Here is a 56,042-nt window from a genome sequence, read left to right on the forward strand (position 1 = left end):
CCGACGTCCTGGGCTACTTCGACCGCCCCGGCACCAGCAACGGACCCACCGAGGCGATCAACGGCCGCCTCGAACACCTCCGCGGCTCGGCTCTGGGATTCCGGAACCTGACGAACTACATCGCCCGCTCGCTACTCGAAGCAAGCGGCTTCAGGCCGCGGCTACACCCTCATCTGCGATGAGCCGGATTTGTCTGATCCGAACCTGACCGCCGTCCGTCCGTCGCCGCCTTGACGAGCTCGGCGCTCCGCTCGAGGAAAGAGCCGTCGAGCGTGCCCGGGTAGCCCAGGGCTGCGAGGGTGTATTGCTGCGTCATGACCGTGCCTCCTGGTGGGAAGGTCCGGCAGTACTGGCACATACCAGGCATATGCTGGATATGGCAAAGCCCGAACTTGCATCGATGCAGGTGAAAGGGCCCCATCTGTGAAGTGCCCCCGACTGGATTCGAACCAGCGACCTTCTGCTCCGGAGGCAGACGCTCTATCCACTGAGCTACAGGGGCGTGGTCCGCGGGTATGAAGCCCTGGACCGATCGGCGAGCCTACCAGTGTTGGCGGCCTCGATCGATCGCGCGGCTGCGGCGACACCCGCTCTGGTGACCCCTGCGCCACTAGGATGGCGGGTGCACGCTCACGGCGGCAGATGGAGGCGACGATGAGCCAGAACCCGAACGAGGGCGACGCGCTGAACCAGTGGGAAGACCCGCACGGGCACGAGCCGAAGCCGATCACGGCCGAGCAGCCTGTGATCGACCCGGGCGAGGCTGTCGAGGAAGCAGCCGTCGAGGCACCCGGACAGACCTCCGAGCCCGCCGCCGAGCCTGTTGAGCACGCAGGAGCCGAGAGCGTCGCGGGCCAGCCGCCCGGGGAACCTGCTCCTGAGCAGGCCGGCGGCTTCGGTGCGCCGGCGCAGCCCAGTCCCTGGGGGCCGCCCACGCCCGCTGCCGAGCCGCCGACCGAGGTGATGCCGGCGGGGTCGCCCGAGCAGCCGGTCACGCCCGAGCAGCTGCCCGTACCCGGGGCGCCGGTCAGCGGCAACGAGCAGGTGAACGACGGTGGCCAGCAGCCTGCTCATGACCAGTCGTGGCCCGCGCAGCCTCAACAGCCACCCGTCGGACAGCAGGGACGTGACCAGTCCTCGCAGCAGCCCGAGCAGGGCAGCTGGGGTGAGCCGACGCAGCCGCCCGCTGCGCAGCAGCAGCCTGGCTACCCCCCACAGGGCGCATGGGGTCAACCGACGCAGCAGTCGCCCGGCGAGCAGCCGAGCTACGGCCAGCAGCCCCAAACGCCCCAGCAGCCGAGCTACGGCCAGCAGCCCGGGCCGGCCCAACAACCGGCCTTCGGCTCCGCCTCGGGCGGGTTCGGGAACGCGACCGGAGGATTCGAGCAGGCGCCACCGGCCCACGGGCAGCAGTCGTTCGAGGAGCAGCGGCCCCAGCAGCCTTCGCACGGCCAGCAGCCGCCTGGGCAGCCGAGCTACGGTCAGCAGCCCCATCAGCAGCCGAGCTTCGGTGCCGCGTCGGGTGGGTTCGGGCAGGCCGGCGGCGGGTACCAGCAGCAGGGCCAGCAGCCCTCGCAGGCCGAGACCCCGACCCACCAGTTCGGTCAGCCGCAGGCTTGGCAGCAGCCGTCGTTCGGTCAGTCCTCGCAGCAGCAGCCGATCGGTCAGCCGCAGCCGGGTCAACAGAACCCCTTCGGGCCGCCGCCCTCGTTCGGTCAGCAGCAGGGGCAGGCGGGTGGGCCGGGGCAGTCGTACGGGTCCCAGTCACAGCCTCAGGGCTGGGGCCAGGCGCAGCGCCAGGGAGCCGGCTTCGGTGAGCAACAGCCTTTCGGCGCACCTGGCCAGCAGTTCCCGGGTCAGCAGCGGCAGGGTCAGCAGCGTGGCAACGACACCGGCAAGGTGATCCTCGCCGTCGTGGGTGGTGTGGCGCTGCTCGCCCTCATCATCTTCGTCGTGTGGCAGGTGTTCGGCGGTGACGACGGTGCCGCTGGCGCCGCCGCGACGCAGGTCGCAACGCTGGCGTTCCACGACGCGGCGGGCAGTCTCGGCTCCGTCGGCTCGACGGCGTGAGCGGCGCGCAGCTGTCGATGACGTCACCCTGGTCGCGGTCCACCACCTGGACCGACGGTGAGCTCAGCATCGCCGGCGTCCCGGTGAGCACGCTCGCCGCGAGGTTCGGCACGCCGTCGTACGTCCTCGATGTCGACGACCTCCGCTCCCGGTGTCGCGACGTGGTCACCGCTGCCCACCGGGCGGGGGAGCAGCACGGCATCGAGACCGCGGTGTACTACGCCAGCAAGGCGTTCAGCTCGACGGCGGTGCTCCGCTGGGCTCACGCCGAAGGGCTTCGCGTCGATGTCGCGAGCCTCGGTGAGCTCGCCACCGCGCTGCGCGCCGAGGTGCCGGGCGCGGCGATCGGGCTGCACGGCAACAACAAGTCCGAGGAGGAGATCGATCTCGCGCTCCAGCACGGCGTCGGGCGCATCGTCATCGACTCGATCCCCGAGATCGAGCTGGTCGCCGAGCGGGCTGCCGCCGCCGGCGTGGTCGCACCGGTCATGGTGCGGGTGACGACCGGGGTGCATGCCGGCGGGCACGAGTACATCGCCACGGCCCACGAGGACCAGAAGTTCGGGCTCTCGCTCGCCACCGGTGCGGCTGCCGAGGCCGTCGAGGCCATCCTGCAGACGCCACAGCTGACCCTCCTTGGCCTGCACTCCCACATCGGCAGCCAGATCTTCGCCGCCGACGGCTTCGTCGAGTCCGCGCGGGCGCTGTTCCGCCTCCGCTCGGAGATCGCGGCCGCCAGCGGCGTGCTGCTGCCGGAGCTCGATCTCGGCGGTGGCTTCGGTGTGGCCTACACGCCCGACGACGACGCCCCCGACGTCCCGGCGCTGGTCGCCGAGCTCGTCGCGACCGTGGCACGGGTGGCCGCCGAGACCGGCGAGCCGGCACCGGCGCTCTCGTTCGAACCCGGTCGCTCGCTGGTCGGGCCCGCGATGACGACGCTGTACCGGGTAGGAACGGTCAAGCCCGTGCGGCTGGAGGGGGGCGGCGAACGGCTCTACGTCTCGGTCGACGGCGGCATGAGCGACAACATCCGCACGGTGCTCTACGACGCCACCTACACAGCGGTGCTCGCCTCCCGCACCGCCGACGCCGAGGCGGTGCTCTCGCGCGTGGTCGGCAAGCACTGCGAGAGCGGCGACATCGTGGTCCGCGACGTGATGCTCCCGGCGGACATCCGGCGCGGCGACCTCCTCGCGGTGCCGGTCACCGGTGCGTACGGACGCAGCCTCGCCAGCAACTACAACCAGCTGCCGAGGCCGGGTGTCGTCGCCGTGGGTGACGGCGAGCCACGGGAGATCGTCCGGCGCGAGACGATCGACGACCTGCTCGCGCTCGACGTCGGCTGAGCCCACCCTACGAGCACCGGCTCGTGCCTCCGCGAGGTGGCCCTATCCTGGGTGCCGATGAACCACTCTGAGCCGCCCGCGCGGCTGCGCGTAGGGCTGCTCGGCTGCGGCACGGTCGGCACCGAGGTAGTCCGGTTGCTGCTGACCCACCGGGCCGAGCTCACGCAGCGAGCCGGTGTCGAGCTGGAGCTCAGCGGTATCGCTGTGCGTTCGTTGGACGTCGAGCGAGACCCGGTGATCCCGACCGAGCTGCTGACCACCGACGCCGCTGGCGTGGTCGACGGTTCCGATGTCGTGGTCGAGCTGCTCGCGGGGATCGACCCCGCGCGCGAGCTCTTGGCCCGCGCGCTCGCGGCCGGGACCACGGTCGTGAGTGCGAACAAGGCCGTGCTGGCGACCGACGGTCCTGAGCTCTACGAGAGCGCCGAGGCGAACGGGGCGGGCGTCTTCTTCGAGGCTGCGGTCGCCGGGGCGGTTCCTGTCGTCCGCGGGATCCGGGAGTCGCTGGCCGGTGACCGCGTCACGCGCGTGCTCGGCATCCTCAACGGCACGACCAACTTCATCCTCGACGAGATGACCCGCGAGGGCAGCGACTTCTCCGCCGTGCTCGCCCGAGCACAGGCGCTCGGGTACGCGGAGGCTGACCCGAGCGCCGACGTCGAGGGTCACGACGCCGCCGCCAAGGCGGCGATCCTCGCCTCGCTCGCGTTCCACAGCCGGGTGACGCTGCGCGACGTCCCGACGGCGGGGATCAGCGACATCACCGCCGCTGACATCGCGGCCGCCACCGAGATGGGCTTTGTCATCAAGCTGCTCGCGATCGCCGAGACAGGCCCGGACGGCCTGGCGGTGCGGGTGCATCCTGCGCTCGTGCCGCTGGACCACCCGCTGGCCGGTGTGCACGGCGCGTACAACGCCGTGGTCGTGGACGCCGAGGCGGCCGGCACCTTGATGTTCTACGGCGCCGGTGCCGGTGGGCAGCCGACCGCCAGCGCCGTCCTCGGCGATCTCGTGAGCGCAGCGCGGCTGCACGTCTCGGGGGCCCGGCCGCCTGTCGAGTCCCGGTACGCAGCCCTGCCCGTGGTGGACCCGGCGTCGGTGCACACGCGCTACCTGATCCGGCTCGAGGTCGCCGACCGCGCCGGCGTGCTCGCCGAGATCGCCCGGGTCTTCGCAGCGCACGACGTCTCCCTCGAGACCCTGCGGCAGGTCGCCACCGACGAGGGGGCCGCCAGTCTCGTGCTGGTCTCGCACGGTCAGACCGAGGCCGCGCTCTCTGCTGTGGTCGCCGAGCTCGGCGAGCTGGAACCGGTGCACAGGGTCCTCTCGATCCTGCGTGTGGAAGGACACTGATGGCTACCCCCTGGCGCGGCGTGATCGCCGAGTACTCGGACCGACTCCCGATCGAGCCCGGTGACCCCGTGGTCACGCTCGGTGAGGGCGGAACGCCCCTGCTGGAGTCCCCGGCGCTCTCGGCGCGGACCGGCGCCCGAGTGCACGTCAAGGTCGAGGGTGCGAACCCCACCGGTTCGTTCAAGGATCGCGGCATGACGATGGCGATCAGCAAGGTCGCCGCCACCGACACCGAGATGGTCGTGTGCGCCTCGACCGGCAACACCTCCGCCTCGGCCGCTGCGTACGCGGCGCGCGCCGGCCTCGGCTGCGCCGTGGTGCTCCCGGCCGGCAAGATCGCCGCCGGCAAGCTGGCGCAGGCCGTGGTGCACGGCGCGAAGCTCATCGCCGTCGACGGCAACTTCGACGACTGCCTCCGCATCGTGCGTGAGCTCGCCGAGACCCAGCCCGTGGCGCTGGTCAACTCGGTCAACCCGTTCCGTCTGCAGGGCCAGAAGACCGCGGCCTTCGAGGTGGTCGACGCCCTTGGCGACGCCCCCGACATCCACGTGCTGCCGGTCGGCAACGCGGGGAACATCTCCGCGTACTGGATGGGCTACCGCGAGTACGCCTCGCAGGGACCGGCCACCACGCTGCCCCGTATGTGGGGTGTGCAGGCCGACGGCGCAGCCCCGTTCGTCAAGGGCGAGCCGGTCGAGTTCCCCGAGACGATCGCGACCGCGATCCGGATCGGCAACCCCGCCTCGTGGGATCTCGCGGTCGCGGCGCGGGACGACTCCGGGGGCCGCATCGACGCCGTCAGCGACGCCGAGATCCTCGACGCCCAGGCCCTGCTCGCTCGCGAGCAGGGCGTGTTCGTGGAGCCTGCCTCGGCGGCCAGCATCGCCGGCCTGCTCGCCCGTGCCGAGGCCGGCGAGGTGCCGGCGGATGCCGTCATCGTCTGCACGGTCACCGGCAACGGTCTGAAGGACACCGCGACGGCGCTCGGCAGCCGCGAGGTCGAGCCCGAGGTGGTCGGCCGCGAGCTGGCCGACACCGTGCGGGCACTGGGTCTGTAGGCCACGAGATGGTCCGTCTGATCGCCGACCGCGCGACCGTGCGGGTCCCCGCGACCAGTGCGAACCTCGGCCCGGGCTTCGACGCGTTCGGATTGGCCCTCGGGCTCTACGACGACGTCGAGGTGCGTGCGATCGCCGGTGCCACATCGGTGCACGTCGAGGGGGAGGGGGCCGGCGAGGTCCCCGGTGGCGAGGACCACCTGGTGGTGCGTGCGATCCGTGCGGGCCTGGAGTACGTCGGCGCTCCGCAGGTAGGTCTCGAGCTCCGCTGCACCAACGCGGTCCCACACGGGCGCGGCCTGGGCTCGAGCGCCGCAGCTGTGGTGGCCGGGCTCGTCGCGGCCCGTGCCCTGGTGAGCGAGCCGGGGGGCCTCGACGACGACTCGATCCTCGGCCTGGCCACCGATTTCGAAGGCCATCCCGACAACGCCGCTCCCGCGCTTCTCGGTGCCGCGACGATCGCCTGGATCGATGAGGAAGGCCCTCGAGCCGCGTCGCTGCCCGTGGCGTCGACGCTCTCGGCGACCGTGCTGGTACCGCAGACCAGGCTGTCGACCTCGCGCGCACGAGCCACGCTCCCCGGCCACGTGCCGCACCGTGACGCGGCCCGCAACGCAGGCCGGGCCGGTCTGCTGACGCTCGCGCTCACGCAGCGTCCCGACCTGCTGCTGCCCGCCACCGAGGACAGGCTGCATCAGGAGTACCGCGCGAGCGTGATGCCCGAGACCATCCGCCTGGTCGACCGCCTGCGCGACCACGGCCACGCCGCGGTCGTCTCCGGTGCCGGCCCCAGCGTCCTCGTGCTCCACGAGGGCAAGGGATCACCACAGCTCTACGAGCTCGCCGGGTCGGGATGGCGGCGTCGAGCGCTGGCGATCGGTCGAGGAGTTCAGCTCCTCACCCCCTGATCGCTGCTAGCTCGCCGGCGTGAGCGACGGGGGACTGGCCTCGCTCTCGAGGTGAGCGGCCATCTCGCGCAGGAACGCCACGAGCGGACCCCGGGCCTGGGGCGGTACCCGCTCGGCGATCTCGCGCATTCGCTCGTGCATGCCCGTCAGCCGCTCGCGGACCTGCTCGTGCGCGTGCTCGGTGGGCACGATGACGACCGAACGACGGTCGTGCGGATGAGGCTGCCTCGCGAGGTGCCCGGAGGCGACCAGCCGGTCGAGCAGCTTGGTCGTCGACGCGGTGGAGATCCGCAGGTGGGCGGTGAGATCTCGCGGCGTCAGAGCCAGGCCGTCGCGCTCTGCCGCGATCAGGTGCTGGAGTGCCTGGAGATCGGTGACGTTCATGCCCATCTCGGTGCTCAACCGCCGGCGTAGCGCCTGCTCCGCCCGGCGAAACTCCCGCAGTGCCGTGAGCACGCCCGTGATCGAGTCGGCGTGGTCGTACCAGTAGCCCTCGCCACTCGTCCCGATGTCCCGCTCCGCGTCCACGTCTGAGATGTTACCCTAAGCAAGTTACTAGCCAGGCTAGGTTTTAGTGTTCGCCTGAACCGGGTACCGAGGAGAGAGCGCGGAGATCCTGCGCGGAGGGGAGCAGCTGTGGATCAGCTGGTCGACGACGTCGTCCTGCTCGACGAGATGGCACGACCGGTGGGCACGAGGAGCCGGGCGACCGTCCACGGCGCCCACACCCCGCTGCACCTGGCCTTCTCCTGCTACCTGTTCGATGCTCAGGACAACGTCCTCCTCACCCGCCGCGCGCTCGGCAAGCGCACCTGGCCAGGGGTGTGGACCAACTCCTTCTGCGGGCACCCTCGACCCGGCGAGTCGCTTCCCGACGCGGTCCGCAGGCACGCCGAGCACGAGCTCGGCGCGACCGTCGTCGATCTGGACGTGGTGCTGCCCGAGTTCCGGTACCGCGCGGTCGATGCCTCGGGGGTCGTCGAGAACGAGGTGTGCCCGGTACTCGTGGCGCGCCTGCAGGGACCGGTGACAGCGAACCCCGACGAGGTCATGGAGCTGCGCTGGGTGGAGCCCCGCGAGCTCGGGGCGCTGGTGGCGCTGGCGCCGTGGACGCTGAGCCCGTGGGCGGTCGCGCAGGTCCACGAGATCGCCCAGCTCGACGACGGCTTCCCAGACTCTCTTGACACGGAGAGGAGGCTGGTGGGGTGAGCGCCGCCGATGACGCACTGACGAGCGTGCTCGAGACCGGGCGTGCTCGCGCCGCCGCGCTGGGTCCCAGCTACCAGCTGCTGTGGGACTCGCTGGCCGACGCGTGCACGGGGGGGCGCCGCTTCCGCCCCGCGCTGCTCGCGCGCACGCACGAGGCGCTCGGGGGCCGGCTGGCCGGTCCGGTCGCCGAGGTCGCCGCCGCTGTCGAGCTCCTGCACGCCGCCTTCGTGATTCACGACGACGTGATCGACCGCGACGACATCCGTCGGGGACGCCCCAACGTCTCCGGGACCTTCGCGGCCACCGCGGCCGCGGCCGGGGCCGGGCCCGAGCGCATCCGAGCCTACGCGGACACCGCCGGCATCCTCGCGGGTGACCTGGCGCTCGTGGCGGCGGCCCGCACGGTCGCCTCGTGCGGTGCGCCGGCGTCGATCGTCGAGAGCCTGCTCGACCTGCTCGAGACGACCGTCCACGCCACGGCCGCCGGCGAGCTCGCCGACGTCGAGCTCGGGCTCGGGCTCACGGAGCAGCCGCTGCCGCTCGGCGAGATCATCACCGTCGGCGAGCACAAGACCGCCGTGTACTCCTTCCAGCTCCCGCTGCAGGCCGGTGCGCTGCTCGCCGGCGCCGACGACGACGTCGTCGACGCGCTTCGGGAGGTGGGCAGGCTGCTCGGGATCGGCTTCCAGCTGGTCGATGACCTCAAGGGTGTCTTCGGCGAGCCGGATCGGACCGGCAAGGACCGGCTCGGCGACCTGCGGGAGGGCAAGTACACCGCGCTGATCGCACACGCTCGCTCCACGTCCGCCTGGTCCGCGCTCGCGCCGCTCGTCGGCGACCGGAACCTCGACGAGGCCGGCGCCGCACAGGCGCGCGCGCTGCTGACCAGCTGCGGTTCCCGCCGGTTCGTGCACGAGCTCGCGACCGACTACCTCGCCGCGGCGACCCGACGCGCCGCGGAGGCCGACCTCCCGCTGCGGCTGGTCGAGCGGTTCGCCGAGCTCGGTGAGGAGATCCTCGACGACCTTGATCCGGCACCTCGATCGTCCGCCTCTCGGTCCCGCAGCCATCCTGCCGCGATGAGCATGGACGCATGAGCGCCGTGCGTGGGACCGACACGGAGGTAGACCGCGTGACGACCGACCGCACCAGCGGGGTGCGCAAGCTGGGGGTCACCCTCGCCTACCTGATCTGCCTGGCCGGCACCACCATCGGGGTCGGAGCCTTCGGCGGCACCCCGATCGCCGAGGCCTCCGGCGGAGTGCTGGCCGCCGACGCCACCCATCTCGCACCTGCCTCGCCCGCGTTCTCGATCTGGTCGGTGATCTACCTCGGACTCGGCGCGTACACCCTCTGGCAGTGGTGGGACGGCGACGACCGCCGCCGCATCTCCTGGCTCGCGGTCGCCTCGATGCTCCTCAACGCCGCCTGGATCCTGCTCGTGCAAGCCGCCCAGATCTGGCTCACCGTGGTCGTCATCCTGGCGCTTGTCGCCACCCTCGGCGTGCTGCTGCGACGCGTGGTGGCGATCCCTGCGAGGAGCCGGGTCGAGATGCTGGTGGTCGACGGCACGTTCGGGCTCTACCTCGGCTGGGTCTGCGTGGCCACGTGCGCGAACATCGCCGCAGCCCTGTCAGCCTCCGGTTTCGAGGGCTTCGGTGCTCCCGAGGTGCTGGCGGCCGTGGTGCTGGCGGTCGCGACCGCCGTCGGGATCGCGCTCGCCAGGTTCGGTGGTGGTCGCCTCGCGATCGCGGCCTCGCTCACCTGGGGGCTGGCCTGGATCGGCGTGGCCCGCACGATCGGCCCCGAATCGACACTGACGCTCTGGGCGGCCGTGCTCGCGGCTGGCAGCGTGGCCGTGACCACGCTCGTCGTCAGGCTTCGCCGTCCTCAACCTGCCGCCGACATGTCCGAGGTGGCTGCGTGAACGACGCGCGCCGTCGCGCAGCGTCCTATGACGAGGTCGCGCAGCAGAGTGCGGCGACCGTGATCGCTGGCTACTCCACCTCGTTCGGCTGGGCGACCCGGTTGCTCGGTCAGCCCGTGCGCACCCACGTCCGCAACATCTACGCACTCGTGAGGGTTGCCGACGAGATCGTCGACGACCCGGCGCCCGGTCTCTCGGTGCAGCAGCGCTCCGACATGCTCGCGCACCTCGAGGCGGAGACCATGCGGGTGATCCGAGCCGGGCGCAGCGCGAACCTCGTCGTCCACGCGTTCGGACTCACCGCCCGCAGGTACGGCATCGGCGCGGACCTCCTCGCACCGTTCTTCGGCTCGATGCGAGCCGACCTGACCGAGAACGAGCACGACGACGAGAGCTTCGCGAGCTACGTCCACGGCTCCGCCGAGGTCGTGGGGCTGATGTGCCTGCGGGTGTTCGTCGGGGGGGACGACGCCAGCTACGCGCGGCTCGCACCGGGTGCCGCCCGGCTGGGGGCGGCGTTCCAGAAGGTCAACTTCCTGCGTGACCTCGCGGCCGACCACGACCAGCTGGGTCGCAGCTACTTTCCCGGCATCGACCTGGAGCACCTCACCGATGCCCAGCGTGACGCCCTGCTCGACGACCTCGACGAGGACCTCGCCGCCGCGGCCGGCGTCATCGGGCAGCTGCCGCGCAGCAGCCGCCGCGCCGTCCGCGCCGCCCACGACCTGTTCGCGGCGCTCTCGCGACGGATCCGGCGCACACCTGCTGCCCAGCTCCGCCGTCGACGCATCCGGGTCGGATCGTTCGAGAAGGCCGCGATCCTGGCACGGGCGGCACTGGGAGGTGGCTCGTGACCGCGCCGCGCGGCCGTGCGGTCGTCATCGGCGCCGGCGTGGCCGGCCTGGCGTCGGCGGCCCTGCTGGCGCGCGAGGGCTATCAGGTGGACCTGCTCGAACAGCGAGACGAGGTCGGCGGCCGCGCCGGTTCGTGGTCCCGTGACGGGTTTCGCTTCGACACCGGGCCGTCGTGGTACCTCATGCCGGAGGTCTTCGACCACTTCTTCTCGCTGCTGGGCACCTCGAGCGCCGAGCAGCTGCAGCTCGAGCTGCTGGACCCCGGCTACCGCGTGTTCTTCGAGGGCCGATCGGAGCCGGTGGACCTGCGGGCCGAACGCGCCGACAACGTCGCGCTCTTCGAGTCGCTCCAGGCCGGGGCCGGGGCGGCGCTCGAGACCTACCTCGACTCGGCGCGTCGGACCTACGAGGTCGCGCTGCGGCGCTTCCTCTACACGACGTTCGCCCATCCCGGGTATGCGCTGTCTGCCGACGTGCTCACCCAGCTGCACCGGCTCGTCCCGCAGCTGGCGACGTCGTTGCAGTCCTTCGTCGCAGGCAGGTTCACCGATCCGCGCATCCGGCAGATCCTCGGCTACCCGGCCGTGTTCCTGGGAGCCTCGCCCGATCGGGCGCCCGCGCTGTACCACCTGATGAGCGCCCTCGACCTCGACGACGGCGTGCTGTACCCGCAGGGCGGATTCGCCGGCCTCGTGGACGTGCTGGTCGAGCTTGCGCACCGCGAGGGTGTGCGCGTGCACACCTCGAGCACCGTGACCGAGATCCTCACCGAGGATGCCGGCAAGCGCGGCCGCCGCGCCCGAGCGCGCGGTGTGCGCTACCTCGACGCCGACGGCAGCGATCGAGAGATCGATGCCGACGTCGTCGTGGCCGCCGCGGATCTGCACCACACCGAGACCCGGTTGCTGCCGCGCCGGCTGCAGACCTACCCGCAGTCCTGGTGGGACCGGCGAACGAGCGGGCCGGGAGCGGTTCTCGTCATGCTCGGGGTGCGGGGCGAGCTGCCCGAGCTCGAGCACCACACGCTCTTCTTCACGAGGGACTGGCGGGCGAACTTCGACGCGATCTTCGGCGGCCGCGTCCCGGAGCCGGCGTCGATCTACGTGTGCCGCCCCTCCGCCACCGATGCCGCGGTCGCCCCTGCCGACCACGAGAATCTCTTCATGCTCGTTCCCATCCCCGCCGATCCCGAGATCGGTCACGGCGGTCACGACGGCGCCGGCTCACCGGCCGTCGAGGCGATCGCCGATGCCGCGATCGAGCAGGTCGCCCAGTGGGCCGGCATCGGGGACCTCGCCGACCGGGTGGTGGTGCGGCGCACCATGGGACCAGGGGACTTCGTCGCGGACCTCAACGCCTGGCACGGCGGCATGCTCGGTCCGGCTCACACGCTGCGCCAGAGCGCGATGTTCCGCGCCGGCAACGTCTCGCGACGGGTGGCGGGCCTGTACTACGCCGGTTCGAGCACCATCCCCGGGATCGGGCTGCCGATGTGCTTGATCAGTGCCGAGCTCCTCGTCAAGCGCCTCCGCCGGGACACCTCGGCCGGACCGTTGCGGGCACCGTTGTGAGCGCGGTCCTCTACCTCGCGGCGCTGCTGGTGTCGCTGGCGTGCATGGTCGCGCTGGACGCGCGGTTCCGCCTCGTGCTCTGGAGGCACCCTCGCCGAGCCCTGGGCGTGCTCGCGATCGGCATCGCGTTCTTCCTCCTCTGGGACCTCGCCGCCATCGCGTCCGGTCACTACCGGGCAGGCGAGAGCGATGCCATGACCGGCATCATGCTCGCACCGGAGCTCCCGCTGGAGGAGCTCGTGTTCATCACCTTCCTGTGCTACTTCACCCTCGTCCTGCACCAGCTGGTCCTGGCGGGCCTGCGACGCCGGAGAGCGCGATGACCTACCTGAGCCTGGGCGCGATCTTCCTGCTGCCGGCGCTCGTCGTCGCGATCGTCGTGTGGCGTCGGCGCCGGCCCAGCCGGACCTGGTGGTCGGCGACCGCCGTCTCGGCGCTCGTGCTCGTGGTGCTGACAGCCATCTTCGACAGCGTGATGATCGCGGTGGACCTGTTCCGGTTCGACGAGGCCGCCCTCGTCGGCGTCCGCCTGGGGCTCGCCCCGCTCGAGGACCTCGCCTGGCCGCTCGCCGCGGCGCTGCTGCTGCCGTCGCTGTGGCACCTGCTCGGCGGGGAGGAGGAACGATGACTGCTGTCCGTGCCACGCCGTCGGCCCTCCGCCAGCTGCTGGGGTCCTCGCGGCCGCTGAGCTGGATCAACACGGCCTACCCGTTCGCCGCCGCCTACCTGCTCGCCGGTGGCAGCAGCACGATCGCGCTCGTCATCGGCTCGCTCTACTTCCTCATCCCCTACAACCTCCTGATGTACGGGATCAACGACGTCTTCGACTACGAGTCGGACCTGCGCAACCCCCGCAAGGGCGGCGTCGAGGGGATCGTGCTCAACCGGCGTTGGCACCGGCTCACGCTCGTCACGGCTGTCGCGTCGAACCTGCCCTTCCTCGTGGTGCTGGTGGTGATGGGCTCCCTCGCCTCCGCCGCCGTGCTCGTCGTCGTCGTGCTGGCGGTGGTCGGCTACTCCGCACCGGGCGTGCGTCTCAAGGAGCGCCCGGTCGTGGACTCGATGACCTCGAGCACCCACTTCGTGGGCCCCGCCGTCTTCGGGCTCGTGCTCGCCAGTGGGGATTTCTCCCAGACGGCGATCGCGGCGCTCGTCGCGTTCTTCCTGTGGGGGATGGCCTCGCAGGCGTTCGGTGCCGTGCAGGACATCGTCGCCGATCGGGAGGCGGGCATCGCCTCGGTCGCCACCTGGTTGGGGGCGGCGCGCACGGTGCGTGGCGCGATGCTCGGCTACGCCGCCGCAGGTCTGGTGATGCTGCTCGCGTCCTGGCCGGCACCGCTGGCGGGTCTGCTCGTGGTGCCCTACCTGCTCAGCGTGGCCCCGTTCCGGTCGCTTCCGGACGACCGCTGCGAGGAGGCGAATGCGGGCTGGCGCCGGTTCCTGCGGCTGAACATGCTGACCGGGTTCCTCATCACGATGCTGCTGATCTGGATCGCGGCGGGGCGGTGAACGATGCCTGAGACCTCGACCGGACATGCCGCCGGCGTACGCGTCCACGCGCAGCTGGCACTGCGAGTGGATGGTCCGCCGTGGGCGCGGCGCACCGCGGACGTGGGCAGCGCGCTCGCGGTCCTCAGCCTGCTCGCGGGCCTCTGGTACGGCCCGGTGGCGGTCGCCCTCGTCGCGCTCGTGCTGCTGGGCGTGGTCGTGGTGCGGCTGGTGCCGCTTCCCGGAGCCCTGCAGGCCGTAGGGGTGCTCGCTCTCGTGGCTTCGACCTGGACGGCGCTCCTCGACGGCTACCAGCGGGTGCCCTGGCTCGACGTCGTCGCGCACGCGCTGCTCACCGGTCTGCTCGCGGCGGTCGCGGCCGCGCTGCTCACCGGACCACCGCTGCGACGGCCAGGATCGGCGCCGACGTTGGCCCGGCGGTGGGACGCGGTGCTGGTCACGACCGGGCTCGGCGCACTGCTCGCCGTGATCTGGGAGATCGCCGAGTGGGTGGGCCACACCTACATCGACTCCCGTGTCTTCGTCAGCTACGGCGACACGATCGGAGACCTGGCTGCCGGCCTCGTCGGGTCAGCGGTCGCCGGCCTCCTGCTGGGCCGGATGCTGCGCTCCGGAACGGGAGGCGGTCGGTGAGGGTGAGCGTGGTGATCCCTGTGCGCGACGACGCCGATCAGCTCGCCGGCGCGCTGGCGGCGCTGGCCGAGCAGACCGTCGCGCCGGTCGAGGTGGTCGTCGTGGACAACGCCTCCACCGATCGCTCCGCCGAGGTGGCCACGGCCCACGGTGCGCGGGTCATCCAGGAGCCGGTCCTGGGTATCGCACCGGCCGCGGCGGCCGGTTACGACGCCGCTGTCGGCGAGATCATCGCGCGCCTGGATGCCGACTCCCGGCCACCAGCCCACTGGGTCGAAGGCATCATCGCCGAGCTGGCTCGGCGGCCGGACGCCGTCGCCGTCACCGGCGGCGGCACCTTCTACGACCTCACGCCCCCGCTCGGTGCCGCCGTGTCCCGTCTCTATCTCGGCGCGTACCACCTGCTGGGGTACGCCGCCGTGGCCAACCCCGTGCTGTGGGGCTCGAACATGGCGATGCGCCGCGACGTGTGGTGGCAGGTGCGCGACCGGGTCCACCGCCACGACCCCGAGATCCATGACGACATGGATCTCGCCTTCGCGCTGGGGACCACCACCGTGGTGCGGATCCCCTCCCTGGTCGTGGGTGCCTCGGGGCGCTCGGTCCGCGGCGCCGCCCAGATGCGGCGGCGGTTCCGCCGCGCCTTCCGCACGCTCCGGCTCGGGTGGGCCGGGTCACCGCCCTGGAGTCGCTGGGCGGCGCGGCTACGGAGCGGCGTCGACGGCGGCACTGCCCGGGAACAGGTCTGATCAGACCCGCTCCCACGCGGCCACCGGGCCGGGGACGACATGGAACAACGGGTGGACCTCCGGGGTGAGGCGGTGGGCAGCGGCATGACGCTCCGGGGAGCGGAGCGCGAGCTTCGCCAGCAGGTGCTGCCACTCGCAGGCGATCTGCCCGTCGGTCACCGGGATCGAGGGGACGTCGTCGAGCCTGCGCTCGTCCCGATCCCGCAGTCCGTCCGCGTGCTCGCCATCTGTCGCCGACAGGGCGGGGCGGTCGATCCGCGACCGGTCGAAGCGATAGCCGCGTGAGCTTGCCTCCTCGGCGACCCCCGCGAGATAGGCACCGACGGACAGCAGCGGGTCGGCCTGCTCCCGGAAGCGCACCAGCTGGCTGTGCGAGCGGTAGCCGCGTGTCCGCCCGGCCAGCACCGCTTGCGCCAGCAGCGCCTCCCGCCAGCAGGCGACCAGGCCCTGGCGGTCGAGGTGTCGCGGATGCAGGGACCACAGTCGCACGCCGCGATTCTCGCAGCCGAGGCGGTGCCCGCCGCGCGATGCGAGGCCGCCAGTGGTCCGGCTGGTAGGCTCCCAGCGACGACAAGTCGTGCAGGTGTGTTCGCGCCGAGGCCGCTGTCGATTCTGAAGCACACTCGATCCTCAGCACATCGTGACGCGTAGCAGCGTCCGCCCCAACCCCTCGAAGGACCGTCGTGACCGACACCACCGCCGAGTCCGCAGCGCCTGGCAAGTCCGGCTCGCTCTCCGACCTGCGCATGCCCGAGCTGCAGGCGCTCGCCGGCCGGCTGGGGATCACGGGCATCTCGAAGATGCGCAAGCCCCAGCTCGTGGAAGCGATCCGCGAGAAGCGGCGCACCAACGGTCAGCGCCCACGCACCGAGCAGCCGGCCCTGGCGGAGACCGCCAGGGACGAGGCCCCCAGCGAGGAGCAGCCACGCCGTCGTCGTGAGCAGCCCCCGCGGGAGCAGCAGCCCCGTCGTGAGCCGGCTCAGGAGGAGCAGCAGCCTCGTCGTGACCCGGCCCAGGAGGAGCAGCAGGACCAGGGCAAGCCGGGCAAGCCGGAGGGTGAGCAGCAGCCACGCAACCAGCGAGGTCAGCGGAGTCAGCGGAATCAGGGCGGCCAGCGGAACCAGGGCAGCCAGCGGAACCAGGGCAACCAGGGCACCCAGCAGGGCCGCGGGAACGACCAGGGTGAGACAGGTGAGCGCTCCGAGCAGAAGATGGCCTCGCTCGACGAGATCATCCAGTTCCCGGAACCGACGGAGCGGTCAGTCCGCGAGGAGACCCCCCGCAACAACCGCCGCGGAACCCGTCAGCAGGGCGCGCCCGAGCAGAACAGCGACAGCTTCGAGGGCGGCGACGACAACGACGACGACCGCCCCGGTCGCCGTCGCCGTGGTCGCGACCGCTACCGCGACCGCAAGCGCCGTCAGCCCGAGACCGGCCGGGCGGGCGGCAGCACCGAGGAGGAGCCGGAGATCCTCGAGGACGACGTCCTGATCCCGGTCGCCGGCATCCTCGACGTGCTCGAGAACTACGCGTTCGTCCGCACCAGCGGGTACCTGCCCGGGCCGAACGACGTGTACGTCTCGCTCGGCCAGGTCAAGAAGGCCGGCCTCCGCCGCGGTGACGCGGTCACCGGAGCGGTGCGGCAGCCGCGAGAGGGCGAGAGCCAGCGTCAGAAGTTCAACGCCCTGGTCCGCCTCGACTCGATCAACGGCAGCCCCGTGGAGGATGCCCTGTCTCGGGCAGACTTCGCCGACCTGACCCCGCTGCACCCCGAGGAGCGGCTCCGGCTGGAGACCACCGCGCGCGAGGCCACCGGTCGAGTCGTCGACCTCGTGGCGCCGTGGGGCAAGGGACAGCGCGCGTTGGTCCTGACGCCCCCGAAGGCGGGCGCGACCACCACGCTGCAGGTGCTCGCCAACGCGATCACCACCAACCACCCCGAGGCACACCTCATGGTCGTGCTCGTGGACGGCCGCCCCGAGGAGGTCACGGACTGGCAGCGCACCGTCGCCGGCGAGGTCATCGCCTCACCGTTCGACCGCCCGGCCGCCGATCACACCACGGTCGCCGAGCTCGCCGTCGAGCGCGCCAAGCGCCTGGTGGAGCTGGGCCAGGACGTCGTCATCCTGCTCGACTCGCTGACCCGGCTCGCCCGCGCCTACAACGTGACCGCGCCGCCGTCGGGTCGTGCGCTCTCCGGTGGCGTCGACGCCGCTGCGCTGTACCCGCCGAAGAAGCTCGTCGGCGCGGCCCGGAACATCGAGAACGGTGGCTCGCTCACGATCGTGGCAACCGCCGCCGTCGAGACCGGATCGGCCACCGACGAGGTGATCCTCGAGGAGCTCGGCGGGACCGCGAGCTCGGAGCTCCGGCTCGTGCGTGCTCTCGCCGACCGGCGGATCTTCCCCGCTGTCGACCCGCTGACCTCCAGCACCGCGCACGCCGAAGAGCTGCTGACGGCCGACGAGCTCACCGCCGTCCGCAAGGTCCGGAGCGTGCTCAGCGAGCTGGAGCCCGAGGCGGCGCTCGAGACGCTGCTGGCACGGATCCGGCAGAGCGCCTCGAACGCCGAGCTGCTGATGTCGGTCAGCCGGGCCGAGCCCGGCAAGCTCTCCTGAACGCCCTGCGATGACCGAGGAGTTCGCCGTCGTCGAGCCGATGCTCGCCGAGCACGCCGAGATCGAGCGCGAGCTCGCGGACCCGGCGGTGCACGGCGACCAGGCGAAGGCGCGGGCCCTCGGCCGGCGGTACGCCGAGCTCGGGGCGGTCGTTGCCGCCTACCGCGCATGGCGGTCCGCTGCCGACGACGCCGAAGCGGCACGCGAGCTCGCCGAGGTGGATGAGTCCTTCGCGGCCGAGCTGCCCGCGCTGGAGGCCGCAGCAGCCCAGGCCAGCGACGCGTTGCGCGCACGCCTGATCCCACGTGACCCCGACGACGCCCGCGACGTCATCCTCCAGGTCAAGGCCGGCGAGGGCGGTGAGGAGTCGGCGCTCTTCGCCGGCGATCTGCTGCGCATGTACCTGAGGTACGCCGAGCGGCAGGGATGGAGCACCCAGGTGCTCGACAGCACCGAGTCCGACCTGGGCGGCTACAAGGACGTCTCGGTCGCGATCAAGAGTCGCGGCACCCCTGAGCCGGCCGACGGCGTCTGGGCGCACCTGAAGTACGAGGGTGGCGTGCACCGCGTCCAGCGCGTGCCGGTGACCGAGTCGCAGGGGCGGATCCACACCTCCGCTGCCGGTGTCCTCGTGCTCCCCGAGGCCGAGGAGACCGGCGAGATCGAGATCGACGCGAACGATCTGCGCATCGACGTGTTCCGCTCGTCCGGCCCCGGCGGCCAGAGCGTCAACACCACCGACTCCGCCGTGCGGATCACCCACGAGCCCACCGGGATCGTCGTCTCGATGCAGAACGAGAAGAGCCAGCTCCAGAATCGCGAGGCCGCGATGCGCGTGCTGCGTGCCCGGCTGCTCGCCGCGCAGAAGGAGGAGGCCCAGGCCGCGGCAGCGGAGCAGCGCCGGTCGCAGGTCCGGACCGTCGACCGCTCCGAGCGCATCCGCACCTACAACTTCCCCGAGAACCGGATCGCGGACCACCGCACCGGGTACAAGTCGCACAATCTCGATCAGGTTCTCGACGGCGACCTGGGCCCGGTGATCGCCTCCGCCGTGACGATGGACGAGGCTGAGCGGCTCAGCATCAGCGACGACTGATGAGCGAGCTGCCCGGCGGTGCCACCGCCCTGCCGACCATGCGGCAGCTGATCGATGGCGCGACGGCGGTGCTCGCCGAGGCGGGGGTGCCCTCGCCTCGACACGACGCCCTCGAGCTCGCCGCGTACGCGCTGGGAGTGCCACACCTCGAGCTCGCGCTCGCACCGCCCGTGACGTCCGCACTGGTCGAGCAGATGACCGAGCTGGTCGAGCGGCGGCGGGCGCGAGAGCCGCTGCAGCAGATCCTGGGCCGCACGGTGTTCCGGTACGTGACCCTGCGGATGGAGCCGGGCGTCTTCGTGCCCCGACCGGAGACCGAGGTCGTCGCAGGTGCGGCGATCGAGGAGGTGCAGCGGCTGGTGCGCGCGGGGGAGCCGAACCCCCTCGTGGTCGACCTCTGCTGCGGATCCGGGCCGATCGCTGCCGCGGTCGACTCCGAGACACCGGCCCGCGTGGTGGCCGTGGACGCCTCGCCCGATGCCGCGCGCCTGACCCGCACCAACCTCGGTGCGGTGGGCAAGCTGCCGTTCCGCGTCGAGGTGGGCGACGTGCAGGACGCCGGGCTGCTCGCCGATCTCGACGGCGAGGTGGCCGTGCTGGTGGCCAACCCTCCTTACATCCCACCCGACGCCGTCCCGATCGACCCCGAGGTCCGTGACCACGATCCCGACCTCGCCCTCTACGGAGGGGGAGTGGACGGGCTGCGGATCCCGGCCGCCGTCGTGCAGGCAGCCCTGCGGCTGCTGCGACCCGGTGGGTTGCTGGTGATGGAGCACGCCGAGGGTCAGGGGGCCGGCACGCGGCTGCTGGCCGAGCAGGCGGGGCGATTCACCGAGATCACGACGGAGCGCGACCTCACCGGGCGGGACCGGTATCTGCGTGCTCGGTTGCTGCCGGAGGGCTCAGGCGGACCGGCCTGAGCGGTGCGCCCGGCAGGCAGCGGTCATCGCGCGCCCCGGCTGCGGCACCAGGTGATCGCACGCCAGGCGAGCCACCCCAGGGCCACGCCGGCCATGTCGGCGACCAGATCGGTGACATCCCCGGAGCGCGCCGGCAGCAGCGTGTGCTGCACCACCTCGGAGAGCGCTGCGTGCGCGGCCAGCACCAGGGCGAGCGGTCGCGGCCGGAAGCCCGCGAGGAGACCAGTCAGCATCAGGAACGCGAAGCTGCCGAGGTGCGCCACCTTGTCGAAGCCCGGGAACATCGCAGGGCCGGGCTGTCCTTGCGCGTACAGGCCCCACAGGTTGGAGGCGACGGCGAGGCCGAGGGCGCCCCAGACCACCGCGTCCCGCAGGATTCGCCTGGGTGAGCGCGTGACGGCTTCGGTGGTGGACATCGCGCTCGAGCCTACGACCACCGACACCACCCAGCCGTGGGAGGATCGCCGTCGTGACTGCGTTGCGTGACTGCACCGATTCGGCCACCTGGTGGCCTCACGTCGACGAGGCGACGAAGGCGCTCGCCGTCGGTGGCCTGGTGGTCCTTCCGACCGACACCGTCTACGGCATCGCCGCGGACGCGTTCAAACCCGATGCCGTGCAGGCGTTGCTCGACGCCAAGGGCCGCGGCCGGCAGATGCCGCCGCCGGTCCTGATCGGCGACATCCGCACCATGGACGGGCTCGCCGACGCGATCCCCGCCGAGGTCCGGACGATGGTGGAGGCCCACTGGCCCGGTCCGCTCACCGTGATCCTGCAGGCGCAGCCCTCGCTGCAGTGGGACCTGGGGGAGACCAACGGCACGGTGGCGTTGCGCATGCCGGACCACGAGCTCACGCTCGCGCTGCTGCGGCGCACCGGACCGCTCGCGGTCTCGAGCGCCAACACCACCGGTTCGCCTGCGGCGACCACGGCGGCCGAGGCCGCCGCGATGCTCGGCGAGTCCGTGCGTGTCTATCTCGACGGCGGGACCTCGCCCGGGGGAGTGGCCTCCACCATCGTGGACGCCACCGGGCCCGAGCTCAGGATCGTCCGAGAGGGCACGCTGAGCGCCGAGGACCTCGGCATCGCTGTTCCCGAGCCCGAGCCCGAGCCCGAGCCCGAGCCCGAGCCGGAGCCGGAGCCCGAGCCCGAGCCGGCGCCGGAGGGCGAGCCCGCGCCTGACGCGGAGCCCGAGGCAACGGCCGAGATCGATGCCGAGCCGGAGGTGGCCGAGGGCGCCGACGTCGTCGAGCCTGAGGCAGCGTCCGAGGCCGAGCCGGAGGTAGCCGACGTCGTCGAGCATGAAGCAGCGCCAGAGGTCGAGCCGCACGTCGCCGACGTCGCCGAGTCCGTGCCGGAGCCGGAGGTGACCGAACCCGCCCCCGAGCCAGAGACCACGCCCCGACCCGTCACGCCGGGCGCGGACGACGTGACGATCGCACCTCGCCGCGTTCGCCGGGCACCACGGGTGGAGCCCGAGAAGGCTGCCGCCGAGCAGGAGGAACCTGGCGAGGATCCCGCTGACACCTCGGAGACGCCCGCCCCGTGAGGATCTATCTGCTGCTGATGGCGATCGCGGCAGTCGTCACCTTCCTGGCGACACCGCTGGCGCGGGTGCTCGCGCAGCGCACGCACGCCATCACGGCGGTGCGTGACCGCGACGTGCACACCGTGCCGATCCCGCGCCTCGGGGGCTTGGCGATGCTGATCGGCTTCGGCGTGACGCTCACGATCGCGTCGCAGATGCCGTTCCTCGACCCGATCTTCTCCGACGCCCCGGGCGACCTGCCGTGGGCGATCCTGATCTCGGCGACCGTGGTGTGCCTGCTCGGCGTCGCCGACGACATCTGGGACCTCGACTGGCTGACGAAGCTGGTCGGGCAGGTGCTCGCGGCCGGGTTTCTCGCCTGGCGAGGCGTGCAGCTCATCCAGTTCCCCATCGACGGCCTCGTGATCGGCTCCTCGCGTCTCTCGCTCGTGGTGACGGTCCTCGTGGTCGTCGTGGCGATCAACGCGGTCAACTTCGTGGACGGCCTCGACGGACTAGCCGCCGGCGTCATCGCGATCGGCGGTGTCGCGTTCTTCGTCTTCACCTACAACCTCACCCGCAGCGACACCCCCACCGACTTCTCGGACCTTCCGACGGCGATCCTCGCGTGCGTCGTCGGGGTGTGCCTGGGGTTCCTGCCGCACAACTTCTACCCCGCGCGGATCTTCATGGGCGACTCCGGCGCCATGTTCCTCGGGCTGACGATGGCGGCGGCCGCGATCCTCGTCACCGGGCAGATCGACCCCGCGCGCGACCCCGTCGGCACGACGCTGCCGGCGCTCGTGCCGATCCTGCTGCCGGTCGCCGTCGTGCTGCTGCCGCTGCTCGACATGGGGCTCGCCGTCGTGCGCCGGGTGCTGGCCGGGAAGTCGCCCGTGCACCCGGACCGGATGCACCTGCACCACCGGCTCCTCGACTTCGGCCACTCCCACCGCCGGGCTGTGCTCATCATGTACATCTGGACCGCTGTGGTGGCCTTCAGTGCGGCTGCCTTCGTGATCCCGGGGATCCCGGTGTCGCTGCTGATGGGCGCGATCCTGGCCGGCGTGGCGCTCGCGGTGTGGGCCACGTTGCGCCTGCCGCGGCAGCCCTTCCCCAAGCTGGGGCGCTGAGCGGCGCCCCTCGAGGTCGTGGGACGCTAGTGCTCATGTCAGGGCCCATGATGTTCAACGATCCGCCTGTGCGGACCGAGGCGATGCTGAACCTGTTCCGCACCGTGCAGCGCAGGCTGCTCCTGTTCACGGCGGCCGTCGCGGTGCTGGGCGTCCTCGTGGGCCTGCTCGTGGGCGGGACCGCCGGGCTGTGGGGTGCGCTCCTCGCAGCAGCGCTGGGTCTGGTGTTCACGTTCACCACCGTCGCGATCCTGCGCTGGCTCGCCGGCCGCGGGCCAGAGCTGCTGCAACTGGTCATGATCGGCGGCTGGATCGTCAAGATGGCGCTCGTGGTGGTCGTCATGCTGTGGCTGAGCCAGCAGACCTTCTACCACCGCGGTGTCTTCTTCGGCACCCTGGTCGTGGTGGTCCTCGGCGCGGTCGCCATCGAGATCGCCACCGTCGCCAATGCCAGGATTCCCGCGGTCGAGCCCGGGATGCCGGACGTGAGTAGCGTCACACCGGGTGCCACCCGGGACGGCGGCCCCCCGACGCCGGGCACAGAACCGCGAGATCTCGCGGGGAGAGGGGCCCAGCAGCCCGCGCCCGACCCCGAGAAGGACGCTGACGAACGGCACTGAGGCGTACCTGACCAACCCCGCGCGTCCGGTAGGGTTTAGCCAGATCCCGCCCGCCGGAGCACGGTTCAACGCCGCTACGATCGACGTAGCCAAGCCGCAGATCACCTCGGTGGCGCTGGCTGTGCAAACCGCACGGCTGGCGCGCGTGCCCACGACCCGCAGGAGTGAACGCTGTCCACGACCCTGAGCTCGGCCCCCGTCCTCGCTGAGGCGTCGCACGAGGGCGCTCCTTCGCTGCCGTCAGTCGACGACTTCTTCCCCTACCCCTACATCTGGGGTACGCAGGGCGACTGGTGGGCGCTCGACCGGGTGATGCTCGTGCGCCTGGTCGTCACCGTGCTGTTCGTGCTGCTGCTGTGGCTCGCGGTTCGCAAGGCCAGGCTGATCCCGACCCGCGGTCAGAGCCTCGTGGAGATGGGGCTGGACTTCGTCCGCGTCCAGATCGTCGAGCAGACGCTCGGCAAAGAGCGTGCCAAGCCCTACGTCGGCATGTTCACGGTCATCTTCTTCACGATCCTGGCGATGAACCTCGCCGGCGTGGTGCCGTTCCTCAACATCGCAGGAACCTCACGCATGGGCCTGCCGGCGCTGCTGGCCCTCTGGGTGTTCGTCACCTACCTCGTGGTCGGCGTGCGCATGCACGGAGCCGGCAAGTACTTCAAGGCTCAGCTGATCCCGCCGGGCGTGCCCTGGCCGATGTTGATCCTGCTGATCCCGATCGAGGCGCTGCAGCTCTTCGTGATCCGGCCCGTCACGCTCGCGCTGCGGCTCGTGGCCAACATGATGGCCGGCCACATCATGCTCGTACTGTGCTTCGTCGGCACGCACACCCTGTTCCTCTACTCCGACGCGATCATGAAGCCGCTCGGCGCCGTCACCTTCGCCGCCGGTATCGCGATCACCGGGTTCGAGATCTTCGTGGCCGTGCTGCAGGCGTTCATCTTCACGCTGCTCTCGGTCGTGTACCTGAACTTCTCGCTCGAAGAGTCTCACTGACACACGTTCATACGTCTCCATCTGTACGACCCCCGATGACGCTCACCCCGAGCGCCACCTAGGAAGGAAATCCCCGTGGAAGGCATCACTGGCAACATCGCCACCATCGGCTACGGCCTCGCGACGATCGGCCCCGGCATCGGCCTGGGCGTCATGATCGGTCAGACCCAGCAGGCCATCGCGCGCCAGCCCGAGGTCGCCGGCCGTCTGTTCACCAACATGCTCATCGGTGCGGGCCTCATCGAGGTGCTCGCGCTGCTCGGCCTGGTGGCCGGCTTCCTGTTCTGATCCAGACAGGCACCCCCCGGACGGAGTCCTTCATGATTTCAGCGGATCACACGCCTAGCGGCATCGAGATCTTCATCCCTCACGTCTACGACTGGTTCTGGTCGCTGCTCGTGACGGTGATCATCGCCGTGTTCTTCTTCAAGTACCTCCTCCCGAAGCTGAACGCGATCCTCGATGAGCGCGCAGCGAAGATCGAGGGCGGCATCGCGCTCGCCGAGAAGGTTCAGGCCGAGGCCGCCGAGGCCAAGGCTCAGACCGACGCCGAGCTCGACGAGGCTCGCAAGGTCGCCGCGGACATCAAGGAGGGCGCCAGCAACGACGGCGCCGCGATCGTGGCGGAGGCGCGGGCGAAGGCCCAGGCCGACGCTGCTCGCATCGTCGAGGCTGCGCATCGTCAGATCGAGGCCGAGCGTGCCTCCGCCGTCGTCTCGCTGCGCGAGGAGGTCGGCGGCCTGGCCACCGAGCTCGCGTCGCGCATCGTGGGCGAGTCGCTCGCCGACGACGCACGGCAGTCGCGCGTGATCGACCGCTTCCTCGACGATCTCGACGCCGGTCTGGCGGGCGAGAACGAGAGGGTCGTGGCCTCGAGCACCGACGCGGAACCGGGTCAGGTCTGATGCGCGCGACCAGCCAGGCGAGCCTGCGCGCCGCTTCCACCGCGTGGGAGTCGGTGCTGCAGCAGGCAGGGGCCGAAGCGGCGACCTACGGCGAGCAGCTGTTCGCCGTCGTCGACGCGCTCGATGGCTCCGCCGGGCTGCGCCGCGCACTGACCGAACCCACCCGCGAGGGTGACGACAAGGCCGCCGTGGTGTCCCAGCTGCTCGCGGGCAAGGTCGACGACCGTGTCGTCGAGCTCGTCTCGGGCATGGTGCGGACCCGCTGGTCGGACGACGCGGACCTCGCCGACTCGATCGAGGAGCTCGGCCTGGTCTCCTACCTGGCGGCCGCCGAGTCCAAGGGCCAGCTCACGCAGCTGGAGGAGGACACGTTCCGCCTCACGCGCGTGCTGGCCGACAACCGCGACCTCCGGTTCGCTCTCGGCGACCGTGACGCCACCGCCGAGCGCCGCGAGCAGCTGCTCACCTCGGTGTTCAGCGGCAAGGTCAGCGACGAGACGCTCGCCCTGGTCACCCGGGCCGTGCGGTCGCTGCGGTCGCGGACCCTCACGGCAGCGCTGACGCGCATCAGCGAGCTCGCTGCCCGCCGGCGTCGTCAGCTCGTCGCGGTCGTGACCGCTGCATCCCCGCTCACCACCGCGCAGCAGGAGCGCCTGGGCGCCTCGCTCGCCAAGGCCTACGGGCGCGAGGTGCAGCTGAACATCGCGGTCGACCCGGCCGTGACCGGTGGCTTCCGCATCCAGGTGGGTGACGAGGTCGTCGACGCGACCATCGCAGCCCGACTCGACCAAGCCCGCCGGCGCCTCGCAGGCTGAGCGCGTACAACCACACTTCTTGAAGCAGACGACAGAAAGAGTTCGACGATGACCGAGCTGACGATCAAGCCGGACGAGATCCGCGCGGCCCTGGACAGCTTCGTGAGCTCCTACGAGCCGGCCGCCAGCGCACGCGAGGAGGTCGGCACCGTCACCCTCGCTGCCGATGGCATCGCCTACGTCGAGGGCCTGCCGGGCACCATGGCCAACGAGCTCCTCACCTTCGAGGACGGCACGCTCGGCCTCGCGCAGAACCTCGACGTGCGCCAGATCGGTGTCGTGGTGCTCGGCGAGTTCGCCGGTATCGAGGAGGGCCAGCAGGTCCGCCGCACCGGCGAGGTGCTCTCTGTCGCGGTCGGCGAGGGCTACCTCGGCCGTGTCGTCGACCCGCTGGGCAACCCGATCGACGGCCTCGGCGAGATCGAGACCGACGGCCGCCGCGCCCTCGAGCTCCAGGCCGCCGGCGTGATGCAGCGCAAGAGCGTGCACGAGCCCCTGCAGACCGGCCTCAAGTCGATCGACGCCATGATCCCGATCGGGCGTGGCCAGCGTCAGCTGATCATCGGTGACCGCCAGACCGGCAAGACCGCGATCGCGCTCGACACGATCATCAACCAGAAGGCCAACTGGGAGACCGGCGACCCGAGCAAGCAGGTTCGCTGCATCTACGTGGCGATCGGCCAGAAGGGCTCGACGATCGCCGCGGTGCGCGGTGCGCTCGAGGATGCCGGTGCGCTGGAGTACACGACGATCGTCGCTGCTCCCGCCTCCGACCCGGCCGGGTTCAAGTACATCGCCCCCTACACCGGTTCGGCCATCGGCCAGCACTGGATGTACCAGGGCAAGCACGTCCTCATCGTGTTCGACGACCTGAGCAAGCAGGCCGAGGCGTACCGCGCCGTGTCGCTGCTGCTGCGCCGCCCGCCGGGCCGCGAGGCCTACCCCGGTGACGTGTTCTACCTGCACTCCCGCCTGCTCGAGCGCTGCGCCAAGCTGAGCGACGACCTCGGTGCGGGTTCGATGACCGGGCTGCCGATCATCGAGACCAAGGCGAACGACGTGTCGGCCTACATCCCGACCAACGTCATCTCGATCACCGACGGCCAGATCTTCCTGCAGTCCGACCTGTTCAACGCGGGTCAGCGCCCCGCCGTCGACGTCGGTGTCTCGGTCTCCCGAGTCGGTGGTGACGCGCAGATCAAGGCGATGAAGTCGGTCTCCGGAACGCTGAAGATCGACCTGGCGCAGTACCGCTCGCTCGAGGCCTTCGCCATGTTCGCCTCGGACCTCGACCCGGCCTCGCGGCAGCAGCTGACCCGAGGTGCGCGACTGATGGAGCTGCTCAAGCAGCCCCAGTACTCGCCGTACCCCGCCGAGGAGCAGGTCGTCGCGATCTGGGCGGGCACCCACGGCCACTTCGACGAGGTCGAGCTCGCCGACGTGCACCGTTTCGAGCAGGGTCTGCTCGACCACCTGCGCCGCAACAGCGACGTGCTCGGTGCGATCCGTGAGTCCGGCAAGCTCGAGGACTCCACGGTCGAGGCGCTCGAGAAGGGTGTGGCCGACTTCCGGCAGACGTTCCGCGGCAGCGACGGCCAGAGCCTGATCTCGGACGACGTCCCGGAGAACCCCGAGGATGTCGACATCGACCAGGAGCAGATCGTCAAGCAGAAGCGAGCCTGACCATGGGTGGCCAGCAACGCGTCTACAACCAGAAGATCCGGTCCACGGAGACTCTGAAGAAGATGTTCCGCGCCATGGAGCTGATCGCAGCCTCGCGCATCACCAAGGCACGCGAACGCGCCGGGCAGGCCGCGCCGTACACGCGAGCGATCACGCGTGCGGTCTCGGCCGTGGCCACGCACAGCAACGTCGAGCACCGGCTCACGAGCGAGCGCACCGACACCAACCGGGTCGCGATGCTGGTCGTCACGGCGGACCGTGGCCAGGCCGGTGCGTACTCCGCGACGGTGCTGCGCGAGGCGGAGCGGCTGCGCGACGTGCTGCGTTCCGAGGGCAAGGAGGTCGCCCTCTACGTGACCGGTCGCCGCGGCGTCAGCTTCTACACCTTCCGGGGCGTCGAGATGGTCCAGACCTGGACCGGTGACTCCGACAACCCCAAGGTCGACGTCGCCGACGACATCGCGGACACGCTGCTCCAGGCCTTCGCAGCCCCTGCCGACCAGGGCGGGGTGGCCGAGATGCACGTCGTCTACACCCGCTTCCGCAGCATGGTCGCGCAGGAGCCCCGGGTCATCCGGATGCTGCCCCTCGAGGTCGTGGAGGGTGTCGCCGAGCCCGGCGAGGGCCTGCTGCCGCTGTACGAGTTCGAGCCCGGCGAGGTCGAGGTGCTCAACGCACTCCTGCCCCGCTACATCCGCAGCCGCATCTTCAACGCGCTGCTGCAGGCCGCTGCCTCTGAGCTCGCGGCCCGACAGCGTGCGATGCGCGCCGCCGTCGACAACGCCGAAGACCTCATCAGCATGTACACCCGACTCAAGAACACCGCGCGCCAGGCGGAGATCACGCAGGAGATCAGTGAGATCGTCTCCGGCGCGGACGCCCTGGCCGCCAGCTGAGCGCCACCGAACGAGGACAGGACATCATGACCGCCACCGTCACCCCCGACGTTTCCGAGCAGGAGCAGAAGCCTGCGGTCGGCCGTATCGCACGCGTGATCGGCCCCGTCGTCGACATCGAGTTCCCGCCCGATGAGCTCCCCGAGATCTACAACGCGCTCAAGACCACCGTCGACCTGCCGGGTCAGGGTGCGAGCGAGATGACCCTCGAGGTCGAGCAGCACCTCGGCGACAACATCGTGCGCGCCATCGCCCTCAAGCCCACGGACGGCCTCGTCCGTGGCGCCGAGGTCCGCGACACCGGCGAGCCGATCAGCGTCCCCGTCGGCGACATCACCAAGGGCAAGGTCTTCAACGTCATCGGTGAGGTGCTCAACCTCGAGGAGGGCGAGACCTTCGAGGTGACCGAGCGCTGGCCGATCCACCGCAAGGCGCCCGCGTTCGATCAGCTCGAGTCGAAGACCGAGATGTTCGAGACCGGCATCAAGGTCATCGACCTGCTCACCCCGTACGTGCAGGGCGGCAAGATCGGCCTGTTCGGCGGCGCCGGCGTCGGCAAGACCGTGCTGATCCAGGAGATGATCCAGCGCGTGGCGCAGGACCACGGTGGTGTGTCGGTGTTCGCCGGTGTCGGTGAGCGCACCCGTGAGGGCAACGACCTCATCGGCGAGATGGAGGAGGCCGGCGTCTTCGACAAGACCGCGCTGGTCTTCGGCCAGATGGACGAGCCGCCGGGCACGCGTCTGCGCGTGGCGCTGTCGGCGCTGACGATGGCGGAGTACTTCCGCGACGTGCAGCAGCAGGACGTGCTGCTGTTCATCGACAACATCTTCCGCTTCACGCAGGCGGGCTCCGAGGTGTCCACGCTGCTGGGCCGCATGCCCTCCGCGGTGGGCTACCAGCCCAACCTGGCCGACGAGATGGGCCAGCTCCAGGAGCGCATCACCTCGACCCGTGGTCACTCGATCACCTCGCTGCAGGCGATCTACGTGCCCGCGGACGACTACACCGACCCGGCCCCGGCCACCACGTTCGCGCACCTCGACGCGACCACGAACCTGTCGCGAGACATCGCCTCGCGTGGTCTGTACCCCGCGGTGGACCCGCTGGCCTCGACCTCCCGGATCCTCGACCCGCGCTACGTGGGCGAGGACCACTACCGGGTGGCGAACCAGGTGAAGTCGATCCTGCAGAAGAACAAGGAGCTGCAGGACATCATCGCGATCCTCGGTGTCGACGAGCTGTCCGAAGAGGACAAGATCACGGTCAACCGTGCCCGTCGCATCGAGCAGTTCCTCTCGCAGAACACCTACATGGCCGAGAAGTTCACCAGCGTGCCGGGTTCGACGGTTCCGCTGAGCGAGACGATCGAGGCGTTCGACAAGATCGCGAACGGCGAGTACGACCACGTGACCGAGCGCGCCTTCTTCAACATCGGTGGCCTCGAGGACCTCGAGCGCAACTGGGACAAGATCCAGAAGGAGCTGGGCTGAGGTGCCGCTGAACGTCGAGGTCGTCGCGCCTGACCGCGTCCTCTGGGAGGGCGAGGCCACGTCGGTCAGCGCCCCTGCTGCCGAGGGTTCGATGGGTGTGCTGGCCGGGCACCAGCCGGTGCTCTCGGTGCTCCGCCCGGGTCGCGTGATCGTCACGCCCACGCAGGGCTCCTCGGTCGAGCTCGAGGTCGACGGCGGGTTCTTCTCTGTCGACCACGACCGGGTCACGATCGTCCTCGACGCCTCGGCCGCGGCCGGGCTGGACTCCGTCGGCTGACCCGATGCGAGCAGCGCTCATCATCCTCGCGGTGGTCACGCTGCTCGCACTCGCCCTGGCGCTGGTCTTCCTCTGGCGGCTGAGGTCGATCGCAGCGCGCGTCGGCTCGTTCCAGTGCTCGCTGCACTCGGGATCGCACTGGGTACCCGGGATCGCGATGTACACGCACGAGGCGCTGGTCTGGTACGACGTCGTGTCGTTGTCGCGCAGCCCGCGGTACCGCTGGGACCGCAGCGAGCTCGTGATCCTCGAGCGCACCGTGCGGCAGGACCCTGTCCACGACCGGGTGATCGTCGAGGCGCGCTGCCTCGACCACACCGAGCCGCTCCAGATCGCTGCCGCGCCGGCCGCATTCGAGGGCCTGGTCTCGTGGCTCGAGGCCTCTCCGCCCAGCGCCCGGCGCAGGGACGTCATCTGATGTCCGCGATGGCCTAGCATCGAATCCCGATGCGTATCGTCGTTGCGGACTGCTCGGTCGACTACTCCGGCCGGCTCAGCGCCCACCTCCCGCTCGCCCGCCGAGTCCTGCTGGTCAAGGCCGACGGCTCCGTCCTGGTGCACTCCGACGGCGGCTCGTACAAGCCGCTGAACTGGATGTCGCCGCCGTGCAGGCTTACCGAGTCGGAGCCTGAGAAGAGTCAGGCCGAGGCGGGGGTGACGTCCGTGTGGACGGTGCAGAACACCAAGAGCGACGACAAGCTCGTCGTCTCGTTGCACCAGGTGCACGCCGACACCAGTCACGAGCTGGGTGTGGACCCCGGCCTGGTCAAGGACGGCGTGGAGGCGCATCTGCAGAAGCTGCTGGCCGAGCAGGTCGACCTGCTCGGAGCCGGCCACTCGCTCGTGCGGCGGGAGTACCCGACGGCCATCGGTCCGGTCGACATCCTGGCTCGCGGTCCCGTCGCCACCGCCGGGCACATCGCGGTCGAGATCAAGCGCCGCGGTGACATCGACGGTGTCGAGCAGCTCACCCGCTACCTCGAGCTCCTCAACCGCGACCCGCTGCTCGCGCCGGTCACCGGTGTGTTCGCGGCGCAGGAGATCAAGCCGCAGGCGCGCGTGCTCGCGACCGACAGGGGCATCCGCTGCCTGGTGCTGGACTACGACGCGATGCGTGGCGTCGACGACGTGGACTCGAGGTTGTTCTGATGCCGCAGGTCATCCGGGGTGCTGTGGTCACCCCCGAAGCCGTTCTTCCCGATGGTGCCGTCGTGGTCGACGACGGCGTGGTCGCCTGGGTGGGGGAGGCCTCGGCCGCCCCCGGGGCGGGCTGGGGCGAGGCTGTGGCCGCGATCCCGGCTGCACCGGAGCACGTCGTGCTGCCCGGTCTGGTGGATCTGCACAATCACGGTGGCGGCGGGGCATCCTTCCCCGACGCGACCGACCTCCAGCAGGTGCGCACCGCCGTCGAGGAGCACCGGGCGCACGGCACGCGCCACATGCTCGCCTCGCTGGTGACCGCGGCGCCCGCGGTGCTGCGGGAGCGCGTCGCGCTGCTGGCGGATGCCGCCGACCAGGGCCTGATCGCCGGGATACACCTCGAGGGCCCGTTCCTGTCGGTCGCGCGCTGTGGCGCGCAGGACCCCGAGCTGATCATCGACGCCGACGCGGCGCTCACCCGCGAGCTGCTCGAGCTCGGGCGTGGTCACATCGTCACGATGACCGTGGCACCGGAGTCACCCGGGATGCTCGGCCCGGGCGGCGTGCTCGAGGCTCTGGTCGCAGGCGGTGCGCTGCCTTCCTGGGGGCACACGGACGCCGACACCACCACCACCCGCACGGCGGTCGAGGCCGGCGTGGCCGCGCTCGCCGCCCACGGCGAGACCGCGCGCTCGCCGCGGGCGACCGTCACCCACCTCTGCAACGGCATGCCGCCGATGCACCATCGGAAGCCGGGCCCGGTGCCGACCGCGCTCGCATCGGCTGCCCGGCGTCAGCTGGTCGTCGAGCTCATCGGGGACGGCACCCACCTGGCGCCCGAGTTCGTGCGCGAGGTGTTCGAGATGGTCGGCGCCGACAACATCGCGCTGGTCACCGATGCGATGGCTGCGGCAGGCATGCCCGACGGGACCTACCAGCTCGGCACCCAGGGCGTCAGCGTCGCCGACGGCGTGGCCCGCCTGACCGACGGCGGCTCGATCGCCGGCGGCACCGCCCACCTCCTCGACGTCGTGCGCACCACCGTCGCGGCCGGTGTGGCGTTGCCTGATGCCGTCCGCTCCGCCTCCTTGGTGCCGGCCGAGGTGATCGGCCACAGCGAGGTCGGCCGCGCGTTCGGTGCGATCCGTGCGGGCTACCAGGCCGACCTGGTCGTCACCGACCGCGAGCTGCGCCCGGTTCAGGGCTGAGCGTTCGGATCGGCGAAGAGCGGCTCGGCCGCCTCTCGCATCACCGCGCTCGGGTCGGGTGAGCCGGTCCACCGCTGAAAGGTGATCGCCGCCTGCGTGATCAGCATCGTCTCCCCGTTGAGGCACCGCAGGCCGGCTGCCCGAGCCTGCTCGAGCAGCGCGGTGCTCCGCGGCACGTAGACGACGTCGTAGACAGCGGTGCCGGGTCCGAGCAGACCGACGGGAACGACCGGTCCGGGGCTCAGCATGCCGACGCTCGTCGCGTTCACCAGCAGGTCCGCCCGGCAGAGTTCGCGCGCGAGGCGGGGATCCTCGAGTGCGAGCGCCGAGGTCGCGACCCCCGGGGCGAGCTCGGACGCGAGGTCGGCGGCCGCGCCGGCTGACCGGCCGGCAACCGTCAGGTGCGCGGGGGACTGACGGGCGAGCCCGTAGACGGCCGATCGCGCAGCACCACCGGTGCCGACCACCACGACCTTCAGACCCGTGACCGGACCGCCCACGAGCTGCTCCGCACCGGCCATGAACCCGATCACGTCGGTGTTGAACCCGATCAACCGGCCGTCATCGCTCACCTCGACGCAGTTGAGGGCGCCGATCGCGAGCGCGTCCGGCTCGATCTCGTCCAGGAGCGGCATGATCGCCCGCTTGTGCGGCGCGGTGATCTGGAAGCCGAACCAGCGTTCGTCGCGCGCGCGCTGCACCTCGGCCGCCAGCTCGCCCGCGCCGATGTCACGGAGGACGTACTCGCCGTCGATCCCGAAGGCCCTGAAGGCGGCGTTGTGCATCGCGGGGGAGTGGCGCCGCCGCAGCGGGGTTCCGAGCAGTGCTGCCTGTCGCATCGGCTCTCCGTCACCGCCCCGTGAAGCGCGGGGTGCGCTTGTCCTTGAACGCGCGTGCGCCCTCGAGCATGTCCGCGCTGGCGAACACGTCCTCGGAGGCGTCGAGCTCCAGTGCCATGCCCTCGTCGAGCGGGCGGTCCACCGAGGCGTCGATCAGGCGTTTCGCGTGACGCACCGCGAGAGGACCGCGCGCGGCGATCTCATCGGCCAGCTGCCGGGCCACCGTGAGCGCCTCGCCACTGGGGACGACGCGGTTCACGAGCCCGATCTCCTCGGCCCGTCTCGCGGTGATCAGCTCCCCGAGCAGGATCATCTCCTTGGCCCGGCCGAGACCGATCACGCGCGCCAGCCGTTGCGTCCCGCCGCTGCCGGGCACGACACCGAGCCGGAGCTCGGGCAGACCGAGCGTGGAGTGCTCGCTGGCGACCCGGAGGTCGCAGCAGAGCGCGAGCTCCAGCCCGCCACCGAGCGCGTGACCCTCGATGGCCGCGATCACCGGCACCGGCAGCATCGCGAGCTGCCGGTACACGAGCTTCTCCAGCAGCAGCTTTCCCTCGGCACCCCGGCCGTGCAGACCTGCGAACTCGGCGATGTCCGAGCCGGCGCAGAACGTGCGCTCACCGGCGCTGGAGAGGACGACGACCCTGGCCTCCTCGTACTGGGCGACCTGCTGCAGCGCCTCCCTGAGCTGGGCGGTGAGCTCGCGGCTGACCAGGTTCATCGGTGGTGCCTCGAGCCGGATCTCGCAGCGGGCTCCGAGCTCGAGGGAGACGAGGTCGCTCATCGGTTCGCCTCCTGCGCGAAATTGGTCGCCAGCCCCATCCGGCCCGCTCGGAACACCCGGGGGTCGATCGAGCGAAGCTCCGGTGAGATCTGGGGGCGGAAACCCATCTGGGCGACGACCTCGCGCTCGAGGTCCACGCCGTCGGCGATCTCGGTGAGCACGAGGCCGTGCTTACCGAGCACGAAGACGGCACGCTCGGTGATGTAGGTGACGTGCTGCCCCTTGTCGCGGGCGCGCGCCGCGCTGAAGCTGATCTGCCGCACCTGCGGCACCAGCTTGCGCTGGCTGCCCTCCCGGTCGATCCGCAGCCCGCCATCGACGACGCTCGTGCGCAGGCCGCGCGCGGTCAGGCTGCCCACGAAGTTGATCCGCCCGGTCCGGTTGGCGATGTTGATGAAGCCGCCGGGGCCGCGTGGCCTGTCGTCGAACTCGTGCACGTTGACGTTACCCTCGGCGTCGATCTCGGCGAACGACAGGCTCGCGATGTCCAGACCGCCGCCGTCGTAGAAGTCGAACATCGAGGGCTGCTCGAGCATGGCCTGGAAGTTGACGCCCGCACCACCGTCGGCACCTCCCGCCGGAGCGCCTCCGAAGATGCCTTGCTCCACGGTGAGTGTCAGGTCGCCGGTGATGCCCTCGACCGCCGCGATCTCCCCGATCAGCTGGCTGACGCCGTAGCCGAGGTTGCAGATGTCACCCGGGCGGAACTCGAGCAGCGAGCGCCGGGCGATGATCTCCCGGATGCCGACATCGCCGGTGGCCATCGGCTCCGGGTCGGGGCGTCGCAGCTGACCGGCGTAGTAGGGGGAGTAGGGGGTCGCGTAGGTCTGCGACTGGTCCGGCACCACCATCACGTGGTCGACCAGCGCTCCCGGGATGCGCACGTCGCGAGGCTTGAGGCTGTGCCGCTGGGCGAGCTGGGCCACCTGCGCGATCACGATCCCGCCGTTGTTGTGGGCGGCCATCGCCAGCGCCAGCGAGTCGCCGTGGACGGCCTCGGCCTCCATGGTGAGGTTGCCGTCCTCGTCGGCCGTGCTCGCCCTGATCACCGCCACGTCGATCGGCAGCGCCGGGAAGAACAGCCACTCCTTTCCCGCGAGCTGCACCACCTCGACCAGGTCGGTCGTCGTCACGTCGTTCTGCCTGCCACCGGTCTGCCGAGGGTCCACGTAGGTGCCGAGCCCGACGTCGGTCACCAGACCGGGCCGCCCGGCCGCCATCTCGCGGCACAGGGCCGAGAGCACCCCCTGCGGGAAGGAGTACGCCTCGAGCTCGCCGGCGCGGACCATCGCACCGAGACGGGGCTCGTTGCCGATGTTGCTGGTGATCGTGCGAGCGTGCAGACCGGCGAGGGCGAGCTGTGACATCCCGACGTCGGCGAAGTCGCCGATGCCGACGACGCGGACGGTCGTGAGCCCTCGGGGACTGCCCAGCTCGCTGTAGGTCGCCGCGAGAGCCTCGATGAACGCCTGCGGCACGGCGTGCCCGGCACCGGAGCCGCCGATCCAGACCGCGTCGCCGTCCTCGAGCAGCCCGACCGCCTCGCGTGGTGCGACGACCTTCATGGCATCAGCCCGCCGGCGTTGGGGCACAGTGTCTGCCCCAGGAACAGCGCGGAGTCCTCCGAGAGCAGGAACACCACGGCGTCGGCCACCTCCTCGGGCTCTGCGAAGCGACCCAGCGGTAGCTCGGCCATGCGCTTGCGCCCGATCTCGCCCTCCATCACGGTCCGCCCCATGTCGGTGTTCATCACGCCCGGCGAGACGGCGTTCGCCCGGATCCCCTGCTGGCCGAACTCGCGGGAGATCGACTTCACGAGCGCGATCGTGCCCGCCTTGGCCGAGGCGTAGTGGGCGACCTTCGGCCAGCCGACCTGGCCCAGCCGCGAGGCGATGTTGACGATCGAGCCGCCGCCACCGGCGAGCATCGCCGGGATCGCGGCCTGGCTGGCGTAGAACGCCCCGGTGAGGTCGGTGCGGAGCACGTCGTCCCACTGGTCCGCGGTGATCTCGAGGAACGGGTGCTCCGGCATCACGCCCGCGTTGTTGACGAGCCCGTCCAGCCGGCCGAAGCTCTCCACCGCCCACGCGACCGCGCCCACGACGTCCTGCTGGTCGCGGACGTCGAGCGATCGCGTCAGGCAACGGACCCCGAGCTCGCGAGCCGCTGCTGCGGTCTTCTCGGCGCCGTGCTCGCTCGTGTGGAAGGTGAGGGCGATGTCGCCGCCGGCGCGGGCGACCGCGAGCGCGACGGCGCTGCCGAGCCCGGTCCCTCCGCCCGTGACGAGGACGACCTTGCCGTCGAGCCGGTTCGAGGTGCGGGCGGCACCTGGGAGAGTCGTCGTCATTGATCCAATTTCCAGGAAGCGCTTTCAGTTCGGGTAGAGTCCCACGGCGTGAGCGAAGACGCAAGTGGATCCGCTGTTCGGGGCATCGTGATCGACGTGCATGCGCACGTGCTGCCGGCGCCGCTGCTCGCGCATGGTGGTCTTGCGGAGCTCGACGGGCGCACGCTCCCGGACTTCCCGCCGGTGCTCGCCGACGTCACCGAGCGGCTGCGTCAGATGGATGCGTGCGGCATCGACCGCCAGGTCGTCTCGCCGTGGATCGAGCTGGCCCCGGACGGTCTGGACGCCGGTCGGGCCGATCGGCACCTGCGGCGGGTCAACGATGCGCTTGCCGAGGTCGTGTCGCGGTATCCCGACCGGCTGGTGGGCATGGCGATGGTGCCCCAGCACGCCGGCGGCCCGGCCGCGCAGGAGCTGCAGCGCGCCGTGACCGAGCTCGGCATGTGCGGATCGCTGCTGACGACGTCGGGCGTCGGCCTCTCGCTCGCCGACCGCGAGATGGAGCCGTTCTGGTCGACGGCGGAGGCGCTGAGCGCCGTGCTGATGCCGCATCCGCGGAACCCGGTCGATGTCGCACGAACCCGGCACGAGCACATCGGCGACCTCGTGGGCACGCCCGTGGAGGGGACGCTCGCCATCGCCGGGCTGCTGCGCGCGGGTGTCCTGCACCGCCACCCGGAGCTGCGCGTCTGCGTAGTGCACGGCGGTGGCGCGCTCCCGGTCCTCGCGGGTCGGATCGAGGCGCTGTGGGGGCTCTCGGGCGCCGAGGGCGGTGCGCGCCCCGCCGAGATGATCGGGCGGCTGTACTTCGACACCCTGACTCACGACGACCGCGCACTCGCCTTCCTCGCGGAGCTCGTGGGCACGGAGCGACTGCTGCTCGGCAGCGACTTCCCGTTCGCCACGGGCGACCCGGCCGCGCGCCAGCGGGTCGAGCGGCTCTGGGCCGATCGGCGCGAGCCCCGGGAAGCGGTGCTCGGTGGCACGCTCGAGCGGCTCCTGCGGCAGGTGCGGCACCGCGGCTGAGGCGGCTGCGCCGTCGTCCGTTCTTGACAGCGATCGGCGCCCCTGATAGAAAGCGCTTTCAAATCGGCACGGCAGTACGACCAGCACCGCACACAGAGGAGTGAGCGATGAATGATGTCCGGCTCGGCGTGATCATGAACGGCGTCACGGGGCGCATGGGAACGAGGCAGCACCTGGAGCGCTCGATCGTGGCGATCCGGGAGGCAGGGGGGATCACGCTCCCTGACGGGCGCCGCGTCGTCGTCGATCCGATCCTGGTGGGCCGCAACGAGGCCAAGGTCGCCGAGCTCGCCCACAGGTTCGGGATCGAGCGTTGGACCACGGACCTCGCGCAGGCGCTCGCCAACGACGACGACACCATCTACTTCGACTCGCAGACCACCGACCGGCGGTTCCACGACGTCGCTCGCGCCATCGAGGCCGGCAAGCACATCTTCTGCGAGAAGCCCACGGCGACCTCGCTCGCTGACGCGCTCGAGCTGGCACGGCTCGCCAAGAACGCCGGTGTCAAGGCCGGCGTCGTCCAGGACAAGCTGTTCCTTCCCGGCGTCATCAAGCTCAAGAGGCTGCTCGACGGCGGCTTCTTCGGCGATCTCGTGAGCTTGCGCCTCAACTTCGGGTACTGGGTCTTCGAAGGCGACTGGCAGCCGATCAACCGCCCCTCGTGGAACTCGCGCAAGGAGGACGGGGGCGGGTTGATCCTCGACATGTACCCGCACTGGCAGTACGTGCTCGGTCACCTGCTGGGGCCGGTCCGCTCGGTCCTGTGCCATGCCCAGGTGCACATCCCCACGAGGTGGGACGAGAGTGGTGAGCAGTACGCGGCAACCGCCGAAGACGCGGCCTACGGCATGTTCAGGTTCGACGACCCGGTGTTCGCGCAGTTCACTACCTCCTGGGTGACCCGCCCGTACCGGGACGAGATCGCCGAGTGGCAGCTCGACGGCACGAGGGGCAGCGCGATCGCCGGGCTGCGCGAGTGCCGGGTGCAGTCGCGCGGGACCACGCCGATGCCGGTCTGGAACCCGGACATCCCGAACCCGATCGACTTCCGCGCCGGCTGGGCGCAGGTCCCGGACAACGCGACCTTCGACAACGCGTTCCGGATCCAGTGGGAGATGTTCCTGGCGCACGTCGTCGACGACGCCAACCCGCACCCGTGGGATCTCCTCGAGGGAGCGCGGGGTGTGCAGCTCGCCGATGCGGCGCAGCAGTCGGTCGACGAGCGGCGCTGGGTCGACATCCCCGAGCTGACGCTGTGAGCACCCCCGCTGTGAGTGGCCGTGCGATGCAGCGGCTGAGCATCAACCAGATCACGGTGCGGGAGTGGGGCCTGGCCGAGGCGGTCGAGGGGCTCGCACGGCACGGCGTCCGCGGCATCGGCGTCTGGCCCGAGAAGGTCGAGGAGCTCGGGCTGGAACGGAGTGCCGCGCTGCTGCGTGCTCACGACCTCCGTGTCTCGAGCGTGTGCCGGGCGGGGTTCTTCACGGTGCAGCAGGATCCGAGCAGGGTCTCTGACGCGAACCGGCGGGCCATCGAGATCACGCAGGCGGTCGGTGGCGACTGCCTGTACATCGTCTGCGGCCCGTTGGACGAGGACAACGATCTCGCGGGTGCTCGAGACCGGGCGCTCGACGGGCTCGCGGCGATGGCGGCCGAGGCCGAGGCTGCGGGCGTCGCGCTCGCACTCGAGCCGCTGCACCCCATGATGACGGCGGACCGGTGCGTGATCGTCACGCTCGCGCAGGCGCTGGACATGGTCGACGCCGTCTCCTCACCCGCGGTCGGCATCGCCGTCGACTCCTACAACGTGTGGTGGGACCCGCAGCTGCCCAGCTCGCTCGAGCGCGCGGGCGCGCGGATCATCAGCTACCAGATCTGCGACTGGCTGGTGCCGCAGCCGCACCCGGTGTTCGGCCGGGGCATCCCGGGCGACGGCGTCATCGATCTCGCGGGCCTGACCCGTCAGGTCGACGCGGTGGGCTACCAGGGGCCGATCGAGGTCGAGATCTTCAACGAGGACGTGTGGTCGCGGGATCCGGACGAGGTGATCTCCCTGATCCGCGACCGGTTCCCGAGCGTCAGCTGATCATGGTGGCGTCAGGAAGGCGGAGCCGCGGTGCTGTCCCGCAGCATCACGACGCCCTCGAATGCGACCGAGCGCCGCACCGGCGGGTCGGGCGAGAGGGCGAGGTCGACGGCCTGCTGCCCCACCTGCTCGAGCGGCAGCCGCACGGTGGTCAGCCTGGGCGTGATGTCGGAGGCCACCGGGACATCGCCGAAGCCGGCGACCGAGATCTCCTCCGGCACCGCGATCCCCAACCGTTGGAACCCCGCGACCAGACCGACGGCGACGACGTCGAAGGAGCCGAACACGCAGGTGGGTCGGTGCGTGGCCTCGGCGAGCTGCGCGGCCACCGTTCCGCCGCTCTCGCGCGTGGCGGCGCCGTGGATCACGGCCTCCGGGGCGAGCTCGATACCGCGCTCCTGGAGGCCACGCCGGAACCCCGTCAGCCGGTCCCGCACCGTCATGAGCTTGGCCGGCCCGGTCACCACGGCGAAGTCGCGATGGCCGAGGTCGACCATGGCGTGGGCGAGGCTGCGAGCACCCTCCTGGTTGCCCACGATGATGCTGTGGCCGGCGTCCTGCCGGCCCAGCGTGACGACCACGCCGCCGGTCTCCTCATAGCGCAGCAGCTCGGTACGGATCGGGTCTGCCGCGGACTTGTTCGTGAACCCGCTGCCCGCGAGGATGATCGCGCGCGGGCGCTGCGCCCTCAGCAGTGCGAGGTAGCGGGCCTCCTGCTGCGGGTCGCGGTAGGTCGAGACGATCGTCACCAGCATGCCGTGCTGCTCGGCCGCCGCGACCACGGCACCGGCGATCAGGGCGAAGTAGGCGTCACGGATGTCGTGGACCACGAGCGCGATCGTCGAGGACTGCGAGCCCGCGAGCGCGCGTGCGTGCAGGTTGGGTTCGTAGCCGAGCTCGGCGGCGCTGGCCAGCACCCGCTCACGGGCCTCGCCCCGGCCCCGATAGGCCCCGGCCGAGCTGAGGATGCGGGAGGCCGTCGCCAGCGAGACGCCGGCGTGCTCGGCGACGTCGATCAGCCGGACCGCTGCTCGTCGAGACATCGGGACCTCCCATCGGTGACAGCTGCACATCGTAATGGGCAGGAAGCGCTTCCAGCGTCGTTCGAGAACGACACCGCGGGCACCACGGCTGTTGCGTCGGGCTTCTCCGCTGGTCCAGGGCCAGATCGTTATCAGATCGACTCGAGGGCTCGCCGTTCAGCCCTTGCGCCGTGGTCGAAGCGTCATCTACTGTATTGAAAGCGCTTTCGAGCGCTTCCGTCACCAATGGAGGAGAACGGATGTCGACAAAGAGGTGGACACAAGCGGGTGCGGTGGCAGCCACCGCAGCGTTGCTGCTGGCCGCGTGCGGCAGCGGTGATGGCGGCGGCGGGGGCGCCGGCGGTGGTGGCGGCGGAGATGGTGATGCCGAAGACCCGATCGTCATCGGGGTCTCGCTCCCGCTGACCGGTGACTTCGCCGAGCCCGGCAAGGGCGTGCAGCGCGGCTACGAGACCTGGGTGGAGATGGTCAACTCCAACGGCGGGCTCCTCGGGCGGCAGGTCGAGCTGATCGTGCTCGACGACGCCTCGGACCCGGCGCGGGTCGTCTCCGACTACGAGTCGCTGATCGCGCAGGAGGAGGTCGACCTGCTCTTCGGGCCGTTCTCGACCCGGCTGGTGGTGCCGGCCTCGCGGGTGGCCTCGGAGTACGGCATGTTGTTCGTCGAGCCCGCCGCTGCTGCGGCGGAGGTGTTCGAGAACGGCTTCGAGAACATCTTCTACGCAGCGCCGGCCATCGCGTCCGATCACTACAACTACCTGGCTGAGCACATCCTGGCCATGCCGGAGGATCAGCGGCCGCAGACGATGGCGGTCACCTCGATGGACGACCCGTTCGCCCAGGGCACCGCCTACGGCCTCCGCGACAAGCTCGCCGAGGCCGGCATCGAGGTCGTCGTCGACGAGGTCTACCCACCGAACGCGACCGACATGAGCGCGATCGCGGCTCAGATCGCCGACGCTGACCCGGACCTGCTGGTCGGCGGCACCCTGTACCAGGACGCGGTGAACCTGATCCTGGCGCTGCAGCAGCTCGACTACCAGCCGCGGATGGTGGCGTTCTCGACCGCTCCGACCAACCCGGAGTTCCCCGAGGCGATCGGTGGCGCGGTCGACGGCATCCTGTCGCCGACCGGCTACTCGCTCACGGCCGACTGGCCCTCCAACGCCGGCTTCGTCGAGCTCCACAACGAGATCCACGGCATGGACCCGCAGGAGGACGAGGCGAACGGCTTCACCACCGGTCAGGTGGTGCAGGCGGCCGTCGAGGCGGTCGGGTGCGCGGAGCAGGGCGAGTGCCAGCAGCAGCTGATCGACTGGCTGCACGCGAACTCGGTGGAGGACACCGTGGTCGGCCCGCTCGGCTGGGACGAGGCCGGACGCCCGGACGGCGCCCACATGCTCCTGCAGTACCAGGGAGGCGAGATCACGATCGTGCTTCCGGAGAGCGCGGCGCAGGCCGAGCTGCTCTACCCGAAGCCGGAGTGGTGACCCCTTCGTGGTCTCAGGTGCACTGCTCTTCCAGAGCCTGATCCTGGGTCTGCTGCTAGGAGGGCTGTACGCCCTCCTAGCAGCAGGCCTGACCCTCTACTTCGGCATCATGCGGGTGGTGATGCTCGCCCACGCGGCGTTCATCCTGCTCTCGGCCTATGTGGCGTGGTGGTTCAGCTCGACGACCGGGCTCGACCCGATGATCTCCTTAGTCGCAACCATCCCGTTGTTCTTCGGGATCGGGTACGTGATGCACCGGTTCCTGCTGGCGCGGCTGCGGCCGACCACCATGACGATGATGTCGGTGCTGCTGACCTTCGGCATCGCCCTGGTCATCGAGGGTCTGCTGGGTCTGGCGTGGACCGGCACGCAGCGGCGGATCCACCTGCCGTACGGGACCTCGAGCGTGGAGTTCCTGGGCGCCCAGATCCCGGTCGTGCAGATCGTCTCGTTCGCGCTGGCCGCCCTCAGTCTCGCGAGCCTGTACCTCATCATGAAGCGCACCCAGTTCGGCAGGTCGCTGCGCGCCACGATCCAGCACGGCCAGGCGGCCCAGCTCGTCGGCATCGACACGACCAAGGTGGCAGGCATGGGCTTCGGCCTCGGCCTGGCCACCGCCGCTGTGGGCGGCGCGGCGCTGTCGCTGCAGGCCACGATCTACCCGTCGTTGCACTGGCACTGGATCGGCCCGCTGATGGCGATCATCGTGGTCGGTGGCCTGGGGAGCATCCCTGGTGCCGCGATCGCTGCGCTGGCACTCGGCACGATCCGGGTCCTGCTGGAGATCCCGATGGGTTCGACGTGGGCGCAGACGGTGTTCTACGTCGCACTGTTCCTCACCCTGATGCTGCGGCCTCAGGGGTTCTTCGGAGGTCGCCTTGCGCAACGCTTCTGACACCTCGACGCCCCTTCGGCGCGGCTCGAGCGCCGTCCAGGCCCTGCGGGGGGCTGGCTCCGGTCGTCTCGGCCCGTTCGCGGCGATCCTCGTGGTGGTCGCCGTGCTCGCCACCTGGCCGCTGCTGGCAGGCAACCCGTACATGCTCAGCGCCGGCGTGATCGTGCTGAACTTCGCGGTCTTCGCCACGGCCTGGAACCTGATGGGCGGGCTGACAGGCTACGTCTCGCTCGGTCACATCGCGTTCTTCGGGCTCGGCTCCTACGGCACCGGCCTGCTCGTCATCCACTCCGAGATCAACGCCTTCGTCGCGGTCATGGCCGCCGCGGTGGTCGTGGGCCTGCTCTCGCTGCTGGTCGGGTGGGCCGCGCTGCGCGTGCGCGGCGCCTCGTTCGTGATCGTGACGATCGCGATCGTGCTGGTGATGCTGCTGGTGTTCCAGAGCTGGCGGTCGGTGACCGGTGGCTCGACCGGCCTGGTCGTGCCGCGCCCGTTCCCCGACCTGCTCCGGCCCGAGCACCACCGGGTCTTCTTCTACATCTTCCTGGGCCTCCTGCTCCTCGTCCTGGTCAGCTACCTGGTCGTGGACCGATCGCGATTCGGACAGGCTCTCAAGGCCATCCGAGAGGACGAGGACAAGGCACAGTCCCTGGGGATCCCGACGGCGATGCTCAAGCTGGCGGCGTTCGGCATCTCGTGCTTCCTGACCGCCATCGCCGGTGGTGTGTATGCCCTCTGGTTCGGCGATCTCGACCCGATCTTCCAGTTCGACGTGGTGCTGAGCGCCCAGATCGCGCTGATGGCGCTGCTGGGCGGTGTCCGCTACCTGTTCGGGCCGCTCGTCGGGGCCATCGTCGTGGGCTCGGCGCTCGAGTACTTCCTCCTCAACTTCGGGGAGACGCAGTTCCACCTGGTGGCCACGGGCCTGCTGCTCGTGGCGGTGGTGCTGTTCGCCCCGGACGGCGTGCTGGCGCTCGCCGCCCAGCTGATCAGACGGCTCGGGCCGAGCGCGACCTCGATCCGTGAGGAGTCGGCGGCCGAGGTGCGCGCGCAGCAGGATGCGCGGGCGCTCGCCGAGCGTGTCGAGGAGCCCGGCGCCGACGCGACGACCGATCGAGAGGACCGACGATGACCGAGGAGCTGGGCGCGGTCGCGCTGCGAACCGAGGGCCTGTCGAAGTCCTTCGGCGGCGTGCACGCGGTCGACAACGCGACGACCGAGTTCTACGCCGGCAGGATCAACGGACTGATCGGTCCGAACGGCTCCGGCAAGACGACGTTCTTCAACTGCGTCACCGGCATGATCCGGCCGGACGCCGGGCACGTGTTCTACCGCGACCGGGACATCACCAGGTGGCAGCCCCACCGCATCGCCCGCGCCGGTCTGGGTCGTACCTTCCAGCTCTGCCGGGTGTTTCCACGGCTGACGGTGCTGGACAACCTGCTGGTGGCGGTGCACCCACCGCACCCGCTGGCGTACCTCGGCCGCCCCCGGGTGGCCTCGCTGGTCGAGCGAGCGCGAGGCATCCTCGCGAGGGTCGGCCTCGACCATCTCGAGACGGCGGAGGCGCGGGACGTCTCCTACGGTCAGCAGAAGCTGTTGGAGCTGGCGGCCGCGCTGATGGCCGGGCCGGACATGGTGATGCTCGACGAGCCCGCCGGTGGCGTGAACCCTGCGCTGATCGAGCGCATCGCGGTGCTGGTGACGGAGCTCAACGCGGAAGGAACGACCTTCCTCGTCGTCGAGCACAACATGGAGTTCATGATGAACCTGTGCGACCACGTGGTCGTGTTCGATCGTGGCGCTCCGATCGCGGCCGGCAGTGCTGCCGAGGTGCAGCAGAACCCCCTCGTGCTGGAGGCCTATCTTGGTGTCTGACGAAACCGGACCCGTCGCGGAGCCACCGGTCGACGGCGACGACGTGGTGCTCAGGCTGGTGGACGTGCAGGCCGGCTACGGCAAGGCCGCGCTCGTGCTGCGCGGCTTCTCCGTGGAGGTGCGCCGGGGCGAGATCGTCTGTCTCGTCGGTCCGAACGGCGCCGGCAAGTCGACCGTGCTCAAGGTGGCCAGCGGGCTGCTTGCGGTGCGCAGCGGCTCGGTCTGGCTCAACGGCGAGGATGCCACCGGGGCCAAGCCGCAGGACCTGCTGCGGCGCGGGCTCTCGCACGTGCTGCAGGGGCACTCGGTGTTCAGGGAGATGACGGTCGAGGAGAACGTCATGCTCGGCGGCTACACGGTGGCCGACCGCACGGCGTTGCTCGATCGCGTCGAGTTCGTCAAGGGCGTCTTCCCCGTGGTCGCCGAACGCTGGAGCACGACGGCGGGGCTCCTCTCGGGCGGCCAGCAGAAGCAGGTGGAGTTCGCCCGGGCGCTGATGGTGCGCCCGGATGTGGTGCTCCTCGACGAGCCCTCGATGGGCCTCGATCCGAAACGCACCGCCGGCATGTTCGAGCAGGTCGCTCGGCTGCGTGAGGCGGGCGTCGCGGTGCTGCTGGTCGAGCAGAACGCCCGCCGGGCGCTCGAGATGTCCGACATCGGCTGCGTGCTCGACCTCGGTCGGGTGTTCGTGCGTGGACCGGCGCAGGAGCTGCTCGCGGACCCGCAGCTGAGCGACCTCTATCTCGGCGGCCGGCCCGCCGCGAGCTAGGTGCTCAGCCGAGGTCAGCGAGCCGGACCGGTCCCGTCAGCGTGATGCGGAGGTTGGCGCGGGCCGGGGGAGGCGCACCGGTCGGCACCGCGGTCACCTCGGTCCAGTCGTCGCGTCCGATCCCCTCGGGGACCGTCGCGGTAGCAAAGGTGCACCAGCCCTCACCCTCAGGGGTGGACAGGTGCACGGTCGCCGGACCCGGACGGTCGCGGGCGACACGGGCCGTGAGCGACCCGTGCAGACCCTCGACATCCTCGAGCACCACCCAGCCCGGGCCTGCCACCGCGGTCCCGCGCTCGGGCGTCTCGGCGACGAGTCGAACGCCCGAGAGGTCGTCGAAGCAGGCGGCGCGAACGGGGAGCCGGTGCGGCTCGGGTGCGGTGCCGTCGAGGTGGACGGTGGCGCTCACGCGAGCCTCCGATGCGTTCGGTCCGGCGCTGAGGCGATACCGACCCGCATCGACGGTCATCGCGCCACGGGCCGTGTCCCAGAACGAGAACCGCTCGGTGGGCAGCCGGATCGACACCTGGCGCTGCTCGCCCGCCGAGAGGGCCACGCGCGCGTAGCCGCCCAGCCGGTGCGGGAAGGGCACCCGGTGGTCGAGGGCGTCGGTGTACACCTGCACGACCTCGGTGGCCGCCACAGGTCCGTGGTTGCGGATCGTCACCGCCACGGTGACCGCCTCCGCGTCGCGGTCCACGACATCGAGCGCGAGGTACTCCAGGCGCGACCCGGTAAGGCCGTGACCGAAGGAGAACAGCGGCTGGGCGTCGGAGTACCAGTACGTGGAGCGCCCGGCGACGATGTCGTAGTCGGTGAGGTCACCGGCGTCGCTGCTGCTGCGCCACCAGGTCTGCGGCAGCCGGCCCGTGGGAGCCACGTCCCCGGAGAGGATGTCGACCACGCCGTGTCCGACCGCCTGCGAATGAGCCGTCCAGAGCACGGTGCGGGCGTCGAGGTCGAACGCGTAGGGGTAGCTCGAGACGAGTGCGAGCACCGCCTCGGGAGCACGGTCGCGGACCGACTCCCAGAGAGTGACCTGGCTCGGCGGCAGCTCAAGCGCGGGGCGGTCCTCGGTCTCCCTGCCGAGCAGGTGCGGGTCGTTGCCCAGCGCGCACAGCACGAGGTCCGCTCCGTCAGCTGCCTCGGCGACCGCAGCGCTGCCGGAGACCAACGTGTGCCGCACGAAGCGGGTCGCCTCGCGCTGCGTGCGCGCGCCGGCGACCAGGCGTTCGGAGGCATCGAGCCGCAGCCAGCGCCCGCTCCCGAGATGCTGGAGGGTGATCATGCCGTCGTCGGCCGTGCAGATCCGGAAGCTCTCCTGCACCACCCAGCCCTCGGGGCGCTCGGCGGTCGCCCGGACGAAGCCGCGGCCGTCCGTGCTCCAGAGCCGCTCGGTCGCGAGGTCGGCGATGGTCAGCAGACCCCAGCCCCAGTCGGTGGCTGCCAGCTGGACGGCCGAGCCGAGCCCGTCGCCGGGCACGAGCAGACCGTCGTCGTCGGTGGCGAGGTAGCGCCCGTCGGGCAGTCGCAGCGCGATGTGATCGGCGCCGTCGACGACGCGGATCTCGGCGTCGGGCCAGCGCTCGGCGGCAGCCGCGGCGATCGAGGTCGGGAAGCGGGGGACACCCGCGTACCAGTCGGGCAGCACCCGGTCGGCGAGGGGGCCGACCGCGGCCACCCGGACCGGTTCGACCGCGATCGACGCGGTCTCGCCGCGGAGCAGGACGACGCCGCGTGCGGCAGCCTCGCGGGCGAGCATCGCGTGGTCGCGCAGCAGGACGTCGAGCGGCTGCGACGGCTCCTGGGCGGCGTCGTGCGCGCGGAGACGGACCAGGAGCACCCGGCGCGCCGCCCGGTCGACGTCGGTCTCGGTGATCAGGCCCTGTTGCAGCGCCCCGAGCAGCGCCTCGATCGTCGGCCCGGGCGAGGTGTCGTTGTCGGTGAAGGAGTCGATGCCGGCGAGCAACGCTGCGGCGTGCGCGTGCACGGCATCGGGGAAGCGGTGCTGGCTCGCGACCAGGTTCGAGGGTGCGCCGGCGTCGGAGACGACGAGGATCTCCTCCGGGGCGCATGCGCGGACCGCCTCGATCAGCTCGCCGCTGGTGTGCGCGGGCCGGCCGTTGACGAGGTTGTACGCGGGCATCACGGCGCCCGCGACGCCCGCGCTCAGCGGTCCGGCGAACGCGGGCAGCTCGTACTCGTGCAGGACCCGGTCGCGGACCTGGATCGAGCGGACGTCGCGATCGTGCTCCACGTTGTAGGCGAGGAGATGCTTGAGGGTGGGGATCGTGCGCCATCGGTGCGCGTCGCTGCCGCGCAGGCCGCGGGCGAAACCGGTGGCGAGATCGGCCACGAGGTGCGGGTCCTCCGAGAAGCCCTCCTCGTTGCGACCCCAGAGCGGATGCCGCAACGGATCGACCACGGGTGCCCAGACGTTGAGGGAGATGCTCGGATCTGCCGCGCGCTTGGCGTGCAGCTCGGCTGCTACGGCCTCGCCGATCCGCTCGGCGAGCTCCGGATCCCAGCTCGCGGCGACGCCCACGGGCTGCGGGAACACGGTCGCCTCGCCGAGCCAGGCCACCCCGTGCAGCACCTCCGCCCCGGTGCGGAACCGAGGAAGGCCGAGCCGTTCGACGGCGGGGCTCCACTGGTGCAGCATCGCCACCTTCTCCTCGAGGGTGAGCTCGGAGAGAAGACGCTCGGCGCGGTCGGCAGGGGTCATGTCATCGGCTCCTGGGTCGCCAGTGATCGAAGCGAGTTCGCAGCTTTGTCGAATCGGTTCGAATCGATCGCTGTTGTCTGGCTCACAGCCTAGGGCCACGACCGGGGCGGCGTCGAGTACTCGGATCGCTGGAAACCAGGACTTCTCGTGCGCTCCGCGGCACCATCGCCACGGACCCCTTGTCGAATAGTGGTGTGCTCGTTATGCTCCCGTGTCGAACCGCTTCGACGGCGGTCCCTGTCACGAAGGAGTTTCAGAGATGACCCCTGTTACCCATGCCTCTCGCACCAGCGGCCAGAGCCGGCGCACGTTCCTGACGATCCTCGGTGCCGGTGCGTTGGGCTCAGCGGCTCTCGCCGGCTGTCGCACCGAGGGCGGTGGTGGCGGGGAAGCGACGTCGCCCGCCGGTGCCGTGACCGACGAGGTGCTGCCGGCGTACAGCGCCCTCGACTACGTCGAGCCCGACTTCCCGAGCGTCAACGGCTCCACCGCGGGGTTCGCGAGCATCCCCGCTGAGCTGGTCCAGGCGTACGACGCGCCACCGGGATCCGGATCGACCTTCACGGCGATGACGCCGCTGTGGGGAGCCATCCCTCCCACCGACGGCAACCAGTACTTCGACGCCGTCAACGCGGCGATCGGCAGCACGGTTCAGTTCCAGATCAGCGACGGCAACACCTACGGCGACAAGCTGGCCGCGGTGCTGGCCAGCGCGGACGACGTCCCGGACTGGGTCTGCATCCCCACCTGGAACATCCCGCCGCGCTTCGACCAGGCGGTGGAGTCGCTGTTCGAGGACCTGACGCCGTTCCTGGCGGGTGACGCAGTGCTGGACTACCCGCACCTGGCGAACATCCCGACCGACGTCTGGAAGTTCTGCGTCTTCAACGGCAAGCTCAAGGCGCTGCCCTTCCCGGGCGAGATCATCACCGATGCGATCTTCTACCGCGACGACGTCTTCGCCGCCGAGGGCATCACCGAGCTCCCCACCAACGCTGAGGAGCTGCTCGAGCTGTGCGCGGAGCTGACCAATGGTCAGCGCTGGGCCGCCAACGACCTGTGGAACACCGCGACGATGATCCACGGGGTGGTGCCCAAGTGGCGCATCGAGGATGACGGCACGCTCACGCACCGGATCGAGACCGAGGAGTACCGCGCCGCGCTGGAGTGGAACGCGCAGCTGTTCGCACAGGGGTCGGTGCACCCGGACGCCGTCGCCGACAACTCCGGCGACGCGAAGGCGCGCTTCGAGTCCGGGCAGGTGCTGATCTCCAACGACGGCGTCGGCGGCTGGCACGAGGCGCTCGCGCGTCAGCTCGGCAGCAACCCCGGGTACTCGCAGCGACCCTTCACCCCGTTCGCGGCCGACGGCGGCACGCCCGTGCTGTGGAAGGGCAACCCTGCGAACATCCTGTCCTTCATCAAGGCGACGGACGACAAGGACAAGGTCGCCGAGATGCTCGCGGTCGCCGACTTCCTCGCCGCCCCGTTCGGCACCGCGGAGTACGCGCTGATCAACTACGGGGTCGAGGGCGTCCACTACTCGACCGATGACGACGGGCTCCCGGTGCCGACCGAGCTCGCCGCGACCGAGCTCCAGCCGAGCTACATCTTCCTCGCCGACCCACCCGTGGTGAACACCAAGGTGCAGTTCCCGGGCTTCGTCGAGGCGTTCTGCACCTGGATGGCCGATGCGTCCGCCTATGTGCAGGACCCGGCGTTCTTCGGTATGCAGATCACCGAGCCGAACCAGTTCGGATCCCTCAGCCAGCCGATCGAGGACCTCGAGAAGGACATCTCGCGGGGTCGCAAGCCGCTGTCCGATCTCGATGCTGCGATCGAGACCTGGCGCAGCACGGGCGGTGAGGAGCTGCGGCAGTTCTACGCGCAGATCCTGGACGCTCAGTGACCGCTCCCACGGTGCTGGCCGCGCCCCGGCCGGTCGCGACCCGTTCGCGGCCGAGCCCACCGGAGCAGCGGAAGGTCTCGCTGCGGACCCGGTGGCGACGGGACCGCTCGCTCATCATCATGACCGTGCCGGCGGTGCTGCTGCTGGCGGTGTTCGCCTACGTGCCGATGGCGGGCAACATCGTCGCCTGGCAGGACTACTCGCCGTACATCGGGATCCTGGACTCGCCGTTCATCGCGTGGGACAACTTCGCCCGGGTCCTCACGAGCCCGGCGTTCCTGCACGCTGTGCAGAACACCCTCGTGATCACCGGGTTCCAGCTGGTGTTCTACTTCCCGCTGCCGATCATCCTGGCGCTGCTGCTCAACAGCGTGCTGACGCCCGCGATCCGCACCACGATCCAGTCGATCGTGTACCTGCCGCACTTCTTCTCCTGGGTGCTGGTGGTGACCGTCTTCCAGCAGATGTTCGGCGGTGCAGGACTGGTGAACCAGATCATGACGCAGAACGGCTGGGGCTCGTTCGACCTGATGACGAACCCCGACACCTTCCTCGTGCTCATCACCAGCCAGGCGGTGTGGAAGGACGCCGGCTGGGGGATCATCATCTTCCTCGCCGCCCTGGCCACGGTGGACCCGGCGCTGTACGAGGCCTCCGTCGTCGACGGCGCGAGCCGCTGGCGTCGCATGTGGCACATCTCGTTGCCGGCGTTGCGCCCAGTCGTGATCCTGCTGCTGATCCTTCGGCTCGGCGATGCCCTGACCGTGGGTTTCGAGCAGCTGATCCTGCAGCGAGGAGCTGTCGGCGCCCAGGTCTCGGAGGTCATCGACACGTTCGTCTACTACCAGGGCGTCATCAACGGCGACTGGGGCTTCGCGACGGCCGCCGGCCTGATGAAGGGCGTCATCAGCCTGCTGCTCGTTCTCGGAGCCAACAAGCTCGCTCATCTGTTCGGGGAAGCCGGGGTGTATCAGAAGTCATGATCATGCGACCGACCGCTGGCACACGGACTCCGCGCCGCAGCAAGCACAGGCCCGTCTGGCAGGAGAAGCCCACCGTCGTCGGCTCGATCGTGAAGGCGATCACCCTGACGATCATCTGCCTCGCCGTGCTGTTCCCGCTCTACACCGTGGTGCTCACCAGCCTGTCCACCCAGCCGACGATCACCGAGGCCGGCGGGCTCGTGATCGTGCCCGGCGAGGTGACCTTCGCCGCCTACCGGCAGATCCTCGCCGGCGGCATCGTGACGCGCGCGACGATGGTCTCGGTCGGCGTCACCGCGGTCGGCACGCTGCTGTCGACCACCGTGTCGGTGATGTGCGCCTACGGGTTGTCGCGGCCGTCGTCGCTGCTGCACCGCCCGATCCTGTTCGTCCTCATCATCACGATGTTCTTCAGTGCGGGCATGATCCCCACCTACCTGCTGGTCTCGGGGCTCGGGTTGATCGACAACTACCTGTCGCTGATCCTGCCCGGCGCGGTCTCGGCCTTCAACGTGCTGATCCTGCGCAACTTCTTCATGGGGATCGATCCCGCCATCACCGAGGCTGCACGCATCGACGGTGCGGGGGACTGGCGCATCCTGGCGACGATCGCGATGCCGATGTCGAAGGCGGTCGTCGCGGTTGTCGCACTCTTCTACGGCGTCGGCTACTGGAACGCGTTCTTCAACGCGATGCTCTACATCAACGACAACGCCAAGTGGCCGCTCCAGCTCGTGCTGCGCTCCTACGTGCTGCAGGGTGTGACGCTGCCAGGCTCGGGGATCGGTCAGGTCGATGTGGCGACCGGCGCCGTGACAGGGCTGCCGGTCAAGATGGCCGTGATGGTGCTGGCCGTGATGCCGATCCTGCTGATCTATCCCTTCGTGCAGCGCCACTTCACGAAGGGCGTGATCTTCGGTGCCGTCAAGGGTTGAGGGGCGCAGCGGTCGAGGCCGCATCGATGAGCGTCGGTCGCAGCAGCCGGGTCTCGGCGGGTGCGTCCGGGTGCTCGAGCCGCGCCATCGCCATCTCGACGGCGACAGCCCCGATGCTCTCGGCGGGGATGTCGATGTATGTCAGCGGCCGCGACTGCGACTGCGCGACGTCGGCGGGGCAGATCGCCAGGAGCGAGAGGTCCTGCGGGATCTGCACGCCGTGCATCTGGATCGAGTCGACGACGGACGGCAGCGCCGCCTCGTTGTGGACGATGAGCGCGGTCGGCCGCTCGTCCAGCGCCCGGAACGACTCGACGGCTCCGAGCGCACCGGCGTGCGTCGGCGGTGTGAGCTCGACCGCAGCACTCACGCCGAGGCGTTCGGCCTCCTGGTGGAAACCCGCCAGCAGCCGGCCCGCGAAGCTCGTGTTCCGCTCCACGACCGAGGGCGGCGGGCCGACCAGCCCGATCGAGGTGTGTCCGAGCCCGGCCAGGTGCCTGACCGCCAGCCGGGCGGCAGCGGCGAAGTCGAAGTCGACGCACTGCAGCCCCTGCGGGTCGTCCGGGAGTCCGATGAGGATCGTCGGGTTGCCCAGAGCCGCCGCTCGAGCGACGCGAGGATCGGCGGCCTCGACGTCCATGAGGATGAGGGCGTCGACCATCCGGCCGCTCGCCAGCCGCTCGATCGCGGCGTCCTCGGCCTGGGTCACCAGGAGCACGTCGTGATCGAACGCTCGCGCCCGCGTCACGATGCCGGTGACGAACTCCATGACCACGCGAACATCGACGTCGGGGCGCAGCGGGAGCATCAGCCCGAGGGTGTTGGTCCTCGCCGAGGCCAGGGCCCGCGCACCGGCGTGCGGTCGGTAGCCGAGCTCCGCCACGGCTCGCTCGACACGCTGCCGTGTCTTCTCCGAGATCGACCGCTTCCCGCTGAGTGCGTAGGAGACGGTCGACGTCGCCACACCGGCGTGGCGGGCCACGTCCTCGATCGTCGCCATGGCGTCTCCTGCTCCTGGAGGGACACCGCGGACGGCGTCATTTCGACTGGGTTCGATTGCGTTATATCGACTTTGATCGCTTGGTGCAAGAGAATACTGCGAAGCGCTTCGACTCTGGCTCTCGCGGCCACCGGAGAGGTCGGCTGATGCCCACCCTCGCCGACCTCACCTCGCGCGGACTCGTCTACGGCGGCGACTACAACCCCGAGCAGTGGGAGCGCGCCACCTGGCGCGAGGACGTCGCAGCCATGCAGGCAGCGCGCGTCACGATGGTCACCGTCGGGGTGTTCTCATGGGCCCTGCTGGAGCCGGAGCGCGATCGCTTCGAGCCGGGTTGGATGGACGAGGTGCTCGACCTGCTCCACGAGGGCGGCATCGCCGTCGACCTCGCGACACCCACGGCGAGCCCGCCGCCCTGGTTGGCGACCGAGGACCCCCAGACCCTGCCGGTGGACGCCTCGGGTCGTCGGCTGCACCACGGCTCGCGCACGCACTACTGCCCGACGTCGCCGACCTACCGCGAGCGCGCACGGGCGATCACGAGTCGGATCGCCGAGCGCTGGGCCGACCACCCCGCCGTCGTCATGTGGCACGTCAACAACGAGCTCGGCACCACGTGCTGGTGCCCCCGCTGCGCCGCGTCGTTCAGGGCGTGGTTGCAGCGTCGGTACGGCACGCTCGAGCGCCTTGCCGCGTCGTGGGGGACCGCCGTCTGGTCGCAGCGCTACAGCAGCTGGGAGCAGATCGCACCGCCGTTGCACGCTCCGTACCTGCTCCACCCGGCGCACACGCTCGACTACCGACGGTTCGTCTCCGACGCCCTGCTCGAGCTGTATCGCGCCGAGCGCGACGAGATCCGCGCGGTCGACACCTCGCGGCCGGTGACCACCAACTTCATGGGCTTCTTCCCGGGCGTCGACTACCGGAGCTGGGCCGGCGACATCGACGTGATCAGCGACGACAGCTACCCAGATCCCGCCGATCCGCAGGCGCCGGTCGCCGCAGCGCTCACGCACGACCTGATGCGCAGCCTCGCAGGCGGCCCGTGGCTGCTGATGGAGCAGGCGACGAGCGCCGTCAGCTGGCGCGGTCACAACGTGCCGAAGACGACCGCCCGGATGCGTCAGGACGCCCTGCGGGCGGTCGCGCACGGGTCCGACGGCGTGCTGTCCTTCCAGTGGCGTGCCTCGCCGACCGGGCCCGAGCGGTTCCATTCGGCGATGGTTCCGCACGCGGGTACCGAGACCCGCCTGCACCGGGCCGTGCAGCAGCTCGGCCGGGACCTGGCCTCGCTCGCGGAGGTCGCCGGCACCGAGGTGCAGGCCGACGTCGCGATCGTCTTCGACTGGTCCAGCTGGTGGGCTGCCGAGGAGCCCGCGACCCCGACCGACCGGCTTCGCGTGCTGCCCCAGCTGCGGGCCTGGTACCGGCCGCTGTGGGAGGCGGGGATCGGCGTCGACGTGGTGGCTCCCACCTCGGACCTTCAGCGTTACCGCCTGGTGCTGGCGCCCCAGCTCTACCTGCTCGACGACGACGGCGCCGCGAACCTGCGGGGCTACCTCGACGCGGGCGGCTGCCTCGCCCTGGGTCCGTTCTCGGCGGTCGCCGACGGTCACGCCCGGGTGCGGACCGGCGGCTTCCCCGTGCCCTTCGCCGACCTTCTCGGTGCCGAGGGGGAGGAGTGGTGGCCGCTCCCGGACGGCACGGTCGGCCTCGTCGGTGGCGACCACGCGCCCGCGCCGGTCGGCCACGGGCAGGCGAGCGTGTGGGCGGAACGGCTGCGGATGACCACGGCGATGTGCGACCTGCGCTTCGCGGGCGGTGACCTCGACGGCGAGCCGGCCCTGGTCCACTCCCGCGACGGCCGGCTGCACTACCTCGCGACCATCCCGGACGCGGGGCTGCTCCGGCGGTGGCTGCTGCAGCTGGTGGACCGCCGCGGTATCGGACCCACGCACCCGCTGGCGCGCGTCCCGTCGGACCTCGAGGTCGCCCAGCGCGGCCCGTTCACCTTCCTGCTCAACCACAGCGATGCCGCCCTCGAGGTGCCGCTGCGGTCCGTGTGCGTGGACGTGCTCACCGGCAGCACGCACCACCCCCATGTCACCGTGCCGCGCAGCGGCACCCTCGTGCTGCGAAAGGCACCCTCATGAAGTTCACCGACGGCTACTGGCTCGACCTCCCGGGCGTCGAGGCGCTACGGCCAGAGCACGTGGAGACCGTCGAGGTCGGCGATGACGCCCTGATCGCCTATGCGGCGACCGCAGCGCTGACCGAGCGCAGGCACAGCCTCAACCTGCCGCAGCTGACGATCCGGGTGGACTCACCGATGGACGGCGTGATCGGGGTCAAGATCGATCACTTCCAGGGCGCGCGCGAGGTCGGCCCCGCCTTCGAGCTGTATCCGGCTCCCGACCCCGTGGTGGTCAAGGCAGCGGACGGCCCCGGGGGGTTCGCGAGCCTGACCGCCGGGCCGCTGACGGCGAGGCTGCAGGTCGACGCGCCGTGGCGGCTCGACTTCGTCGCCGAGGATCGGGTGCTCACCAGCTCGGTCACGCGCGGGCTCGCTGCGCTGCGGACGCCGGAGGGCCCGTATGTGCGCGAACAGCTCACGCTCGGGGTCGGCGAGCACGTCTACGGGTTGGGGGAACGGTTCGGCGCGTTCGTCAAGAACGGGCAGTCGGTCGACATCTGGAACGCGGACGGCGGCACGGCCTCGGACCAGGCGTACAAGAACGTGCCGTTCTACCTCACGGACAAGGGCTACGGCGTGTTCGTCGACCACCCCGAGCGGGTGTCCTTCGAGGTCGGCTCC

At 70.7% G+C, this 56,042-nt stretch carries 56 protein-coding genes and 1 tRNA gene (1 of these 57 running past the window's edge); 46 read left to right on the forward strand and 11 right to left on the reverse strand.

Features of this window, described 5'->3' with window-relative positions; genetic code table 11:
• Window positions 1-182: transposase (locus GPA03_RS00005; protein ID WP_162458209.1), on the forward strand; the 182-nt coding region annotated here is incomplete at its 5' end.
• Window positions 183-429: 247 nt separating this feature from the next.
• Here GPA03_RS00005 and GPA03_RS00010 read toward each other — a convergent pair.
• Window positions 430-502 (reverse strand) — tRNA-Arg (locus GPA03_RS00010).
• Between the two features lie 152 nt (window positions 503-654).
• On the opposite strand from GPA03_RS00010, the gene GPA03_RS00015 reads away from it, so the two are divergent.
• Genes GPA03_RS00015 through thrB form a run of 5 tightly spaced genes read left to right on the forward strand, consistent with a single transcriptional unit; the run spans window position 655 to window position 6,735 of the window.
• Window positions 655-2,070 (forward strand): hypothetical protein, encoded by a 1,416-nt coding sequence (locus tag GPA03_RS00015; protein ID WP_156249969.1) that lies wholly within the window; start codon window positions 655-657, stop codon window positions 2,068-2,070.
• Between the two features lie 17 nt (window positions 2,071-2,087).
• A complete protein-coding gene (gene lysA, locus GPA03_RS00020) occupies window positions 2,088-3,416 on the forward strand; it encodes a diaminopimelate decarboxylase (RefSeq protein ID WP_156249970.1) in 1,329 nt (442 codons plus the stop codon).
• 57 nt (window positions 3,417-3,473) lie between these two features.
• Window positions 3,474-4,769, forward strand: coding sequence for a homoserine dehydrogenase (locus tag GPA03_RS00025; protein WP_156249971.1), 1,296 nt, complete (start codon window positions 3,474-3,476; stop codon window positions 4,767-4,769).
• Entirely contained in the window at window positions 4,769-5,827 is a 1,059-nt protein-coding gene (gene thrC / locus GPA03_RS00030) for a threonine synthase (protein WP_156249972.1), read from the forward strand. Before GPA03_RS00025 ends, thrC begins: the two co-directional genes overlap by 1 nt.
• An 8-nt stretch (window positions 5,828-5,835) precedes the next feature.
• Window positions 5,836-6,735: a homoserine kinase gene (thrB, locus tag GPA03_RS00035; RefSeq protein ID WP_156249973.1), complete on the forward strand. Its 900-nt coding sequence runs from the start codon at window positions 5,836-5,838 to the stop codon at window positions 6,733-6,735.
• A 6-nt stretch (window positions 6,736-6,741) separates the two neighbouring features.
• Here the strand turns inward: thrB and GPA03_RS00040 are convergent, their stop codons facing one another.
• A complete protein-coding gene (locus GPA03_RS00040; RefSeq protein WP_156249974.1) occupies window positions 6,742-7,263 on the reverse strand; it encodes a MarR family winged helix-turn-helix transcriptional regulator in 522 nt (173 codons plus the stop codon).
• A 108-nt stretch (window positions 7,264-7,371) separates the two neighbouring features.
• Here GPA03_RS00040 and idi point away from each other — a divergent pair, with 108 nt between their 5' ends.
• The 10 genes from idi to GPA03_RS00090 are packed head-to-tail and all read left to right on the forward strand — an operon-like array spanning window position 7,372 to window position 15,187.
• A complete protein-coding gene (idi, locus tag GPA03_RS00045) occupies window positions 7,372-7,944 on the forward strand; it encodes an isopentenyl-diphosphate Delta-isomerase (protein ID WP_156249975.1) in 573 nt (190 codons plus the stop codon).
• Entirely contained in the window at window positions 7,941-9,041 is a 1,101-nt protein-coding gene (locus GPA03_RS00050) for a polyprenyl synthetase family protein (protein ID WP_156249976.1), read from the forward strand. Before idi ends, GPA03_RS00050 begins: the two co-directional genes overlap by 4 nt.
• Window positions 9,038-9,871, forward strand: coding sequence for a TspO/MBR family protein (locus tag GPA03_RS00055; protein WP_156249977.1), 834 nt, complete (start codon window positions 9,038-9,040; stop codon window positions 9,869-9,871). Before GPA03_RS00050 ends, GPA03_RS00055 begins: the two co-directional genes overlap by 4 nt.
• Window positions 9,868-10,725, forward strand: coding sequence for a phytoene/squalene synthase family protein (locus tag GPA03_RS00060; protein ID WP_156249978.1), 858 nt, complete (start codon window positions 9,868-9,870; stop codon window positions 10,723-10,725). The genes GPA03_RS00055 and GPA03_RS00060 overlap by 4 nt, the downstream gene beginning before the upstream one ends.
• Window positions 10,722-12,296, forward strand: a complete 1,575-nt coding sequence (gene crtI / locus GPA03_RS00065) for a phytoene desaturase family protein (protein WP_156249979.1) — start codon at window positions 10,722-10,724, stop codon at window positions 12,294-12,296. The genes GPA03_RS00060 and crtI overlap by 4 nt, the downstream gene beginning before the upstream one ends.
• On the forward strand, window positions 12,293-12,619 hold the full coding sequence (locus GPA03_RS00070) for a lycopene cyclase domain-containing protein (RefSeq protein ID WP_156249980.1): 327 nt from the start codon (window positions 12,293-12,295) through the stop codon (window positions 12,617-12,619). Before crtI ends, GPA03_RS00070 begins: the two co-directional genes overlap by 4 nt.
• Window positions 12,616-12,924: a lycopene cyclase domain-containing protein gene (locus tag GPA03_RS00075; protein ID WP_156249981.1), complete on the forward strand. Its 309-nt coding sequence runs from the start codon at window positions 12,616-12,618 to the stop codon at window positions 12,922-12,924. Before GPA03_RS00070 ends, GPA03_RS00075 begins: the two co-directional genes overlap by 4 nt.
• The gene (locus GPA03_RS00080) at window positions 12,921-13,805 is read left to right on the forward strand and encodes a prenyltransferase (RefSeq protein WP_156249982.1); all 885 of its coding nucleotides are present in this window, start codon (window positions 12,921-12,923) and stop codon (window positions 13,803-13,805) included. The genes GPA03_RS00075 and GPA03_RS00080 overlap by 4 nt, the downstream gene beginning before the upstream one ends.
• A gap of 3 nt (window positions 13,806-13,808) precedes the next feature.
• Window positions 13,809-14,438, forward strand: coding sequence for a DUF2238 domain-containing protein (locus tag GPA03_RS00085; protein ID WP_156249983.1), 630 nt, complete (start codon window positions 13,809-13,811; stop codon window positions 14,436-14,438).
• A gap of 11 nt (window positions 14,439-14,449) precedes the next feature.
• Window positions 14,450-15,187 carry a glycosyltransferase family 2 protein gene (locus GPA03_RS00090; protein WP_241681002.1) on the forward strand — a complete coding sequence of 246 codons (738 nt, stop codon included), beginning with the start codon at window positions 14,450-14,452 and terminating at the stop codon, window positions 15,185-15,187.
• On the opposite strand, the gene GPA03_RS00095 is transcribed toward GPA03_RS00090, so the two are convergent.
• Window positions 15,188-15,676, reverse strand: a complete 489-nt coding sequence (locus tag GPA03_RS00095) for a pyrimidine dimer DNA glycosylase/endonuclease V (protein ID WP_156249985.1) — start codon at window positions 15,674-15,676, stop codon at window positions 15,188-15,190.
• A 194-nt stretch (window positions 15,677-15,870) separates the two neighbouring features.
• On the opposite strand from GPA03_RS00095, the gene rho reads away from it, so the two are divergent.
• From rho to GPA03_RS00110, 3 genes are read left to right on the forward strand one after another with little or no spacing between them, the layout of a single operon-like run.
• The gene (gene rho / locus GPA03_RS00100; RefSeq protein ID WP_156249986.1) at window positions 15,871-17,805 is read left to right on the forward strand and encodes a transcription termination factor Rho; all 1,935 of its coding nucleotides are present in this window, start codon (window positions 15,871-15,873) and stop codon (window positions 17,803-17,805) included.
• Window positions 17,806-17,815: 10 nt separating this feature from the next.
• On the forward strand, window positions 17,816-18,901 hold the full coding sequence (gene prfA / locus GPA03_RS00105) for a peptide chain release factor 1 (RefSeq protein ID WP_156249987.1): 1,086 nt from the start codon (window positions 17,816-17,818) through the stop codon (window positions 18,899-18,901).
• On the forward strand, window positions 18,901-19,821 hold the full coding sequence (locus tag GPA03_RS00110; RefSeq protein WP_206673417.1) for a N5-glutamine methyltransferase family protein: 921 nt from the start codon (window positions 18,901-18,903) through the stop codon (window positions 19,819-19,821). The genes prfA and GPA03_RS00110 overlap by 1 nt, the downstream gene beginning before the upstream one ends.
• A gap of 23 nt (window positions 19,822-19,844) precedes the next feature.
• On the opposite strand, the gene GPA03_RS00115 is transcribed toward GPA03_RS00110, so the two are convergent.
• Window positions 19,845-20,237, reverse strand: coding sequence for a VanZ family protein (locus tag GPA03_RS00115; RefSeq protein ID WP_156249988.1), 393 nt, complete (start codon window positions 20,235-20,237; stop codon window positions 19,845-19,847).
• A gap of 53 nt (window positions 20,238-20,290) precedes the next feature.
• On the opposite strand from GPA03_RS00115, the gene GPA03_RS00120 reads away from it, so the two are divergent.
• From GPA03_RS00120 to GPA03_RS00185, 14 genes are all read left to right on the forward strand, one after another.
• Window positions 20,291-21,370, forward strand: a complete 1,080-nt coding sequence (locus GPA03_RS00120; protein ID WP_156249989.1) for an L-threonylcarbamoyladenylate synthase — start codon at window positions 20,291-20,293, stop codon at window positions 21,368-21,370.
• Window positions 21,367-22,482 carry an MraY family glycosyltransferase gene (locus tag GPA03_RS00125; protein ID WP_156249990.1) on the forward strand — a complete coding sequence of 372 codons (1,116 nt, stop codon included), beginning with the start codon at window positions 21,367-21,369 and terminating at the stop codon, window positions 22,480-22,482. The genes GPA03_RS00120 and GPA03_RS00125 overlap by 4 nt, the downstream gene beginning before the upstream one ends.
• 35 nt (window positions 22,483-22,517) lie before the next feature.
• A complete protein-coding gene (locus tag GPA03_RS00130; RefSeq protein ID WP_156249991.1) occupies window positions 22,518-23,102 on the forward strand; it encodes a Cg1360 family ATP-synthase-associated protein in 585 nt (194 codons plus the stop codon).
• A 312-nt stretch (window positions 23,103-23,414) separates the two neighbouring features.
• On the forward strand, window positions 23,415-24,098 hold the full coding sequence (gene atpB, locus GPA03_RS00135; protein WP_156251264.1) for a F0F1 ATP synthase subunit A: 684 nt from the start codon (window positions 23,415-23,417) through the stop codon (window positions 24,096-24,098).
• Window positions 24,099-24,173: 75 nt separating this feature from the next.
• The gene (gene atpE / locus GPA03_RS00140) at window positions 24,174-24,386 is read left to right on the forward strand and encodes an ATP synthase F0 subunit C (protein WP_277754840.1); all 213 of its coding nucleotides are present in this window, start codon (window positions 24,174-24,176) and stop codon (window positions 24,384-24,386) included.
• Between the two features lie 32 nt (window positions 24,387-24,418).
• Window positions 24,419-25,003: a F0F1 ATP synthase subunit B gene (locus GPA03_RS00145; protein ID WP_156249992.1), complete on the forward strand. Its 585-nt coding sequence runs from the start codon at window positions 24,419-24,421 to the stop codon at window positions 25,001-25,003.
• Window positions 25,003-25,818 carry a F0F1 ATP synthase subunit delta gene (locus GPA03_RS00150; protein WP_156249993.1) on the forward strand — a complete coding sequence of 272 codons (816 nt, stop codon included), beginning with the start codon at window positions 25,003-25,005 and terminating at the stop codon, window positions 25,816-25,818. Before GPA03_RS00145 ends, GPA03_RS00150 begins: the two co-directional genes overlap by 1 nt.
• Window positions 25,819-25,866: 48 nt before the next feature.
• Window positions 25,867-27,501: a F0F1 ATP synthase subunit alpha gene (gene atpA / locus GPA03_RS00155; RefSeq protein WP_156249994.1), complete on the forward strand. Its 1,635-nt coding sequence runs from the start codon at window positions 25,867-25,869 to the stop codon at window positions 27,499-27,501.
• Window positions 27,502-27,503: 2 nt separating this feature from the next.
• Window positions 27,504-28,397 carry a F0F1 ATP synthase subunit gamma gene (locus GPA03_RS00160; RefSeq protein ID WP_156249995.1) on the forward strand — a complete coding sequence of 298 codons (894 nt, stop codon included), beginning with the start codon at window positions 27,504-27,506 and terminating at the stop codon, window positions 28,395-28,397.
• Between the two features lie 26 nt (window positions 28,398-28,423).
• Complete coding sequence (gene atpD / locus GPA03_RS00165) at window positions 28,424-29,890, forward strand: F0F1 ATP synthase subunit beta (protein WP_156249996.1); 1,467 nt, start codon at window positions 28,424-28,426, stop codon at window positions 29,888-29,890.
• A gap of 1 nt (window position 29,891) precedes the next feature.
• A complete protein-coding gene (locus GPA03_RS00170; protein ID WP_156249997.1) occupies window positions 29,892-30,167 on the forward strand; it encodes a F0F1 ATP synthase subunit epsilon in 276 nt (91 codons plus the stop codon).
• A gap of 4 nt (window positions 30,168-30,171) precedes the next feature.
• Window positions 30,172-30,585 carry a DUF2550 family protein gene (locus GPA03_RS00175; protein WP_156249998.1) on the forward strand — a complete coding sequence of 138 codons (414 nt, stop codon included), beginning with the start codon at window positions 30,172-30,174 and terminating at the stop codon, window positions 30,583-30,585.
• Between the two features lie 29 nt (window positions 30,586-30,614).
• Window positions 30,615-31,316 carry an endonuclease NucS gene (nucS, locus tag GPA03_RS00180; RefSeq protein WP_156249999.1) on the forward strand — a complete coding sequence of 234 codons (702 nt, stop codon included), beginning with the start codon at window positions 30,615-30,617 and terminating at the stop codon, window positions 31,314-31,316.
• Window positions 31,316-32,515 (forward strand): N-acetylglucosamine-6-phosphate deacetylase, encoded by a 1,200-nt coding sequence (locus GPA03_RS00185; protein WP_156250000.1) that lies wholly within the window; start codon window positions 31,316-31,318, stop codon window positions 32,513-32,515. Before nucS ends, GPA03_RS00185 begins: the two co-directional genes overlap by 1 nt.
• Here the strand turns inward: GPA03_RS00185 and GPA03_RS00190 are convergent.
• From GPA03_RS00190 to GPA03_RS00205, 4 genes are read right to left on the reverse strand one after another with little or no spacing between them, the layout of a single operon-like run.
• On the reverse strand, window positions 32,506-33,354 hold the full coding sequence (locus GPA03_RS00190) for a shikimate dehydrogenase family protein (protein WP_156250001.1): 849 nt from the start codon (window positions 33,352-33,354) through the stop codon (window positions 32,506-32,508). The genes GPA03_RS00185 and GPA03_RS00190 overlap by 10 nt on opposite strands.
• 10 nt (window positions 33,355-33,364) lie before the next feature.
• The gene (locus GPA03_RS00195; protein WP_156250002.1) at window positions 33,365-34,138 is read right to left on the reverse strand and encodes an enoyl-CoA hydratase/isomerase family protein; all 774 of its coding nucleotides are present in this window, start codon (window positions 34,136-34,138) and stop codon (window positions 33,365-33,367) included.
• The gene (locus GPA03_RS00200; RefSeq protein WP_156250003.1) at window positions 34,135-35,703 is read right to left on the reverse strand and encodes an acyl CoA:acetate/3-ketoacid CoA transferase; all 1,569 of its coding nucleotides are present in this window, start codon (window positions 35,701-35,703) and stop codon (window positions 34,135-34,137) included. Before GPA03_RS00200 ends, GPA03_RS00195 begins: the two co-directional genes overlap by 4 nt.
• Window positions 35,700-36,485: an SDR family NAD(P)-dependent oxidoreductase gene (locus GPA03_RS00205; protein WP_156250004.1), complete on the reverse strand. Its 786-nt coding sequence runs from the start codon at window positions 36,483-36,485 to the stop codon at window positions 35,700-35,702. The genes GPA03_RS00200 and GPA03_RS00205 overlap by 4 nt, the downstream gene beginning before the upstream one ends.
• 48 nt (window positions 36,486-36,533) lie before the next feature.
• On the opposite strand from GPA03_RS00205, the gene GPA03_RS00210 reads away from it, so the two are divergent.
• The 3 genes from GPA03_RS00210 to GPA03_RS00220 all read left to right on the forward strand — a co-directional run bounded on the left by GPA03_RS00210 (window position 36,534) and on the right by GPA03_RS00220 (window position 39,600).
• Entirely contained in the window at window positions 36,534-37,511 is a 978-nt protein-coding gene (locus tag GPA03_RS00210) for an amidohydrolase family protein (RefSeq protein WP_156250005.1), read from the forward strand.
• A 107-nt stretch (window positions 37,512-37,618) separates the two neighbouring features.
• Window positions 37,619-38,773, forward strand: coding sequence for a Gfo/Idh/MocA family protein (locus GPA03_RS00215; RefSeq protein WP_156250006.1), 1,155 nt, complete (start codon window positions 37,619-37,621; stop codon window positions 38,771-38,773).
• Window positions 38,770-39,600: a sugar phosphate isomerase/epimerase family protein gene (locus GPA03_RS00220; RefSeq protein WP_206673418.1), complete on the forward strand. Its 831-nt coding sequence runs from the start codon at window positions 38,770-38,772 to the stop codon at window positions 39,598-39,600. Before GPA03_RS00215 ends, GPA03_RS00220 begins: the two co-directional genes overlap by 4 nt.
• Window positions 39,601-39,611: 11 nt before the next feature.
• Here the strand turns inward: GPA03_RS00220 and GPA03_RS00225 are convergent, their stop codons facing one another.
• Complete coding sequence (locus tag GPA03_RS00225; RefSeq protein ID WP_162458210.1) at window positions 39,612-40,643, reverse strand: LacI family DNA-binding transcriptional regulator; 1,032 nt, start codon at window positions 40,641-40,643, stop codon at window positions 39,612-39,614.
• Between the two features lie 239 nt (window positions 40,644-40,882).
• On the opposite strand from GPA03_RS00225, the gene GPA03_RS00230 reads away from it, so the two are divergent.
• Genes GPA03_RS00230 through GPA03_RS00250 form a run of 5 tightly spaced genes read left to right on the forward strand, consistent with a single transcriptional unit; the run spans window position 40,883 to window position 45,675 of the window.
• Window positions 40,883-42,133, forward strand: a complete 1,251-nt coding sequence (locus GPA03_RS00230; protein ID WP_156250008.1) for an amino acid ABC transporter substrate-binding protein — start codon at window positions 40,883-40,885, stop codon at window positions 42,131-42,133.
• 7 nt (window positions 42,134-42,140) lie between these two features.
• Window positions 42,141-43,028, forward strand: a complete 888-nt coding sequence (locus GPA03_RS00235; RefSeq protein WP_156250009.1) for a branched-chain amino acid ABC transporter permease — start codon at window positions 42,141-42,143, stop codon at window positions 43,026-43,028.
• Window positions 43,012-44,160, forward strand: coding sequence for a branched-chain amino acid ABC transporter permease (locus GPA03_RS00240; RefSeq protein ID WP_241681003.1), 1,149 nt, complete (start codon window positions 43,012-43,014; stop codon window positions 44,158-44,160). The genes GPA03_RS00235 and GPA03_RS00240 overlap by 17 nt, the downstream gene beginning before the upstream one ends.
• Complete coding sequence (locus tag GPA03_RS00245; RefSeq protein ID WP_156250010.1) at window positions 44,157-44,906, forward strand: ABC transporter ATP-binding protein; 750 nt, start codon at window positions 44,157-44,159, stop codon at window positions 44,904-44,906. Before GPA03_RS00240 ends, GPA03_RS00245 begins: the two co-directional genes overlap by 4 nt.
• Window positions 44,899-45,675 carry an ABC transporter ATP-binding protein gene (locus GPA03_RS00250; RefSeq protein ID WP_241681004.1) on the forward strand — a complete coding sequence of 259 codons (777 nt, stop codon included), beginning with the start codon at window positions 44,899-44,901 and terminating at the stop codon, window positions 45,673-45,675. Before GPA03_RS00245 ends, GPA03_RS00250 begins: the two co-directional genes overlap by 8 nt.
• A 4-nt stretch (window positions 45,676-45,679) precedes the next feature.
• Here the strand turns inward: GPA03_RS00250 and GPA03_RS00255 are convergent, their stop codons facing one another.
• Entirely contained in the window at window positions 45,680-48,400 is a 2,721-nt protein-coding gene (locus tag GPA03_RS00255) for a glycoside hydrolase family 3 N-terminal domain-containing protein (RefSeq protein ID WP_156250011.1), read from the reverse strand.
• A gap of 259 nt (window positions 48,401-48,659) precedes the next feature.
• Between GPA03_RS00255 and GPA03_RS00260 the strand changes: the two genes are divergently transcribed.
• From GPA03_RS00260 to GPA03_RS00270, 3 genes are read left to right on the forward strand one after another with little or no spacing between them, the layout of a single operon-like run.
• The gene (locus GPA03_RS00260; RefSeq protein WP_156250012.1) at window positions 48,660-50,309 is read left to right on the forward strand and encodes an extracellular solute-binding protein; all 1,650 of its coding nucleotides are present in this window, start codon (window positions 48,660-48,662) and stop codon (window positions 50,307-50,309) included.
• Window positions 50,306-51,292 (forward strand): ABC transporter permease, encoded by a 987-nt coding sequence (locus GPA03_RS00265; protein WP_421958387.1) that lies wholly within the window; start codon window positions 50,306-50,308, stop codon window positions 51,290-51,292. Before GPA03_RS00260 ends, GPA03_RS00265 begins: the two co-directional genes overlap by 4 nt.
• A 2-nt stretch (window positions 51,293-51,294) precedes the next feature.
• A complete protein-coding gene (locus GPA03_RS00270) occupies window positions 51,295-52,227 on the forward strand; it encodes a carbohydrate ABC transporter permease (protein ID WP_241681005.1) in 933 nt (310 codons plus the stop codon).
• Here the strand turns inward: GPA03_RS00270 and GPA03_RS00275 are convergent.
• Window positions 52,217-53,227 (reverse strand): LacI family DNA-binding transcriptional regulator, encoded by a 1,011-nt coding sequence (locus GPA03_RS00275; protein ID WP_156250014.1) that lies wholly within the window; start codon window positions 53,225-53,227, stop codon window positions 52,217-52,219. The genes GPA03_RS00270 and GPA03_RS00275 overlap by 11 nt on opposite strands.
• Before the next feature lie 146 nt (window positions 53,228-53,373).
• On the opposite strand from GPA03_RS00275, the gene GPA03_RS00280 reads away from it, so the two are divergent.
• Together GPA03_RS00280 and yicI are read left to right on the forward strand one after the other, a co-directional pair.
• On the forward strand, window positions 53,374-55,380 hold the full coding sequence (locus GPA03_RS00280) for a beta-galactosidase (protein WP_156250015.1): 2,007 nt from the start codon (window positions 53,374-53,376) through the stop codon (window positions 55,378-55,380).
• On the forward strand, window positions 55,377-56,042 hold the 5' portion of the coding sequence (gene yicI / locus GPA03_RS00285) for an alpha-xylosidase (RefSeq protein ID WP_156250016.1). The gene runs 1,617 nt beyond the window's last position; only the first 666 of its 2,283 coding nucleotides appear in the window; it begins with the start codon at window positions 55,377-55,379; its stop codon lies off the right edge, out of view. Before GPA03_RS00280 ends, yicI begins: the two co-directional genes overlap by 4 nt.

This window comes from Pseudactinotalea terrae, from assembly GCF_009733845.1.
GTDB classification, from domain to species: Bacteria; Actinomycetota; Actinomycetes; order Actinomycetales; family Beutenbergiaceae; genus Pseudactinotalea; species Pseudactinotalea terrae.

Excerpts from the sequence above, each read along its gene's own strand:
- atpD (WP_156249996.1), top strand. The coding sequence starts at position 28,424 with ATGACCGCCACCGTCACCCCCGACGTTTCCGAGCAGGAGCAGAAGCCT.
- thrC (WP_156249972.1), top strand. The coding sequence starts at position 4,769 with ATGGCTACCCCCTGGCGCGGCGTGATCGCCGAGTACTCGGACCGACTC.
- prfA (WP_156249987.1), top strand. The coding sequence starts at position 17,816 with ATGACCGAGGAGTTCGCCGTCGTCGAGCCGATGCTCGCCGAGCACGCC.
- GPA03_RS00015 (WP_156249969.1), top strand. The coding sequence starts at position 655 with ATGAGCCAGAACCCGAACGAGGGCGACGCGCTGAACCAGTGGGAAGAC.
- GPA03_RS00225 (WP_162458210.1), bottom strand. The coding sequence starts at position 40,643 with ATGTCTCGACGAGCAGCGGTCCGGCTGATCGACGTCGCCGAGCACGCC.
- atpB (WP_156251264.1), top strand. The coding sequence starts at position 23,415 with ATGCTCGTGCGCCTGGTCGTCACCGTGCTGTTCGTGCTGCTGCTGTGG.
- GPA03_RS00080 (WP_156249982.1), top strand. The coding sequence starts at position 12,921 with ATGACTGCTGTCCGTGCCACGCCGTCGGCCCTCCGCCAGCTGCTGGGG.
- GPA03_RS00150 (WP_156249993.1), top strand. The coding sequence starts at position 25,003 with ATGCGCGCGACCAGCCAGGCGAGCCTGCGCGCCGCTTCCACCGCGTGG.
- GPA03_RS00275 (WP_156250014.1), bottom strand. The coding sequence starts at position 53,227 with ATGGCGACGATCGAGGACGTGGCCCGCCACGCCGGTGTGGCGACGTCG.
- GPA03_RS00230 (WP_156250008.1), top strand. The coding sequence starts at position 40,883 with ATGTCGACAAAGAGGTGGACACAAGCGGGTGCGGTGGCAGCCACCGCA.
- GPA03_RS00075 (WP_156249981.1), top strand. The coding sequence starts at position 12,616 with ATGACCTACCTGAGCCTGGGCGCGATCTTCCTGCTGCCGGCGCTCGTC.
- GPA03_RS00130 (WP_156249991.1), top strand. The coding sequence starts at position 22,518 with ATGTCAGGGCCCATGATGTTCAACGATCCGCCTGTGCGGACCGAGGCG.
- GPA03_RS00025 (WP_156249971.1), top strand. The coding sequence starts at position 3,474 with ATGAACCACTCTGAGCCGCCCGCGCGGCTGCGCGTAGGGCTGCTCGGC.
- GPA03_RS00185 (WP_156250000.1), top strand. The coding sequence starts at position 31,316 with ATGCCGCAGGTCATCCGGGGTGCTGTGGTCACCCCCGAAGCCGTTCTT.
- GPA03_RS00260 (WP_156250012.1), top strand. The coding sequence starts at position 48,660 with ATGACCCCTGTTACCCATGCCTCTCGCACCAGCGGCCAGAGCCGGCGC.
- GPA03_RS00110 (WP_206673417.1), top strand. The coding sequence starts at position 18,901 with ATGAGCGAGCTGCCCGGCGGTGCCACCGCCCTGCCGACCATGCGGCAG.
- lysA (WP_156249970.1), top strand. The coding sequence starts at position 2,088 with ATGACGTCACCCTGGTCGCGGTCCACCACCTGGACCGACGGTGAGCTC.
- GPA03_RS00205 (WP_156250004.1), bottom strand. The coding sequence starts at position 36,485 with ATGACGACGACTCTCCCAGGTGCCGCCCGCACCTCGAACCGGCTCGAC.
- thrB (WP_156249973.1), top strand. The coding sequence starts at position 5,836 with ATGGTCCGTCTGATCGCCGACCGCGCGACCGTGCGGGTCCCCGCGACC.
- GPA03_RS00255 (WP_156250011.1), bottom strand. The coding sequence starts at position 48,400 with ATGACCCCTGCCGACCGCGCCGAGCGTCTTCTCTCCGAGCTCACCCTC.
- GPA03_RS00270 (WP_241681005.1), top strand. The coding sequence starts at position 51,295 with ATGCGACCGACCGCTGGCACACGGACTCCGCGCCGCAGCAAGCACAGG.
- GPA03_RS00175 (WP_156249998.1), top strand. The coding sequence starts at position 30,172 with ATGCGAGCAGCGCTCATCATCCTCGCGGTGGTCACGCTGCTCGCACTC.
- GPA03_RS00280 (WP_156250015.1), top strand. The coding sequence starts at position 53,374 with ATGCCCACCCTCGCCGACCTCACCTCGCGCGGACTCGTCTACGGCGGC.
- GPA03_RS00190 (WP_156250001.1), bottom strand. The coding sequence starts at position 33,354 with ATGCGACAGGCAGCACTGCTCGGAACCCCGCTGCGGCGGCGCCACTCC.
- GPA03_RS00215 (WP_156250006.1), top strand. The coding sequence starts at position 37,619 with ATGAATGATGTCCGGCTCGGCGTGATCATGAACGGCGTCACGGGGCGC.
- nucS (WP_156249999.1), top strand. The coding sequence starts at position 30,615 with ATGCGTATCGTCGTTGCGGACTGCTCGGTCGACTACTCCGGCCGGCTC.
- GPA03_RS00245 (WP_156250010.1), top strand. The coding sequence starts at position 44,157 with ATGACCGAGGAGCTGGGCGCGGTCGCGCTGCGAACCGAGGGCCTGTCG.
- GPA03_RS00145 (WP_156249992.1), top strand. The coding sequence starts at position 24,419 with ATGATTTCAGCGGATCACACGCCTAGCGGCATCGAGATCTTCATCCCT.
- atpA (WP_156249994.1), top strand. The coding sequence starts at position 25,867 with ATGACCGAGCTGACGATCAAGCCGGACGAGATCCGCGCGGCCCTGGAC.
- GPA03_RS00115 (WP_156249988.1), bottom strand. The coding sequence starts at position 20,237 with ATGTCCACCACCGAAGCCGTCACGCGCTCACCCAGGCGAATCCTGCGG.
- GPA03_RS00085 (WP_156249983.1), top strand. The coding sequence starts at position 13,809 with ATGCCTGAGACCTCGACCGGACATGCCGCCGGCGTACGCGTCCACGCG.
- GPA03_RS00055 (WP_156249977.1), top strand. The coding sequence starts at position 9,038 with ATGAGCGCCGTGCGTGGGACCGACACGGAGGTAGACCGCGTGACGACC.
- GPA03_RS00160 (WP_156249995.1), top strand. The coding sequence starts at position 27,504 with ATGGGTGGCCAGCAACGCGTCTACAACCAGAAGATCCGGTCCACGGAG.
- GPA03_RS00200 (WP_156250003.1), bottom strand. The coding sequence starts at position 35,703 with ATGAAGGTCGTCGCACCACGCGAGGCGGTCGGGCTGCTCGAGGACGGC.
- GPA03_RS00195 (WP_156250002.1), bottom strand. The coding sequence starts at position 34,138 with ATGAGCGACCTCGTCTCCCTCGAGCTCGGAGCCCGCTGCGAGATCCGG.